Below are 55,883 nucleotides of genomic sequence, written 5' to 3'. Positions count from 1 at the left end.
TGATCTCGCTCACGCGATGCTGTCGAGCCTGCAGAACCCCGCCACGATCGGGCAGGCTGTCGGAGTCGCCGATTGACCGGCCGGCTCCGATGACCCCACCTGCGCGCAATGCTCAGCGAGTCCGGCCGAACATCGTGCGGCGAGGCATCGCCCATTCGGGGACGGTCAGCATCGCGGCGAGCTGATTCTCGTCGAGACGGTCCCTCGCCGCGGGGTTCTGATGCAGGAAGATCATCGTCGAGGCCAGCGAATTCGTGGGAACGCTCCAGGTGCTCGGGATTATCAGCCAAGTGCGTCGGCGCAGCCTTCCGGCGGTGACCCCTCGAGTGCGTTTGCGGATGTGCAGCGCACCTTCGGCGTGCTGCACACAAACGGTGTCCAGTGCGGGTGCGTCTTCGGATACGCGAATACTGTGGACGTCGTCCCATTCGCATTCGATGTCGTCGAAGATCGAGGCCACTCGAACCGAATCGGGCCCGAATTCCAGATATGCCTTGTTCAGTTGCCGGGCGACGACTATCGATGCCGCGATCGCCAGGAGAAGGCCGAAGATGCCCATCAGAATTACTTCTGGCTGAGCATTCACGTAGCCTACGGCGATTGTCGGTGGAGCGAAAACCGCGCAGGTCAGCAGAATTGGTGTGATGGCAACAGGCCGATAGCGCAGGGCGAGTGAACCGGGCCGTTCGCCGACGGTGATCTTCGGTGCGCCCGCGGTGAGCACCATCAGCGAGTGGGTCAACGCGATCAGGGCCACGACCACGCACAGCACTCCCAGCGAATAGACCTCGGTGCTGTCGGTGAAATGCCCTGCGGCGGCAATCAGCAGTGCCGCCGCCAGGGCACTGGAGGAAGCGACTATTCGTGAACGTCTCGGCGGATCCCACGTATGGCAGACCCATCTGTAGTCCTCCGGGGATCCGGCGCTACCTGGACCTGTGTCATCGATCGCCACCTTCACATTCTGGCAGCCCAGCGAGCAGAGCGGCCACTTCCGTTGCGCGGAAGACGAACCCGGCGTGCGAGGAATCCAGGCTGTGCACGTCGTAGGGGTTGTCCGGAGTAAGCGCGTCGGCTTCGGCGATCAGCCGGTCCTGCATGGCGATCGGCAGCGTGCGGTCCTCGGTGAGGCGGATGTAGCTGCGGGCGACCGTGCCCCAGGTGTTCGCCTGGACCCTGGCGTCGCCCATCATCACCGCGATCGATTCGTCGGGTTGCAGGATGTTGAGAAATGCCCGGAACTGTTCATCGGTGGCGTCGGCCAGCGTGGCCGCCTTCAGCTGGGTGAGCAGCGTGGGATCGGCTGTGCGGTAGTTGGCCCGCCCGACCCCGAGTGCGGTCGGGTCGCCCACGTTCAGCGCGGCCAATGGTGCCAGCAGGTTGGCGGCGAACTCGGGTTCGCTCATGTACTCCATGGGGTTGGCCTTGGTCACACACGACCAGGCCGAGATGTACACGAGCCGATCCACCAGGTGCGGTACCAGATTGGCGGCCACGCTGATGGCGGTCCCGCCGAGACTGGCGCCCACCAGCACCACCGGCCCGTGTTCGGCGGCCCGGCGGACGGCGTCGACGACCACTTCGGCATTGTCGGCCAGGGTGACCGCGGCCAGCGTGGACGGTTCGCCCGCCCACGCGTCGAGGTCCTGCGGCGCCTGGTAGGCGACGGGATATTGGGCGTCCAGCCCGTGTCCGGGCAGGTCGACGGCGAGGCTGCGGTGCCCGAGCAGCGCGAGTTCACGTTGGATCGGAGTCCACATGAACGAACTCGAGCCGGAACCGTGCACCAGGACGAAAGTGGGGGCCGTGCCCGGACGTGGGGGAGTGTGCGATGGCATGAAGATTGTCCTCATCGATCGACCACGTCGGCATCGGCCGACGCGAAAAATGTTCAGAACTGCGGACTCCGGCGGCGGGCGCCGAGGGGCGCACCGGCCGACGGCCGTGTGACAAGACAGACCGGCGCGGTCGTGGAACCCCGGTGCGGCACCGGCCTCAGGCAGTCCGGATGCGGACGAACATGTAAGACATGGCCCGGACCCTAACCGAAGGTGGGGGAGTCGGCGAATGGTTTTCGGACTCGCGGTGGTGCGGGTGGCGGCTCAGCGCCGGAACCCGAGGCATCGGCGGTGATCGGCGAGGTCTGCCGAGATCGACGCCTGCACAGCGACTCTGCTGGCGCCTTGTCCGTCAATGGTCGGCGCGGCCTCGCCTCTCGAATCCGCGTTCAGCGTTCAGCGGACGAGTTTCAACCCGACCACACCCGCCACGATCATGATCAAGAACAGGATCTTCAGTACGGCGACAGTCTCCTCGCCGGTGGCCATGGCATAGACCACGGTGAGAACAGCACCGATCCCGACCCAGACCGCGTAGGACGTTCCGACGGGGAGGTCGCGCATCGCGAGAGCCAGGCCGGTCATGCTGGCGGTCAGGGCGATGAAGAACACCACCGTCGGGGCGAGTCGGGTGAAGCCTTCGGATTTGCCGAGGGCGGTGGCCCAGACGGCTTCGAGGCATCCGGAGACAACGAGCAGCAGCCATGCCATGAGAGCTCTCCTCTGGCCGTCTTGTCGCGCACCGGGTACGGCTCCCTCGTCCGGACGCCTGCGTCGCAGGCCCGATCTCACTGTGTCACGGGGACTGTCCGGCGGTCAGCGCAGGGGTCGATCCCGGTGGCGGTCATAATTGGTGAGCATTGTTGCTGTGCGGGCAATCGAGTCGATCCCCAACTGCCGATCTGTATCGACGTGCGTGTGTCCTCGCCGCGAGATGACCGTTTGCCGACTGGTCACCGATGCGGTGCGAATCAGCATGCGGCACTGGTTCGCAGCTGACAAGGACGCCGCTCCCGGCACGTCGCGAATTCGTTGCGGGGCAGTTGCTGTCTGATTCAATGGGCCCGGCGATACCGACTGTGCATCGCGACGAACGGGCCGATTCATCGACGACCGAAGGATGACGATGCAACTGTCTCACTACGCGATGATCGTGACAGGCGCGACGGTGGCCGCCGCCGGACTGGCCGGATGCGGTAGCGACGAGGAGCGGTCCACCGCGTCGATTACCTCGAGTGCCGCGATGTCGACCACCGCACCGAAGCTGCTGGGCACCAGCGCGGCCCCGCTCCCCGCGCCGAGCCCGGGGCACCCGCCTGCGCCCGCCCCGGAGAAGCTGTCCGACGTCGACTGCGGGCCGGTCACCGGAGCCAATGGAGCCAACAGCACTGTGATCGCGTTCGCCGGTGACGCCGGACGCCCCGGCTGCACCGAGGCGATCACCGTGGCCACCCACTATCTTGCGGGTCAGCACACCGGCGATGCCACCGCCGTCGATGGCTGGACCTGCGAACCGCAGCCCGACCCCGCCATCGCGCACATCTGCGTCAAGGGCGGTCTCACCATCGGCCTGCGCGGCGCCGCCGCACCGGCCTCCCCACCGCCCCCGGCACCCGCTCCGCACCGAACCGTAGACCCGAACACACCGCCGACGCCGGGCCCGGTCGATCACCCGCCGGCTCCGGCGCCTGCCGCGACCGTCCCGGATGTGAACTGCGGACCGGTCACCGATGCCGGTGGCGGCACCCGGCACGTGATCGCCGTCGGCACCGACGCGGGCCGCGTCGGTTGCACCGAAGCCGTCACGGTGGCGAGTGAGTATGTGCGCGCGGTGAGCGACACCGACGTCGCCACCATCGACGGCTGGAACTGCAACGCCCAGCCCGACGCCACCACACCGTCGGTCTGCACCAAGGACGGCCTGGTGATCGGGCTACGCGCCGACTGACCGCCCACGTGCGGCCACCCCACTGTGCCCCCGGAGGCCGGCCACGGTGTGTTGCAACCATCGGTCGTATTTCGCACCGAAGACGGCTTCGAAGCTACGCCTGACTGTTCTGCGGCAGGGTCGCGAACCGGGGGTCCGGTCGCTCCACCCGTACCTCGAACTGCAGATCCTTGTTGTGAATGAACATGCGAGCTCCTCACAGCCGTGGGAAAGGTCGGTGTCGGACGCCTACCCCAGCTTCTGCGACGGAAACCGGCCCACGACGGGCAAATCGCCGTGGGCCGCCGCTCGGATCGTTCAGCCCGTGACCGCTCCGTGGGCCGCCGAGCTGACCAGCTTGCGGTACTTCGACAGCACGCCCGAGGTGTACTTGGGCGGCAGCGGCGCCCAGCCGACCTTGCGGCCGGCGAGTTCGTTCTCGTCGATCTCGACGTCGAGGGTGCGGTTGGCGACGTCGAGGACGATCGGGTCGCCGTCGCGGACGAAGGCGATGGGTCCGCCGTCGACGGCTTCGGGAGCGACGTGGCCCACGCACAGTCCCGTTGTGCCGCCGGAGAATCGGCCGTCGGTGAGCAGCAGCACGTCCTTGCCCAGGCCGGCGCCCTTGATGGCGCCGGTGATGGCGAGCATCTCGCGCATACCCGGTCCGCCCTTGGGTCCTTCGTTGCGGATGACGACGACATCGCCGGCCACGATCGTGCCGTCCTCGAGTGCGTCCATCGCGGCGCGCTCCCCGTCGAACACCCGGGCCGTGCCGCGGAAGACATCGGAGTCGAAACCGGCGCTTTTCACCACGGCGCCTTCGGGAGCGAGGGAGCCGTGCAGGATGGTGAGGCCACCGGATTTGTGGATCGGGCGGTCGAGCGTGCGGATGACATCACCGTCGAGGCCGAGGTCGATGTCGGCCAGGTTCTCGGCCATCGTCGCGCCGGTCACGGTCATCACGTCGCCGTGCAGCAGCCCCGCGTCCAGCAGTGCTTTCATCACGACGGGGATGCCGCCGACCTTGTCCACATCGTTCATGACGTATCGGCCGAACGGTTTCAGATCACCCAGGTGCGGCACCTTGTCGCCGACCCGGTTGAAGTCGGCCAGCGTGAGGTCCACGCCGGCTTCGCGGGCGATGGCCAGCAGGTGCAGCACGGCATTGGTCGAGCCGCCGAGCGCCATGACGACGGTGATGGCGTTCTCGAAGGCCGGCATCGTCATGATGTCGCGCGCCGTGATGCCCTGGCGCAGCAGCTCGACGACGGCCGCGCCGGACTTGCGGGCGTAGTCGTCGCGGCGGCGGTCGGGCGCGGGCGGTGCGGCCGAACCCGGCAGGCTCATCCCGAGCGCTTCGGCGGCCGAGGCCATCGTGTTGGCCGTGTACATGCCGCCACACGCGCCTTCGCCCGGACAGATCGCCCGCTCGATGCGATCGACCTCCTCGCGGCTGATCAAGCCCTTGATGCAGGCGCCGACGGCTTCGAAGGCGTCGATGATCGTGACGTCCTTGCCGTCGACATTGCCGGGCAGGGTAGATCCCGCGTAGAGGAACACACTGGAAAGATCCAGGCGCGCCGCGGCCATCAGCATGCCGGGCAGGCTCTTGTCGCAGCCGGCGAGCAGCACCGAACCGTCGAGGCGCTCGGCCATCATCACCGTCTCCACCGAGTCGGCGATGATCTCGCGGCTGACCAGCGAGAAGTGCATGCCCTCATGGCCCATCGAAATGCCGTCCGACACCGAGATCGTGCCGAACTCGAGTGGGTAACCCCCGCCGGCGTGCACGCCTTCCTTCACCGCCTTGGCCAGCCGGTCCAGCGACAGGTTGCACGGGGTGATCTCGTTCCAGCTCGAGGCCACCCCGATCTGCGGTTTGATCCAGTCCTGATCGCCCATGCCGACCGCGCGCAGCATGCCGCGGGCGGCGGTCTTCTCGAGCCCGTCGGTGACATCGCGGGAGCGGGGCTTGATGTCGATCGATCCGTCGGTGTCGTGTGCCATGCGGCCAGCCTACGAGGCCGACCGCGCGGGCCAGGCGTCGACGACCGCGAAACGGGTAACCGAACGCGCATGACGGACAATGTGGTGCTCGATCAGTTGCTCACGCTCGAACACGCGGGGTGGTCTTCGCTGTGCGATTCGACCGGTTCCCGGTTCTACGGACAGTTGATGCTGCCGGAGGCGGTCATGGTGCTCGCCAACGGCATGGTCATGGACCGCGACACGGTGATGGCATCGCTCGCGGACGCGCCACCCTGGCGCACCTACACCATTTCCGATACACAATTGATCGAGGTCGATGCCGACAATGCGATCCTGGTGTACACCGGCACCGCTTACCGTGCCGGTGCGGAACCGGCTTTCGTCGGCCTGATGTCGAGTGTGTATCACCGCACCGAGAACGGCTGGCGGCTCGCGCTCTATCAGCAGACACCCACCCGGTGACCGGCATCGCGGCACCGGCGAGTTGTTGATCGGATTATGTTGTGGAAATCTATGACGATTCTTCGAATGGTGCATAGATAGGTCAAATCCGGTGCGCGCGACGCGCATTCGGCGGGCGCGGCGTGATCTGATCGAGATGTCCCAGAAGCGGGACGTTTCCCAGAGTACAACCGAGGATGATGTATGAATCCCAGAACCGTTCGTCCGCTCGTCGTCGCCGCGCTCGCGGCTGCCGCCTGTGTGGTGGGTGCGGGCACCGCCACCGCGGCCTCGCCTGCCCCCGTGTCGGGTTCGGTGGAAGTATGTGTGCCGCTGCCGCTGCCGCTTCCGGTCGAAATCGCCCTGTGCCTGTAGGCGTTTAGCCCGACGTGCCGGCGACAGTGGCGCGAACTCCCCGTGGTGCGCGGGATTGCGCGGTTCCGACACCCCGGGTCGCCACTGTCGTCCGGCAATCCGCCAGAGGAATCTACAAACAGATTCGCCGCTCGTTGTCGCATGCCACAAGCGAACGCCAGACGACGATTCGTTGTTCACGGTAGATTGAGGTCTTGCCCAGTGATCTGGGTGGGAAGGATTCAACATGGCTGTCTCAGCATCCATCGCCCCGTTCTTGACCGCCGCGGGTCGGCCCGTTTCGAGCCCCCTGCGCGATGTGCGCACGATCTCCCGCCAGATGGTCGGCCATTTCATCGAGAACGTCGTGCCGTGCGCGACGCTGCCGGGCGAAGTGCTCGACGGTGATGTCACCACGGTGACCCGGGTGTGTCTGGAGCTGACCAGAAGCATGCTCGACGGCCGCGACCACCCAGGCCGGGTGGAGCGGATCCAGGCCGCCGCCGCCGGCTGGGCGCGCGAGGGCATCCCGATCGACACCATCCACAATGCCGTGCACGAAGGCTTCAAACTCGGTTTCGACCTCGTGATCACCAATGTCATCAACCACGACCAGGAAACGGTGATCGGCGTGGCCCGTCGCCTCACCGAGGTGCAGAGCATGATCACCTCGGTGGTCTCGATGGCCTACGTGCGCGAACTCCGCTCCGTGGTCAGCGAGCACCACACTGCCGTGCACACCCTGACCTCGGCATTGCTGGGCGGCCAGAGCACCTCGACGATGGCCAGGGAATGCGGCATCGAGGTCGCCGACCGCTATCACGTGATGGCCCTCGCCATTCCGTCCCATCCCGAGGAATTCAATCCCGCGCTCGACGGCAATGTGGTGGCCCGGCGCAAGTTGCGGCGCGTGCAGGCCGAACTCGCGAACCGATGTGCGGGCAAGGTGTTGTCGCTGTTGAGCGTCGACGGCGGCACCCTGCTGCTGCCCGCCGCGGAGTTCTCCGGCCCGGTATTGGACGAGTTGGTCGCCGGCCTGTCGGCGGCGGCTCGGGTGCCGGTGCGGTCGGTCGTCACCTCCGCGGTGCCGGCGGAGATTCCGTGCGCCGCCGAGCAGGTGCACGAACTGGTCGAAATCGTGCACCGGCTCGGTGGACCGACCAAGGTGTACCGCCCGCACGAGCTGGCGTTGGAATATCAGTTGACCCGCCAGGGTCCGGCCCGCGATTACCTGAGCTCGATCGTCGATTCCCTCGAATCGCATCCGGAACTGCTGCACACGCTCGAGGTGTACATGGCAACGAATTTGCAGCGTTCGCGGACCGCGCGCGAGTTGTTCGTCCACACGAACACGGTGGACTACCGGCTCAAACGTATCGGCCAGCTCACCGGGTTCGACCTCAGTTCGGTCACCGGCATCTGTTATCTGCGGGCCGCCTTGCTGATCCGGGCACAGCGCGCGGGTAACACCGCGCCGGTTCTGCGCGCCGACGGCGAAGCCAACTCGCGCGCAGGCTGATCCACGCCCAGCGGCTCACGGTGTCGGGCGCGGCAAACGCCGGTATCGTGGTGCCATGTCCCCGGCAGTCACTTTGATCCGCTCGAATTCCCTGTCCGATATCGCCGAGTACGCCTACGCGGCAACCGCTCCCGCCGACTCGCGCATGATCTTCCTCGCGGGCGCGTGCCCGCTCGACGCCGACGGCACCACCGTGGCCCACGGCGACTACGCCGGCCAAGCCGCCAAGTCGGTCGAGAACCTGCGCGTGGCGCTCGAAGCGGCGGGTGCCTCGCTGCTCGACGTGATCAGTACCCGCGTGCTGGTGGCCTCGACGGAGCAGGCCGATCTCGTGGCCGCGTGGGAAGTGGTGCGCGACGCGTTCGGCACCCACGATGTGCCGAGCACGCTGTTCGGTGTGACTGTGCTCGGCTACGACCACCAGCTTGTCGAGATCGAGGCGGTGGCCGCGGTCCGCGACCAGGCGGTCTGATCGCCGGGCAGAACAGGCGCGGTCCCGGTGAGCGCCCTAGCTTCGCCGTCGAGGTCTTTCAATGTGCCGAGAGCGTGGAAGGGATCCGGCTTTCCGGGATCATGATCGGCTCGACTTCGCCGTCGAGGTGGCGGGCGAGCACCGGGCCGATGTCGGCCAGCACATCGGTGTTGGTGAGCTGTGCGTGCGTCGCGGCCACGGGGTGCTCGATGAGCCGACCGGTGACATAGGGCCGCCACATGTCGGCGCCCAGGTATTCGGTGATACCGCGGTTCGCCGAGAAGTACAGCAGGTCACCGTCATAGACACCCGGACGGTAGCCGTGCGAGAGGGCCACGCCGGCGACGTAGCCGCGGTGCAACCGCGTGAGCTGGTCGGCGGACAGACCCACACCGTAGGCGGCGCCCGCGGTGGCCAGTTCGGCGGCGGCTTCGGCCGCGGTGACATCGGGTATGGCGTCGGCGTCGTCGGGTTCGTCGCCGAGCAGGTGGGTCAACAGGTCTCGCATGCGTGGCGGGCGCGGTGGCGCGAGATCGGCCGGCACGACGACACTGTCGAGCATCACCACCGCACCCACGGTGGCGCCCCTGGCCTGTAACCGGACGGCGACGGCGTGCGCGATCTGCCCGCCCAGCGACCAGCCGAGCAGGTGGTAGGGGCCGTCGGGTTGCACGCCGAGCATGGCCTCGATGTAGTGATCGGCCAGACCGTCGATCGTGTCGGGAACCTGCGCGCCGGCGGTGAGGACGGGCGCTTGCAGGCCGTAGACCGGTCGGTCGCGCACGTGCCGTGCCAGGCCCGCGTAACACCATGCCAACGGCACCGCCGAGTGGACACAGAACAGTGGTGCCCGGGTGCCGCCGCGGCGCAGGGGCAGCAGCACGCCGAGTGCTTCGTCGCTCTCGCCCGCGGTGGGGTCGTAGGTGGTGATGCGGTGTGCCAGCGCGACCACAGTCGGGTCGGTGTAGAGCCAGCGCACCGCCACCGGAACACCGGTGTCCTCGGCCAGCGCGGCCGAAAGCCGGGCGCCGAGCAGCGAATTGCCGCCCAGTGCGAAGAAGTCGTCGTCCAGGCCGGCGCGCGAGAGACCGAGCGTCGCGGCCACACGGTCGGCGACGAGTCGCTGCACGGCGGTGTGCGGCTCTCGGTAGGAGCGTGCGTCGAGCGCCGGGGCGGGCAGGGCGCCGCGATCGACTTTGCCGTTGCCCGCCACCGGGACCCGGTCCAGTTCGACCAGTGCCGAGGGCACCAGGCTCGGCGGCAGGTGCGAGCGCAGGTGCCCCATGGTGGCGGCGGCATCGAACCGAATCCCTTCGGCGGCAACGACATAGCCGATCAGCCGGGCGCCGGGCCTGCCCTGGTCTGCGACGCGGACCACGGCGTAGGCGATCTCGGATCGTGACATCAGCACATTTTCGATCTCGGCCGGTTCGATCCGTCGTCCGTGCACCTCGACCTGGTCATCGGTACGTGCGATGAATGCGTAGGCGCCGTCCTCGCGTTCGGTCACCAGGTCCCCGGTGCGGTAGAGCCGCCGGCCGGGGTGGAAGGGATCGGCGATGAATCGGGTCGCGGTGCCGCCCGGATCGCGCAGGTACCCTTCGGCGATTCCGCTGCCGCCCAGGTACAGCTCTCCGCGAGCGCCCGAGGGCACCCGGGTCAGCCGGGTATCGAGCACTACGGCGAGCACACTCGGCAGCGCGGTGCCGATGCTCACCGGTTCCTCCGCCGCCAAGGCCGGTGTCTCGGTGACCATGACAGTGGCTTCGGTGGGGCCGTAGCCGTTGTACAACCGGACGTGCGGTGCCCAGTCGCGCACCAGCCGCTCCGGGCAGGCCTCCCCACCGATCGCGACGACCCGCACCTGCGGTACGAGGGCGGGCGAGAGCGTGGCCAGGACAGCGGGCGCGGTCTGCACCACCGTGCAGCCGTTGTCGCGGACCAACTGCGCGAACTCCGGGCCCGCCACGATCGACACGGGCGCCACTACCAGTCGCGCGCAAGCGGCGGCGGCCCCGAGTACCTCGAGCAGATGGGCGTCGAAAGTGTTGGTGTGCGAATGCAACAGCACCGAGTGCTGGTCGAGGCCGTAGTGCTCGAGCAGATAGTCGATCAGCGGGGCGACCCCGCGATGATTGAGCACAACACCCTTGGGGCGCCCGGTCGTACCGGAGGTGTAGATCGCATAGGCGGGGTGGGCGGGTGACAGCGGCCGGGCGCGGTCGCTGTCACCGACCGGTGTGCTCGCGCGTTGCGCCGCGGTTTGCGGATCGTCCATCAGCAACCAGTGCAGGTCGAGGGCTTCGGATCCGCCACGGGAGAGCTCGTCGCGCACGGAGCCGATCGTGAGTCCCCGGCGCGCACCGGAATCGGCGATGATGGTGGTGACCCGGTGTGGTGGGTCCGCCGGATCGACCGGGACGAAACACGCGCCCGTCTTCGCGACCGCCCAGAACGCCAGCACCGACTCCAGCGACCGCGGAATCGCCACGACAACGAAGTCGCCCGGCCCCGCCCCACCGGCGAGGAGTTCACGCGCCCAGCGCGAGGACGCTTCGTCGAGCTCCCGGTAGGTGAGAGTCCGACCCTGGTAGCTCAACGCGACCGCGTCCGGTGCTCGATTGCCGTCCAACAGGTCCGGCAGCAGCCGCACATCCGCCCCGCCCGGCACCGCTACCGGTGCGGTCCGCACCTCGTCCAGGGACCGGATCGGGGCCGTGGGCGCGGCGGCGAGGAACCGAGCGAAGTACCCCAGGAACATCCGGTGATGCCACACCACGGTTTCGCGCCGGTACCGCGCCGGATTGGCCTGGAAGTCGATACTCACCGAATTCTCGTCGCGCCCGAACTGATAACCGTTGATCTGCAGGTCGGGCACCGGGCCGAGCGCGAGCAGCCGGGCCTGCCCGGTGACCGGCCCCAACCGCAGCGGTTCCACCATCCCGAGCAGATTGACGACCGGCCCGTACCCGCCGAACACCGCTTCGGGGCCGGCGCCCATCTCCTCGTGCCGGTAACGCTGATGGCGCAACGCCCGGATCACCGCGCACCGCACCTGGGTGACGACTTCACCGACCGTGCCTGCCTGCAGATTCGTCAATCGCAGCGGTACCGCGTTCGACATCGACCCGGCCGACTGCCGTAGAGCGGCGGTGGCGCGGGCGGTGACGGGCAGCGTGAGGGTCAGGTCCGAGCTGCCGGACACGCGGGCCAGATAACAGGCGAACGCGGCAATCGCGAGCTCGGGAAAGGTCGCACCGTGCCGGCCTTTCGACGCACTGAGCAGCCGCGCCGTCGATGCGTCCAGGGTGCCGGCCACATGATGGGTCCGGGGGCTCGGCAGTGTGGGCGCCCCGGCCAAGCTGACCGGCTCATTGAGCCCGGCGACCTGTTCGGCCCAGTACTCGCGGTCCTTGTCGGCGCGCGGGGAGTTCCAGTACGCGGCTTCGTCTTCCAAGATGTCGGTCACCGTCAGTGCCCGGTGGGCCGGTGCCCGGTTGTCGTCGCCTGTGGCCGCGGGCGGGAGCTGGGCGCGGTAGAGCTCGGCTGTCCGGCGGAGCACGGCGGCGGCACCGACACCGTCGAGCACCATGTGGTGGCTGCGCAGATACAGCAGATGCCGATGTGGTGTCACGGCGAACACGACCGCCACGGTCAGGTCGTCGCCGAGGGGGTCCAGCGGGGTGCTGTGATCGCGTTCCATCCGGTCCAGGGCGGTGGCCACCGGGTCCGGCTCGGCGGTGAGGTCGACGACTGTGAACGGCATGTGCGCCGCGTCGTCGACGTACTGGCGGGCGACACCGTCGACGAGCCGGAATCGAAGCTGCGGGGACTCGAGTTCGCGTGCCGCCTGCCGCGCCGTGCGGGTGACCAGGTCGACGTCGAGCCGGCCGTGGAGATCGAGGTACAGCGCGACAGTGGCCGGCACGGCCGGATACAGCTGCTGGGCGAGCCACCAACTCGACTGTGCCCGCGTCAACGGGTGTGTCTGCTGGGCCACCGAATCCGGTCGTACTGTCAACACGCCTCCCTGGGACCGACAAATCCATGGCGAAACGATCAGCTGAAACCTACGTCACCGCGTCCACCGAAACCGCGCCCGCCCCGAACACCGTGATGACACCGGCCAGGGTGAACATGAGCAGGTCGTATTCCCAACCGCCTGCGCTCGCCCAGTACGGGCTGTGCCACTTGACGATGTGCAGCGACATCGTGGCCAGCATGAGCAGCATCAGCCCGCCGGCCGCGAGGGGTGCCAGGATGCCGAGAAACACCCCGATCGCGCCGAGCAGTTCCGCGGTCGCCACGAAATAGGCCGCCGGCACCGGGACCGCATTGCCGGCCGCGAATTTCTCGATATCACGGAATTTGTTGCGTGCCGACGCGAAGAACGCGACGGCCACGACAATTCGAACGAGCAGCAGAAGCAGGTCTTGAATCACCGTTGTTTCCATGTGCCGACCCCTCGTCGATGTCTGCGCCGATCGTGCTCAGGTCAACCGGTGCTCACCGGTGTAGATGTTCATCGTGTCGCCGCGCAGGAATCCCACCAGGGTCAGCTCCGATTCCGCGGCCAGATCCACGGCGAGCGAACTGGGGGCCGAGACCGCGGCCAGGATCGGGATGCCGGCCATCACCGCCTTCTGCGCGAGTTCGAACGATGCCCGGCTGCTCACCAGCAGCATCAGATCGTGGGCGGGCATCCGGTTCTCGCGTACCGCCCAGCCGATCACCTTGTCCACGGCGTTGTGCCTGCCGATGTCCTCACGCAGGGCGAGCAGGGTGCCGTCGGCGGTGAACAGACCGGCCGCGTGCAGGCCCCCGGTGGCTTCGAACAGTTTCTGACCGGCTCGTAGTCGCGCGGGTAGATCCGAGAGCACCTGGGTGCGCACCGGCTCGGTGTGGTGCGGGATCGGGTACCGGGTGTGGGTGCGCACCTCGTCCAGTGCGGTCTTGCCGCAGAGCCCGCAGGCGCCGGTGCTCAGGAAGTTGCGGGTGGGCAGCGGGGTGGGGGTACGTAAGCGCAGGTCGAGCACGTTGTAGGTGTTGCGCCCGGTGTCGTCGGCGCCCGCGCAGTAGCGGGCCGAGACGATATCGTCGGCGGTGCCGATGATGTTCTCGCCGAAGAGGAATCCGTGCACCAGGTCGATGTCGCTGCCCGGTGTCCGCATGGTTACCGTGAGCGACTGCCCGTCGACGCGGATCTCGAGTGGTTCCTCGACCGCGAGGGTGTCGGGGCGTTCGATACGCCCGGCCGGTGACAGCCTGGTCGTTCTGCGTCGTGCGGTGACTCTGCTCATCGGTGCCGATCGGTCGTGGGCGTGCGATTCGCTCAGTGGGTGACGATGCCGGCGACGAGATTGATCGTCGTGGCCAGGATGACGGTACCGAACGCGTAGGACAGCAGGCAGTGCCGGAGCACGATGCTGCGCACTCTGGAGTCGGAGACATTGGTGTCCGACACCTGGTAGGTCATGCCCAGGTTGTAGCTGAAGTAGAAGAAATCACGGTAGCCGGGTAGTCCGCTGGAATTGAAATCGATACCACCCCTGGGGGTTTCGTAGTACAGGTAGGCGTAGCGGGCGGCGTACATCAGGTGCACGGCCCCCCACGCGGCGAACACTCCGCCCAGTGCCACCGCCGCCGCGATGTGGCCTTCGCCGGACTTTCCGAGGACCAGGATCACCACGATGGCGACGAGTCCGCTCAGCGCCGCGGCCACCACCGACAGTTCCTCCACGAAGGGCTGGAAGTCTTCGCGCCGGGCATAGGTTCTGGTTCGCTCGGCATCCATCGGCCACAGCACCAGCCAGCCGACCACCACGAAAATGGTGGCCGCGGTGGCGATGCCGGTCAGCGTGCCCATCGCCACCCCACCGCGCAGGCCGATCAGCACACCCGCGACGGTCCCCAGGACGATCGAACCGACGAGTCGGCCGACCGCGGACAACAGCAGCGGAGTGCTCATGGCTACCGACCCTAGCGAACGGTTGCCGAGTCGTAGCTGATTTGGATCTCAGTCCTGCCTGTGTTCGCCCGCCTGCGCCAGGGTGTCGTCGAGGTGGGCGGTGCGCGCGGTGGCCGAAAGCGCCTTGGCCAGCACCGGCTCCGGCTGTCCCGCCGCGGTGACCAGCGCGATCTGTGCGGTGACCGCCGGATCGCGCAGTGGCAGCACCCGCACGCCCGCGGGTGGGCGCAGGGTGTGCAACCACGGCTGCGGTACCACGCACGCCCAGCGTCCGGTGCTCACGTGCGCGAGCAGCGCGATCACCGAGTCGCTCTCGAGTTGCGGGCTCGCGCGCAGCCCGTGCTCGGCCAGGGCGGCGTCGATGAGCTGACGGCCCCGCATCCCCTTGTGCAGCAGGCACAGCGGCATCTCCAGTGCCTCGGCCCAGCTGATCGCGCCCGTGCGGCCCGCGAGGAGTTCGGTTCCCACGAGCAGCACATGGCGTTCGGTGTAGAGCGGGGCGGCGCTGAGCCCGGCGGTGTCGATGCCGTGCGCGTAGATGATCCCGGCATCGAGTTCGAATCGGCGGATCCGGTCGACGATGTCGAGGGAACGCAAACTGGTCTCGAGCTGTACTCGCACCAGTGGATGGGCGGTGCAGAACGGGTCGGTGAGCAGGGCGACGGTGCTCGACGCCGCCGGGATCACCCCGATCCGCAGCTCACCGGTGAGGCCGGTCTGCAGGGCGGTGACCTCGTGTTCGAGCGCGTCGCGATCGGCCAGGATCCGTCTGGCCCACAGCACCAGCCGCTCACCCTCGGGGGTCAGGTCCTCGAAGGCGCGTCCGCGCCGTACCAGCGGCACCCCCAGCTCGCGTTCGAGCTTGCGCAACGCCTCCGACAGCGCGGGCTGGGAGACGTAGCAGGCCTGCGCGGCGCGGGCGAAATGACGTTCCCTGGCGAGTGCGACGAAATACTCGAGCTGACGGAACAGCATTCGCCGGGCTGGTCAGTCGTCCTGGTCGTCGGCGGCCTTGTTGCGCGCCCGCACGATGTCGAGCGCCCGCTCGGCGGTGGCCTGGTCGGGATAGGGGCCCATCCGGTCGTTGTACCAGCAGGTCTTACCCTGCTCGGCCTTGTGATGCTTGATGCAGTAGTACCACTGGTTGTCCTCAGCCATACCGACAGTATGCAACGTTTCGCATACCGGTGGCGTGCAGGCGGGCGCGGCGGGTTCGCGCACCAGCAGGGCCACGGCGATGCCCACGGCGACACCGAGCACGGTGTCGAGGCCGCGTTCGGTGAGCATGGTGAGCGGGTCGGTCGGGTCGGCCAGCTCGGTCATCGCCATGATCAGCGGCGTGAAGAACCCGAGCGCCACGGCGTAGTGGCGGGCCATGAACAGCTCCGTCGGATACAGCAGGGCGATGATCGCCAGCGCGAGCATCGTCGGGCTGGGCCCCGGAATCAGCAGCGGCGCGGCGACCAGCAGCCCGATGAAGGTGCCGATCACCCGGTGCAGGCCACGGGTGATCCGGTCGCGTGAGGTCGCCGCGGCCAGCGGTACGGCGGCACCGGCCATCGCCCAGTTGGCGTGTCCGACACCGAGCAGGATCCCGATGCCACCCGAGATCGAGATGGCCAGCGCGTAGCGCCCGGACTGGGTGAGCGAGACCCGGCCGCTGCGGTGTGGCCGGATCCACACCGGTACCGCGTCGGCGCCGCTTCGGCGCACCTGCCTGCTCGACTCGAGGTAGCCGACCAGCACACACAGCACCGCGGTGGTGGCGCACACCAGCAGCGCCGCCACCGGCCGGCGCTGCGCCCCGGCCACCATCGCGATCGCCCCGAAGGCGAAGATCCCGAAGAAGGGCCCTTCGGGCCGCAATCCGAGCCGGTCGGTCACCGGCGAGGCCACGGCGGCGAACGTCGCAACCGCCGAGACCAGCACCACCGGTGGTGCGTGCACATGGGCCAGCAGAATGCCCGCGCCGACCGCACCGACCAGCACCACCGCGGCCTCGCACTGGTGGGCGAGACGCTGACGTGGCGCTTCGGCGAACCCGTACATGCCGGTGAAGGAACCGAACACCGCGTAGATGAGCAGATCGGTGCGGTCGGCGGCCACCAGGATCAGGCCGGGAACGGCCAGCCCGACGAAGACGCGGGTGGCGGGCAGATGATCCAACTCGATGGTGAACCGCCGGATCAGCGGGCGCGCCCGGGTAGCCATGGTGGGCAAAGCTTCCTCCGAAGATCGCTGCCGGTTTGCCGGCCGGTGTCGATGGCTCACCGTGCACGGTCGGCGCGCATCGCGTCAACCTGCGGTGATGCGTTGTACGAGGCGATTCGGGCCGGGATCGGCGGTGATAAGCGCGGCCGATCGTCCGGTCGGAACTCGGTCTTGGCCACCGGCGGCCACCGCCGGAAGGATGAGCACGGCCCTGCCTCCGGCATTGCCGGGCCTGTGCGGTGAAGAATTCCGCGCAGAACGGCAACCGGCTTCGAATCGTCGAAGGGAACCTGTCATGACCGACGGCCCGTACGGAGAGCTCGACCCCGACGACGGACCCAGCGGCGCCCGCGATCGTGCGGCCGTCCCGGAGTTCAAGCCCTATCACCACCCAGCCGCCGGCTGGGGTGCGGCCAAATCGGTCACCGAGTTCATGGTGGTCAAGGAAAAAGAGCCGCTGCTCGGCACCCGCGCCATCATGAAGATGAACCACGAGAACGGCGGTTTCGACTGCCCCGGTTGCGCGTGGCCCGACTCCATCAAGGGCATCCACCTCGATATCTGCGAGAACGGCATCAAGCACGTCACCTGGGAGATGACGCGCAAACGTGTCGGCCCGGAGTTCTTCGCGAAGCACACCGTGGCCGAGCTGTCCACCTGGAGTGAGTTCGACCTCGAGAACCAGGGCAGGCTCACCGAGCCGATGAGCTACGACCCGGTCACCGATCACTATGTGCCGATCAGCTGGGCCGATGCCTTCGAACTCGTCGGCACGGCGCTGCGCGACCTCGATGATCCCGACCTGGCCGCCTTCTACACTTCCGGACGCCTCGGCAACGAAGCGACGTTCCTCTACCAGCTGATGGCACGCGAGCTCGGCACCAACAATCTGCCCGACTGTTCGAACATGTGTCACGAGGCGAGCGGTCGCGCGTTGCAGGCCGCGCTGGGCACCGGCAAGGGCACCTGCGACCTCGAGGACTGGGAAACCACCGACGCCCTGTTCATCATGGGCGTCAACGCCGCTTCCAACGCTCCACGCATGCTGACCGCACTGGCCGAGGCCGATCGACGCGGCGCCCAGATCGTGCACATCAACCCGCTGGTCGAGGCGGGCGCGACCCGCACGATCATCCCGCACGAGTTCCTGCGGATGGCGACCTTCAACGCCACCGACACCTCTACGCTGAACCTGCAGCCGCGCATCGGCGGCGACTTCGCGCTGCTGCGCGGTATCGCCAAGGCGGTACTCGAGGAATCCGAGTCCGATCCCAAGGCCCTGGACCGGCAGTTCATCGAGCGCTACACCACCGGATTCTCCGACTACCGCGCCAAGGTCGAGGCCACGCCGTGGTCGCTGATCGAGGAACAGTCCGCGCTCACCGAGGCCGAGGTGCGCAAGGCGGCGCGTGTCTACTGCGACGCCGACCGCAGCGTGATCAGCTGGTGTCTGGGCGTGACCCAGCACGAGCACGGTGTCGACACCGTCCGCGAGATCGTGAACCTGCTGTTGCTGCGCGGCAATCTGGGCCGCGAGGGTGCGGGCCCGTCGCCGGTGCGCGGGCACAGCAACGTGCAGGGCAACCGCACCTGCGGCATCGCCAACAAACCACCCGCCCAGTTCCTGGACCGGCTCGACGAGGTCTGCGACATCACCTCCCCGCGCGCCGACGGCTACGACGTCGTCGACTCCATCGAGGCGATGCACGCGGGCAAGCTGAAGGTGTTCATGGCCATGGGCGGCAACTTCGCCCTCGCCGCGCCCGACACCGCCTACACCTTCGACGCGTTACGCAAATGCGATCTGACCGTGCAGGTGAGCACCAAACTCAACCGCAGCCATCTCGTGCACGGCAAGCGCGCGCTGATCCTGCCCTGCCTCGGGCGCACCGAGAAGGACGTGCAGCGCGGTGGTCTGCAGGAGACCTCGGTGGAGGACTCGATGGCGATGGTGCACCTGTCGCGGGGAATGAAGAAGCCCGCCTCACCGCACCTGCTGTCCGAACCCGCCATCGTCGCCGGGATCGCGCGGGCCGCGTTGCCCGGCAGCGCGACACCGTGGGAGTACTACGTCGAGGACTACGATCGCATCCGCGACACCATGTCCCGGGCGCTGGACGGTTTCGAGGACTTCAACCGGCGGGTGCGCTTGCCGCTTGGCTTCCGGATCAAACAGCCCGCCCGCGAACTGGTTTTCCTCACGCCCTCGGGCAAGGCGGAATTCTCGGCGGTGGACCTGCCGGATCTGACCCGCGAACCCGGCGTCCTGTCGCTGGCGACCTTGCGGTCCCACGACCAGTGGAACACCACGATCTATTCCAACGACGACCGCTACCGTGGCATCAAGAATCTGCGCACTCTGGTGTTCATGAACCACGACGACATGCGTGAGCGTGGACTCACGGAATTCGACGAGGTCGACATCACCAGCATCGCCCGCGACGGCAGCACCCGGTCGGTCCACAACTACAAGGTCGTCCCGTACAACATCCCCGCCGGGTGCGCGGCCGGATACATGCCCGAACTCAACGTGCTGTGCGCGATCGGCGACATCAGCACCCAGAGCGATCAACCGATCATGAAGAACGTGAAGGTCACCATCGCACGCTCCGTATGACCGACTGCCCCAGGAGATCTGATGAACCAGCACACACGAAAGACCTTGGCCGCGATCACCGGGCACCCGGCGCCCCGCGACATCGAATGGGCAAAGTTCATCACCATGTGGGAAGACATCGCCGATGAGGTCGAGCAGGAATCGGGGGACCGGTTGGCGGTGAAGATGAACGGGCATCGCGAGGTGTTCCACCGCCCGCACGACGGACGGGTCTCGATCGGCGATATCGAACACGCGCGGCAATTGCTGAAGGACCAGCCGGAAGTGAAAGGGTCCGGGGATTTGTTCGTCGTCGCGATGGACAGCGAGAAGGCCCGCGTGCTGCATTTCGATCTCGCTACACCGGAAGTGCGCGAGTCCGAACGCGACGTGGTCGACGGAAAGAGCGCGGCGCGTCATCTGCGCACCGTGGAACGCCACACCGGGCGCGAAGACCCGAAGGTGTTCGTGCACTACTTCGACGATGTGGCGGTGGCGTTGAACGAGGAGATCGGCACCGAAGAATTCGTGGTGCTCGGGCACGGCAGCGGCGACTCCGATGTCGCCGCGCAGTTCGTGCAGCGGATGCGCGAGAACAATCCCGCACTCGCCGGTCGGATCGCCGGGGTCGGGCGGATCGACCTCAGTGCTGCCAACGACGCGGCGATCGAGGCCGAGGCCCGGCAGATCGCCGGGACCGCGAAGTAGAAGGGGTAGTTGATGTCGTATCTGCTCGCCCTGGTCACCGAGCCCGGCGAGGAAAGTACTTGCGCGCAGTTGGCTACCGAGGCCCAACGCGTAGCGGTCCGCAACAATGTCGACGTGGTGCTGCTGGCCGAACTCGACACCCTGCCCGCCTACAGCAGCGATCTCGACACCGAGGACGCACGTCCGCTGATCGCGAACCAGCTGCGCCGTTCCACTGTCGAAGCCGACGGGGTGTTGTTGTTCGCCGCCGAAGGCGAGCACATGCCGACGCTGGCCGACAGCGTGCTCGCCTGGCTCGCCAATCCCGGCCAGGCGCCCGCGATCACGGGCAAACCGGTCGCGGTGGTGACGGCAGGGCCCGGTGAAGTGGTCAATCAGAATCTGGCCGAGCGGTTGCGGTCCGCCGGTGCGCAAGTGGTGGCCGACGGAGTGTCGATCGCGTCGGCGTGGAGTGACCCGAACACCCTCGAACGGCTCGGTGACGCGGTGGTGGCGGTGGACGCGGCCGCCCGGGGCTGAATCGCGACGGCGGGTGCCCGGTCGTAGTCACTCGGCACCGTGAGGGAACGGGCGCGGATCTCTAGCCGGGGGAGAGCAGGCGGCGGTTGCGCTCGGGGATTTCCGGGGGCAGGGCGGCGACGAGACCGGCCACGGTGACCGATCGCAGGCTGGTGCGCCAGGCGTCATGGGCGGAATCCATGGTGGCCGCGAGGGCGCAGCGTTCGCGGCACTGGTCGGCCGGGAGCGCACCGCGTCCGTGTCGGCGGATCTCGCGGCACTGATAGGGGTCGCCGCGGCCGTCGATCGCTTCGACGATGTCGAGCACGGTGATCAGGTCGGGTGTGCGGCCCAGGCGGAAACCGCCTCGCGGGCCCGTGGTCCCGGCCAGGATGCCCTCGCGCACCAGCCGGGCCAGCTGTTTGGCGAGGTAGGCGGGCGGCAGGTCGAAGTGTTCGGCCAGTTGTGCGGTGCTGACGGTTTCGCCCGGCACCTGCGCGAGCAGCGTGACGCAGTGCAGTGCCCACTCCAGGCTTTCCGGCAACTTCATGCCTGCCAGCTTAACGATCACCGCCATCGCAGAGCCGCGACATCCGGGATCGCACACCGAGCGTGACCACACTCGTCGTCCGTCATCGCCATTCGCTGCTATTCTGGACATACAATGTCGCCAATAGCGGAGGAATTCATGCGTATCGCAGTCGTCGGAGCCAGCGGCCGGATCGGACAACTCACCGGGAACGCGTTGAAACAGAACGGTCATGACGTCGTGCCCATCAGCCGGGGCCACGGCGTCGATGTCTACACCGGGGTGGGGCTGGCGGCGGCGCTGGCCGACGTGCACGCCGTCGTCGACGTCACCAATTGCACTGCCACAGGCGAATCCGAGAACGTCGACTTCTTCACCACCGCCACGAAGAACCTGCTCGAGCAGGGGCGCCGGGCCGGCGTGCGGCATCACGTCACGCTGTCGATCGCCGGGGTCGGGCGGGTGGCGGGCAATGCGCACTATGCCGGCAAGCGGGCGCAGGAGGCGGCTGTCGAAGCCGGCGAGACGGCCTACACGATCGTCCCGGCGACACAGTTCCACGACTTCGCCGCGATGGTCGCGTCCTGGACCGAGCAGGAAGGCGTGGCGCGGATCGCTCCACTGCTGATCCAGCCGATCGCACCCGCCGAGGTGGCGGGCATTCTCGCGCGGGTCGCAGCCGGAGAGCCGCAGGGCCGCCACGTCGACATCGCCGGACCGGGTCCGCAGGACCTGGTCGACATGGCGCGGCGCACCTACGCGGCCCGGGGCCGGTCCGTCCAGCTCGTGCCCACGTGGGACAACGGGCTCTTCGACGCGACGATGGCCGGGGAGGTGCTACTGCCCGGCGCCGACGCCGAGATCGCGCCCACCTCGTTCGAGGACTGGCTCGCCGACGAGTACTACGCGGCACCCTGACAGGCGCGCATCGCACCGCGCGCAGCGGTGTTCGGCGCCGCACCCGCGAGGCTGTCGACCGGCCTCGGGGTGCGAGTGCGCCGAAGCGTGTGGGGCGCTTAGAGGTTCACGCCGAAATCGCGCGCGATACCTTCCAGGCCCGATGCGTAACCCTGGCCGATGGCGCGGAACTTCCACTCGGCGCCGTTGCGGTAGAGCTCGCCGAAGACCATCGCGGTCTCGGTGGACGCGTCCTCGGACAGGTCGTAGCGGGCCAGTTCCTCGTTGCTGCTGCGGTCGACGACCCGGATGTAGGCGTTGCGCACCTGCCCGAAGGACTGGCTGCGGGTCAGCGCGTCGTAGATCGAGACGGGGAACACGATCGAGTCGATCGTGGCCGGGGCGTTGGCCAGGTCGACATTGATCGCCTCGTCGTCACCGTCGCCTTCGCCGGTGAGGTTGTCGCCGACGTGCTCGATGGCACCGTCGGGCGACTTCAGGTTGTTGAAGAACACGAAATGCTCGTTGGACACGACCTTCTTGTCGGCACCGAGCGCGATGGCGCTGGCGTCGAGGTCGAAGTCGGTTCCGGTGGTCGTGCGCAGGTCCCAGCCGAGGCCGACCGACACCGCGGTGAGGCCCGGCGCCGCCTTGGTCAGCGAGACATTGCCACCCTTGGAAAGACTGACACCCATACTGAAGATCTCCGATCGGTCGTGGCGGCACGAAGGGTGCCGACCGTGCGCACACTAACACGCGCATGTGACAGCTCCATGGCGTTACCGGTTGCCGAAAACTCCTGTCGAATAAGGAAATTGGTACCTTCCGGCGATGGCATCGGCCCGCGCTGCGTGCCCGCGGAGCGGTCGGCGGCCGGGGCGAGGCGGCCGGGTGAAAGGATCAGGGGCGCTCGATGTGGTCGCTGGTTCTCCGGTTACCGTGTCGCGCCGAAGTGGGTGGGGCGAGTCGCGAGAGGGAACTGTAGTGCTGCGGATGGTTGTCGTCGGTGTGTGCGCCGCCCTGGTGCACTGGCTGTTGTATCGGCGACTGGTCGTCGCGACCGGGATCGGTGGCCCCGCCCGCCCCGCCGCCGCGGTGTTGCTCGGGGTTCTGTGGGTGGCCGCGGTCGTCGCGACCGGGGCGGGCAGCGTCTTCGTGCCGGGCCCGGTGCGGCCGGTGGTCTGGTTGGGGTACGTCTGGTACGCCGTGCTGTTCTATCTGCTGCTGGGCCTCCTGGTGCTCGGTGCGGTCCTGTTGCTCGTGCGCGCAGTGGATCTCGCGCATCGCACCCGGGTGCTGCGGGTGCTGTCGGCGGTGCTGGTGGTGTCGTCGGTCGGGGCGGTGGGCTACGGCGTGGTCGAAGCCGCCGACGTCCGGGTGGTGGAGTCCGAGGCGCGGTTCGCGAAGCTGCCCGAGCAGTTCGACGGGCTGCGGGTGGCGGTGCTGTCGGATCTGCACGTGGGCGCCGCCCGCGGATCGGGCTTCACCGCCGAGGTCGTCGAGCTGGTCAATGCGCAGCGGCCCGATCTCGTCGTCATCCCCGGTGACCTCATCGACGGGGCCGTCGACCTGGTGGGCGGTGACCTCGCGCCACTGGCTGACCTGCGCGCCGAGTACGGCGTGATCGGTGTGGCGGGCAATCACGAAGGGTACGTGGACGAGGTCGCGGCGTGGCTGGATCGCTGGGAGAACCTGGGCGTCGAGACGCTGCGCAACGAACGGACCGAACTGTCCATCGACGGCGCGACGATCGATATCGCCGGTGTCTACGACTACGCCGCACCCGAGCCCTACGCACCCGATCTGGAAGCGGCGCTCGCCCAGCGCGACCCCAACCGGTTCACACTGCTGCTGGCCCACCAGCCCGCCCAGGTGCTCGAGGCGAGTGAGCGCGGTGTCGACCTGCAACTGTCCGGGCACACCCACGGCGGTCAACTGTGGCCGTTCACCTACCCGGTGCGGTGGGCCAATCCCACGGTATCGGGCTGGGACCGCTTCGGTGACCTGCAGATCTACACCACCGTCGGGGCGGGCGCGTGGGGGCCGCCGGTCCGCGTGGGCGTGGCACCCGAGATCGCGATCCTCACCCTGCGCACCGAATAGACCGGTGAGTCCGGCACGGCTGGCGACCCGGTGACCCCGCCAGTAGCCTGTGCCGGTGAAACCGATGGACAAGGCCCCGCAGCGGCCGAAGGTCGCGCTCACCGCGGTCGCTGTCGTGGTGTTCGTGACCTTCCTCGACACCACCGTGGTGAGTGTGGCGCTCGGCGACATCCGCAGTGAACTGAGTACCGACGTCACCCTGTTGCAGTGGGTGGTCAACTCCTACACCGTGGTCTTCGCCGGGTTGATGCTGGCGGGCGGGTCACTCGGTGACCGGTGGGGCCGCAAGCGGGTGATGATCGTCGGTCTGGTGATCTTCTGTGCCGGATCGGTGGTCTCCGCGCTGGCGAGCAGTGTCGCGATGCTCATCGCCGGACGCGCGATCATGGGCCTGGGCGCCGCGGCCTCGGAACCGGGCACCCTGTCGGTATTGCGGCACGTCTTCCCCGACGGGCGCACGCGGGCCAAGGCGGTGGGTGTGTGGGCGGCGGTGTCCGGGCTGGCGCTCGCCGCGGGGCCGGTGCTTGGCGGTGTGCTCGTGCACGCCTACGGGTGGCGCTCGATCTTCTGGTTCAACCTGGTGATCGCGGGGGTCGCGCTCGTCGCCGCGCTGTGGTCGGTGCCCGAGAGCGCCGATCCGCGCCCCGAGCCCGTCGACTGGGCCGGTGCGCTGCTCGGCGCCGTCGCGTTCGGAACGGTGATCTACGCCGCCACCGTCGGTCAGGACCGCGGCTACACCGAGACGTCGGTACTCGCGCTGTTCGCGCTCGGCGGCGTCGCGGCGATCGGGTTCGTCGTCGTGGAGCGGCGAGCGCGCGCACCCATGCTGGAGTTCCGCTATCTGCGATTACCTGGCGTGCGCAGCGCACTGGTGGTCGCCTTCGCCGTCTACTTCGGCATCTTCTCGATCTTCTTCTTCACTGCCCTGTATCTGCAGGTGATGCAGTCGTATTCGGGTGCGCGCACCGCCACGGTCTTCGCTCCGATGGCCGCCACGATCGTCATCGGCTCGCTGGTGGCGGGGTACTGGGTGGGGCGTCGCGGCGCCCGCACCCCGATGATCCTCGGCTGTGTGCTCGGCGCCGCCGGGATTCTGCTCACCCGTCAGGCGCTGTCGGGTACCTTGCACGACCCGTGGCTGGCCGCGGCGATGGCGGTGGCGGGGTTCGGATTCGGGATCGCGGTGGTGCCGTTGACCTCGGCGGTGCTCTCCGGTGTGCCGCCCGAGCATTCGGGAATGGCGGCGGCGGTGACCAATACGATGCGCCAGGTCGGTTCGGCGTTCGGTGTCGCTGTACTCGGGGCATTGGTCAGCGGGTTCCTGTCCGCGGATCTGAAGGCGCGGATGAACGAGCTGGGGTTACCCACCACGCTGCAGCCCGACGCGATCCAGGCCGTCGAACGGGGCCGCATCCCGGAGGGCGCCGACATCACACCGTATCTGCAGTACCTGTCGAAGGTGTCGGAGGTGATCGACGCCGGAAAGGTGGCTTTCCATCACGGGCTCGATGTGGCCCTGCTGGTATCGGCGGCGCTGATCCTGGCCGCGGCCGCGTTCACCGCGCTCGACGCGCCTCGCCGACCGGCGGAGATTCCCTGATCGATTCCATCGACGCGCATCTATGGTTGCTTTGATTGACGTTGGTCGATAGAGTTCCGTGCGTAAGATCGATGCGTATCGATGAATGGAGAATGCGATGTCTGATCTGCCCGTGGTAGTGGTCGGCGCCGGCCCCGTGGGGCTCGCCGCCGCCGCCGAGCTGCGTGAACGCGATGTGGACGTGGTGGTGTTCGAACGCGGCGCACACGCGGGCGCCGCCGTCGCCGAATGGAACCATGTGCGATTGTTCTCCCGCTGGGCGGAACTGATCGCGCCCGCCGCGCGCCGCCTGCTCGCGGGCACCGAGTGGACCGCTCCGGCCGCCGAGGACTACCCGACCGGCCGGGAATGGGCGCGCGACTACCTCGTCCCACTGGCCGCCGTGCTCGGTGACTCGGTGCGCTTCGGCACCGAGGTCGTCGGGGTGGCGCGGCGGGGTCGTGACCGCGTGGTCGACGCCGGCCGCGACAGCGAACCGCTGTCGGTGCATCTGCGCCGAGCCGACGGCAGCGAGGACCGGGTCCTGGCCCGCGCGGTGATCGATGCCTCCGGTACCTGGGGCAGCCCGAATCCACTGGGCGGAGAGGGGCTCCCGGCGCTCGGCGAACGCGGCACCGGCGCGGTGACCTACCGGGTGCCCGATCTCGACTCCGCCGACGAGTCCGCCCGCTACCGCGGCCGCCACACGGTGATCGCCGGCAGCGGTCACTCGGCGCTCACGGCGATCGTGGCGCTGGCGCAGCTGGCGCAACGGGAACCGGGCACCCGGCTGACCTGGGTGCTGCGACGTGGTTCCGCCGACGCCACGTTCGGTGGTGGTGCCGCCGACGAACTGCCCGCCCGCGGCGCACTCGGCATCCGTGCGAAACAGGCCGTCGAGGCGGGCTTGCTGGAGGTGGTCACCGGATTCCGCACCGCCGCCGTCGAATCCGACAGCGCAGGGCGCCTCGCCCTGGTGGCCGACGACGGTCGCCGCATCGACGACGTCGACACCGTGGTGGCGCTCACCGGCTTCCGCCCCGAATCGGCATGGCTGTCGGAAGTGCGTTTGGAACTGGATCCGGTGCTGCAGGCCCCGGTCCGGTTGGCGCCGCTGATCGATCCGAACGTCCATTCCTGTGGCACCGTGTACCCGCACGGCGTCGCCGAACTGACCCATCCCGAACCCGGTGTCTACCTCGTGGGGATGAAGAGCTACGGCCGCGCCCCGACGTTCCTGGCGATGACGGGCTACGAGCAGGTCCGCTCGATCGCCGCGGCCCTCGTCGGTGACCACGAGTCCGCCGCGCGCGTCGAGCTGTCCCTGCCGGAAACCGGAGTCTGTGGTGGCGCGGGACTTTTCGATGATCCGGCCGAAGCCGGCGCGGGCGGTTGCTGCGGGCCTGCCTCGGAAGTCCTGACGCCGATCAGCTCGGCTTCAGGCCCCCGACACTGAGTGACCCGCTCGCTGGTGTCTCGAGGTTCTCGGCCGCGCGGACGTAGGCGTCCGGGTCCTTGTCGACTGAGCGGACACCGGCGTAGTTGCGTGCCTCGTAGGCGGCGAAGGCGACAGCGAGGCGATGGCGGGTCCGCAACCCGGCCAGGCGGCGGAAATCGGTGAGGCCCTCGCGTTCCTCCTCGGCCATGTGGTCGCCGTTGGCGCGGTTGGCTGCCGCGACCGCCGCGTACCACTCGTCGGTGCCGACCTGGTGGCGGGCCACTTCGGCGACCGCGTCGCGGATGTCGTTGTGGTCGTGGATGGCATCGAGCGTTTCGTCCTCCACCACACCCGTGCGCCGGGCGGCCATGCCTTCCTGCAGCAGTGCGGGGTAGAAGATCTCCTCTTCGGCCTGGGCGTGCAGTTCGAGGAAGGCGGCCAGCCTGTCCCAGATCGCGGAGAGCACCTCGGTCTCCGCGCGGTCGATCTGTTCCACGATGGCGAACAGCCGGCGCTGCTCGTGGTGGTCATCAAGGATCAGCTCTGTAATGTCCACGATTCCTCCCTGATACCGCAGGTCAGGTCAGTACTGAACGGGGCAGTGAGCCCCTCGGGCACGCTTTGCTCTCCGGAGCCGACGATAACGCACCGAGGGGCCGGCCCGGCTCAGGCATACCGGCTACGGCCCGGGCCCGGCCTCAGGAGCGCACCGGGTACTGGGGTACGCCGTCCATGACCTCGGTCCACCAGTCCTGCAGGGGACTGGGATCGGGCCAGCGGACAGTGGTCTCGGCCGGGGACGGCAGGTCGGCGGTCCCGGTTTCGGGTCGGGTGCGGAGTTCGGTGTGCATGTGAGTCCTCGACGAAGGAATCGGTAGGGGGCGGGTCAGGCGGCGCGGCGGCAGCGCGGCCGCCACGATCGCGTGGACGGGTGGACGAGCGGGGTGGGTGAAGGTGGCGCGGTGCGGGTGCTGTCGTAGGTCAGCACCCGCACCGCTTCGGGCCCACGAGAGGTGTCGGTGGCGGTGAAGACCACCGGCTGCCCGGCACGCAGGGTTTTGTAACCGGGCGCCTGGATGGCGGTGTGTTCGACGAAGACCGCCTGATCGCCGTGGTCGGGGGTGAGGAAACCGAAGCCCTTCTCGGCGTCGAACCAGGCCACGTGGCCGGGCTGCCAGCTGCCGAACTCCGCCTCGCGGTGGCGGTGCGGATCCGGCACGGCGGTGTGGTCTTCGATCGGCGCGGCGGGGGAAGTCGTCATCGGCATAGCAGTGCTCCAGGCAGGGTCGATACGGGCGACTGTGGTGAAGCCGGTCGCGGGAATGTTCGACCGGCGTCGGGTCTCAGGCGTCGACGGTCTGGTTGTCGCGCTGGTGGAAGACTTCGATCTTGCGCGGCTTGGCCTTCTCCGCGACCGGGATCGTCAGGCGCAGCACACCGTCGCGATAGTCGGCGCGGATGCGGTCGGTGTCCATGTTGTCGCCGAGGAACAACTGGCGGCTGAACATTCCGCGCGGCCGTTCGGCGGCGATCATCGAGCGCTCGGTGTCCAGGCCTGGGCGTGTGGCCCGCACGGTGACCACATTGCGTTCGACATCCAGGTCCAGCGAGTCCGGGTCGATCCCGGGCAGATCGAACTCGACGAAGAACTCCTCGCCGTCTCGCCAGGCATCCATCGGCATCGCCGCGGGCCGGGCCGCCGTACCGAACACCTGCTGGGTCACCCGGTCCAGATCGCGGAACGGATCGGTGCGCATCAACATGGTCGCCACCTCCAACTCACTCCATCCTCGGTAGTCTGATTGTCAGATAACCTCTGTCATCTGACACAGATATTATTTAGCACTCGACCCAATCGAGTGCAAGTAGTCGAGCTAGGTAATCTGGTCGGAGCGAACAGAACGCGAGGTGAGGAACTAGATGGACATGCGGCGCGACAGCCTGCCTTCGGCCGGGCAGGCGGTATATGCCATCTCCGTCGCGGCCGAGCTGGCCGGGATCGGCGTGCAGACACTACGTCTCTACGAGCAGCACGGGCTCATCACTCCGGCTCGCAGCGCCGGCGGCACCCGGCGCTACAGCGGCGACGACCTGACCCGCCTGCACCGCATCACCACCCTGACCACCCAGGGCATGAACCTGGCCTCGATCGCGCGCATCCTCGAACTCGAGGACACCGTGGCCTCGCTGCGCGCCGAGCGCGATCGGCTGGCGGGCAACGGGCCCTAGCTGCCGACGCAGTCGATGAGGCGCGGGGGATAGACCGCCGCATCGACGTTCTCGCGCCAGGGGCGGTGCACACGCGCACCCGGCAGGTGCGCGAGCTCGGGCAACCACCGGCGCGCATAAGAGCCGTCGGGGTCGTAGCGGTCGGCCTGTCGCAGGGGGTTGAGGACGCGGTTGGGCCGGGTGTCGGTGCCGGTGCCCGCGATCCACTGCCAGTTGAGCTGGTTGTTCGCGAGATCGGCGTCGACGAGCCAGTGCAGGAAGTGCGCCGCGCCGAGACGCCAGTCTTGGCGTAGCGACTTGGCCAGAAAGCTCGCCGCGATCAGCCGCGCCCGGCCCGGCATCCAGCCCTCGGTCCGCAACTGCCGCATCCCGGCGTCGACGATCGGATACCCGGTACGGCCGGCTTTCCAAGCGGCAAGCGCCTTTTCGTCGACCGGCCCGGGGGTCGTGCGCGTGCGGTAGTCCCGCCACGCGGCATCGGGCCGGGCCGCGAGCACCTGGTGGTGGAAGTCCCGCCAGGCCAACTGCCGGGCGAAGGCGAGCCCGCCCGCGTCGGTCGGATCGACCCTGCCCACCACATCGGTCGGGGACAGGCATCCGAAATGCAGATGGGCCGACAGGTGGGAGGTCGCGTCGGCGGCGAGGTCGTCGCTGTGGTCGGCGTAGCCGGTGATCGGGCCGTCGAGCCACTGCTCGAGCAGTGCGCGTCCGGTCGTCTCCCCGCCGACGCGCAACTGTGGAGACGGTTCCCCGCTGCCGAGCGCCGTCGGACCGGGCAGGGCCGCGCTCGACAGTGCCGGTACGGACAGCGACGGTGGCGCCGGCAGCGGTTTGCGGCGATGCGCGGCGCTCCACCGCCGGAAATAGGGGGTGAACACGGCGAAGTGATCGCGTCCCGTCGACGGGACGAGCTCCGCGGAGGTGGCGGTGATGGAACCGGAGTGGACATGGACTGCCGCGTTCGTCCGGCGCAACGCCTCCTCGCGTCGTCTGCTGTAGCCGCTGACGTCCTCGGCCAGATGCACGCTGGTGGCGCCGGTTTCGGCGAGCACACGGGCTACCTCGTCGGCCACCGTGCCGGACCGCACCACGAGGGCGCCGCCGAGGGCGCGCAGTTCGGTGTCGAGTTCGGTCAGGGCCGCGGCGAGGAAATGCGCGCGGTTCGGCGGGCAGGGAACCAGGGTGTCGTCGACGACGAACAAAGGGACCACTTGGTCGGCCTCGCGGACCGCCGCGGTGAGCGCCGGATTGTCCCGTACCCGCAAGTCCCTGGTGAACAGGGCGACGGCCACACTCATCGTGTGCGGCCCAGGACATGGCGCAGGGTTTCCGGCAAGCCGCCGGTACGGAAGGTGTGGCCGGCCTCGGTCAGTTCGGCGGGGACCACGCGCTGGTTCGCCTCGGCGAGTTCGCGGGCGCCCTGGCGGCCGAGCAGCACGGCGGGGCCGAACGATGGTACCGGCAGCAGTGCGGGCCGATGCAGGACCCGGGCCAGTGTGCGGGTGTATTCGCTGTTGCGAACCGGTTGGGGCGCAACCGCGTTGACCGGTCCGCTCAGGCCGGTGTCCCACAGGGCACGGTGGTAGATGTCGACCAGGTCGTCGATGCCGATCCAGGACAACCACTGCCTGCCGTCGCCGATGCGGCCGCCGAGGCCGGCGGTGAACAGGGGGCGCAGCAGTCGCAGGGTGCCGCCTCGCGGGGACTGGACCACCCCGGTGCGGACCCGCACGACGCGGACTCCGGCGGCCGCCGCGGGCTCGGTGGCCGATTCCCACCGGTCGACGACATCGGCCAGGAAGCCGTCCCCGCGCTCGGACTGCTCGGTGAGCGGCTCCTCACCTCGGTCGTAGCCGTAGAAACCGATGGCGGAGGCGCTGACGAAGGTGGCAACTCCGGTGGTGGCGGCGAGCTCGGCGAGGCGCCGGGTCGGTTCGATCCGGCTGTCGGCGATCGCTCGCCGATGCTCCTCGGTGAAGCGGCCGGCGATGGAGGCGCCGGCGAGGTGGACAACGGCATCGACGTCGACGAGCAGGTCAGGGGCGGGCTCATCGGGGTTCCACTGTCGTTCGCCGTGGTCGCGGGCCGGGTGGCGGACCAACCGCACCACGCGGTGCCCGCCACTGGTCAGGAAGGCACACAGGGCGGAACCGACCAATCCCGAGGCTCCGGTCACCGCGATGGTCGACGGTGTCAGCCCGGCTTCGGCGCCGCGTCGGTGGGCGGCCAGGTCGTCGGCCAGTTGCCGGTATCGGTAGTCGAACATCGGCCGTAGCGCGAACTCCGGGATCGGGGTTTGCACTCGATCGGTCACGCGGGTGTGCTCGGCGTCGACCTCGGCGAACTCGTGGATGTGGCGCCACGGCAGCAGCCGCGCGGTGGGCAGTGAAGCGGGTCCGTCGGCCGTGACCGCGTCGACGAATCGTTCGGGTTCGCGGTATTCGGCGGGGTCGTGCTGGGCCACCCAGCGCAGCCCGCCGGGTAGTCCGAGCACCGCCCGCCCGGTGGCCAGCGAATCCGCTTCGGCGAGCAGGGTCACCGGCTGCCACGGTGGGGCGAGCCGGGCGAAAGCCCCGCGGCGAGCGAACCAGGCGAAGACCTCGGCCCTCGGTGTGGCGACGACGGCGCAACATTCGATGCCCATCATCCGACTGTAGTGCCGGTGATCAGAGTTGCGCGGTACGCGCCGCCGCTTCGAGCCCCTCGGTTTGCCGCAGCGTCTCGGCGGCGGCCGCCAAGCGCAACAGCGCCTGGCCCGACAAACCGGCCGCCGAAGCGCAGAGCGCGCGCATGTGTGGATCGAGCAGGTTGACCACCAGTTCCCGGTCGTCGGAAACCACGGCCGGGGTGGCCTCGGGGGTACCGCTGGCGGTGGTGGTGGGCAATGGCGATCTGGGCGACTGCATGACTCTCTCCTGCGGCGGGTGGACGGCGTGGTGGTACATCAGCGAATGCCCCACCGCGCCGAGCTCAAACAGTCGAAAACCCGGAGTGTTCAGTGGTTCACGGCATCTCGACCGTCTCGGCCCTGGCGATCTCGTCGATGGCACGCCGGATCGAGGCCGTCGGCGCGGTACCCGACAGCTGGGCCAGGTACTCGATGAGCAACATCGCGGCCGGTCGGGGATCGGTCCACGACCGGTCCGCGTCGTCGGGCTCCTGGACATTCAGTGCCCCGGTGAGCACGCTGATCATGGCCGGCACGTCGATTCGCGGCAGCCAGGCCGCCGAGCGGTGCACCACGGCCTCGAGTACGGCACGAACGTCGTCGCCGGAGAGTCCGTCGGGGTGTGCGATTTCGAGCAGTTCCCGCACGATCGCCGCCTGGACCGCCTCGACCTGGTCCGGGGCGAGCGCGGCGAGGTCGGTCATCGCGGCATCGAACCCGGCCGCATCGGTGGCGCGGGCCGCGGTGAGGGCGGAGTCGATTCCGGTCGCGATCGCGCGAGCCGATGCGGGCCACTGTGTCGGCCACATGGACGGTTCTCCTCACTGATGCGGACACTGCAATGCGCAGACCGCTCCAGCGTAGTGAGGGACACTGTCCGAATGCACGCGGCGGTACGGCACCTCGCCAGTCCCCTTGACGGATGACGACCTGACGAAAGACGGCAAGTCGTCAGAAACTCATCGGCTGGATTCCTGTCCTGAGATAGCCTAACGAACAGCCGCCTGCCGAACGCAATGTTGCGTCGTGGATCGCGGTAGATCGTTTGAGGTACAACAGCTTTGAGTTCCATGGCGAGACCGCTCGTTCGCGCCGCGACCCGGGCCGACATCGACCCGATGGTACGGGTGCTGGCCGCCGCCTTCGCCCACGACGATCCGGTCGACGAGTACGTCTTCCCCGACGAGACCGTCCGGCATCGTCGAGCACCACGCATGCTGCGCGCCATGATCAAGCATCGCTTCCTGCCTGCCGGTGGCGCCGAGGTGGCACTGCTGGACGACCGTGTCGTCGGCGTGCTGCTGTGGTACCCGCACGGATACCGGCCGGGTGGCCTGCGCGAAATGCTCGCGGGACCGGAGTTTCTCGCCGCGATGGGCACGGCGGTGCGCCGCGGTTCCGACGTCGACGCGGCGATGGACCGCGCCGCGCCGACCGAACCGCACCTGTTCCACGTCTACCTGGGCGCCGATCCGGCCGTGCAGCGCAGCGGCATCGGCCGAGCGCTGTACGCGTCGTTCACCGACAAGGCCGACCGGCAGGGCGCGGCGCTCTGCGGCATCTGCAAAGACGCCAACGTCGACTACTACCGGGCCCTGGGCAACGAACGCGTCGGCGCCGTGCGCCTCGGCACGGCCGGCCCGGAACTCAACATCATGGTTCGCCGCCCGCAGCCGCTCGAACTGAGGAATGCACATGACTGACATTGCCATCGTCGGTATCGGCTGTCGCTATGCCGGTGGTATCGATTCGCCGGAGTCGTTCTGGGAGTTCGTGATCGACAAGCGCGACGGGGTGCGCGAGATCCCACCGGAACGCTGGGACTGGCGGCGGTACTACGACCCCGACCGGCGCGCGCCCGGGCGCATGTACACCAAGCGCGGCGCGTTCATGACCGGCGATCCCTGGGCCTTCGACCCCGAGTTCTTCGGCATCTCCCCGCGCGAGGCCACCGCCATGGACCCCCAGCAGCGGCTGCTGCTGGAAGTCGCCTGGGAAGCGCTCGACGACGCGGGCGTCGCCGGACGCAGCGCGGGCTCCTCGCTCGGGGTCTACGTGGGCGCCTTCACGCTCGATCAGCTGTCGGTGTCGGTGGGCCCGGCGCTGCCGCATGTCGATCTGCACACCGCGGTGGGCGTGTCCTACACGATGTTGTCGAACCGGCTGGCCTACGCGCTCGACCTCAAAGGTCCGGCCGTCACGGTCGACACCGCCTGCTCGTCGTCGCTGGTCGCGCTGCACCTGGCCTGTCGCGCCATCGCCGACGGCGACTGCGAATCCGCGATCGCCGGTGGCGTGAACGTGATGGTGCAGCCGGAAACATTCGTGACGATGTGCAAGGGCGGTTTCCTGGCCGCCGACGGGCGCAGCAAGCCCTTCGACGCCGCGGCCGACGGCTACGGCCGCGGCGAGGGCGCCGGCGTGGTGGTGCTGAAGAAGCTGGCCGACGCCGAACGCGACGGCGACCGGATCTACGCGGTGGTCAAGGCCACCGGCACCAACCAGGACGGGCGGACCACCGCCATCACCGTCCCCAACGCGAACGCGCAGGAAAGCCTGGCGCGCACGGTGATCCGCCGATCCGGGATCGACGCGCGGGAAGTCACCTACGTCGAGGCGCACGGCACCGGTACCCCGGTCGGTGACCCGCTCGAACTGCGGGCGATAGGGCGGGCTTACGGTGCGGCCACCGGTCGGCCGGCGCCGCTCGGAGTCGGATCGCTGAAGGCGACGCTCGGACACACCGAGGCCGCTTCCGGCGTGGCAGGCATCATCAAGTCGGCGCTGGCGATCCGGCACCGCACGATCCCACCGCAGGGCTGGCTGGATACGCCCAACCCCGATATCGCCTTCGACGAGTGGGGGATCCGCCTGCTCACCGAGCCCGAACCGGTGGGCCCCGAGGTCGAGCGGATGACGGTGGCCGTCAACGGATTCGGCTACGGCGGCACGAACGCGCACGTGATCCTGCAGGAACACCGGCCCACCGCCGGAACCGACCGGGCGCCTGCGCATTTCGGTGTGCTGCCGCTGTCCGGCCGGTCGGAGGCAGCCGTGCGGGAACTCGCCCGCGGGGTCGCCGAACGGATCGCCGACGGCGCCGATCCGCAATTGCTGGCCGAAGCGGCCTGGCGCCGACGCCACCATCACCCGATCCGCGCGGGAATCGCCTTCGGCGACGACACCGAACTGGTGCGGGGTCTGATCGACCTGGCGACCGGCTCGGGACGAGTCGGGCGCACGGTCGCCAAACGGGCCGCGGAACCGGTGTACATCTTCACCGGCATGGGACCGCAGTGGTGGGCGATGGCGCGCGAACTGCTCACCACCGAGAGCGTTTTCGCCACCGAGGCCAAGCGGGTCGACGCCGAGTTCACCGCCGTGGCCGGCTGGTCGATCATCGAGGAATTGCTGCGGCCCGAAGCCGAATCGACGGTGACCTCCACCGCCGTCGCGCAACCGGCCAACTTCCTGGTCCAGGTCGCGCTCCACGCGACGCTGCGCGAACAGGGGATCGCACCCGCGGTCGTGGTCGGTCACAGTGTCGGTGAGGTGGCGGCCGCGTATGTCACCGGCATGCTGTCGCTGCGCGACGCCGTGCTGGTCAGCTACCACCGGGCCCGCCTGCAGGCCACCACGGCGGGCACCGGCGGCATGCTGGCGGTGGGTCTCGGGCCCGAACCGGCCGGTGAACTCGTCGCCGGAGAAGAGTTCGTCGACATCGCGGCGATCAACAGCCCGTCCGCGGTCACCCTCGCCGGCGCCCTCGACCGGCTCGACGTGATCGCCGAGACGCTCACCGAGCGTGGCGTGTTCAACCGTCGGTTGCAGGTAGAGGTGCCCTACCACAGTGCGCTGATGGACCCGATCCTCGACGAACTGCGTGCCGCGCTGGCCGGCATCACCGTCAACGAGCCACGGCTGCCGTTGTACTCGACCGTCACCGGCGCGCCGGTCACCGGCGCCGACTGGCACGGTGAGTACTGGTGTGCCAACGTCCGCAGGCCGGTGCGTTTCGCCGACGCGATCGCCGCCGTGGTGAAGGCGGGCCACCGGGTCTTCCTCGAGGTCGGCCCGCATCCGGTGTTGGGGGCCAACGTTCGCGAGATCCTGATCGGCGCGGGTGAAACGGGAACCACCATCGCCACCCTGCACCGCAAGCAGCACGACGCGCACAGCATGCGCCGGATACTGGTCGATCTCTACGCCGCCGGGGCACTCGACATCGACGCCCTGTTCGCCCACACCCCCGGGCCCACACCCCATATCGACCTGCCCCGCTACCCGTGGCAGCGCACGCGGCTGCGTTCGGAACTGCCCGAGATGCACGTGCTGCGCCACGGCACCGCCGACGCGCGGCCCATGCTCGGCGACCGGCACCCCGACGATGCGGCCACCTGGCGACTGAATCTGTCGATCGCGGCGCAACCGTGGCTCGACGACCATGTGGTGGCGGGCAGCCGGATTCTGCCGGGCGCCGGCTACCTCGACGCCGCGCTCAGTGCCGCCGCGGTGCGGGCCGAAGCCGAGCAGGTCGGCCTCGAAGAAGTGCGGTTCGTCGCGCCGATGATCGTCGACGCCGGTGACGCGCCGATTGTCGAACTCCACGTGCAGGACGCGACGCGACGATTCACCATTCGCTCCCGTGGCGCGGCCGCGACGATCTGGACCGTGCACGCCACCGGCCGCCTCGTCGAAGGCTCCTACACGCCGATCACCGCCGAGGTTCCCGGTCCCGACACGATGGTCGCGGTGGACCCCGCCGACTTCTACACCGGCCTGGCAGCGGCCGGGCTCACCTACGGTCCGGCATTTCGCCGGGTCACCGCGATCCGGTTGGCGACCGACACCGTCGTGGCCCGACTCGACGGTGAGATCGCCCAGGGCACCGCGCATCTGGCCCACCCCGCGGTCCTCGACGCGGCCCTGCAGACAGTCGCTGCCCTGCTCGTGGGCCGCGGCGGCAACCAAGAAGGCGCGATGGTTCCGGTCGGGGTCGCGTCGGTGCGCCGACTGGCCGCGCTGCCCGCCGAGGTGACGGTATTGACCCGACTGTCCGAAGACGATGCCCCGACCGCCGACATCGACCTGCTCGGTCCCGGCAACGAGGTCTGCGTGCAACTCAGGGGCGTCCGGTTCGGCTCGCTCACCCCCGGCGCGGGGCCACTGCAACGGATGACCGACTTCTTCTACGAGGAATGCTGGGAGCTGCGTGAAGCGGTCGACGCCGCCGCCCTGCCGAGCAGCGATGGACTGTTCACCCTGGTTCTGGGATACGGCGAGGGCGCCGGCGAACGCACCGAACGGGTACACAAAGCGGTGTGCTCCGGCGGTGTCGGATCGGCCGCGGTCAGCCTCGACCCCGACGAGCCGGAGCTGGAAACGCACCTGACCCGTCAGCTGCGCGAGATCGTCGCCACCGAGGGTGTGGCCCGTCTGCACGTCTGCGTCGTGCCCGGTGCGGCGGCCGAGGGTGACATCGCGACCCTGTGGACGCTGCGCCGCGTCGCCGCGACCCTGGAAGGGTTCTTCGATGCCCGAGCGAGCGAGCTCGGCCTCGAGATGGCGCTGATCGGTGACGGGTCGCTGTACGCGACCGTCGTCACCACTCACGCCTACGCGCACCCGGCCGACCCGACGCCGCCGGATCCCGGCCAGGCCGCGGTGGCGGGTGCGCGACGCGTGCTGCTCAACGAACAGTCCCGGTTGCGCTGGCGGCTGGTCGACATCGACGACCGGGTCAGCGCTACCGAACTGGCCGCCGAACTGGCCGTACCCGGTGCCTTCACCCATGACCGCAGCGACGAGGTCGTCCTGCGCGACGGACTGCGCTGGGTCACCGTGGTGGACCGCACCCTGCCCCAGCGACTCGACGCGCTCGACACCGCGCAACCGCTCACCGATCCCGAGGCGAACTTCGTCCTGGAGTTGCCGCGCTCACGCACTTTCAACCGGCTGGGCTGGCGGCGCTGTGCACGGCGCGCGCCCGGGCCCGGCGAGGTCGAGCTGCGCATGAGCGCGGTGGGCTTGAACTACAAGGACGCGCTGAAGGTGATCGGTGTGCTGGGTGAGCGTGAGCTGGCGCCCACCTACTTCGGCACCGTGCCGGGTATGGAGGGAGCCGGCACCGTGGTCCGGGTCGGGGAGGGCGTCACCGAAGTCGCGGTCGGCGACGAGGTGATGGTGACCTCCAAGGGCATGGTCGCCAGATACCACACCACCGAGATCTCGCTGCTGGCTCCGGTCGAGCCGGGGACCCCGCCCGGCCGGTGCACCAGCGGCACCGCCTTCGCCACCGCCGAGCACTCCCTGCTCGAGCTCGCCAGGATCGAACCGGGGGAAACCGTGCTGGTGCACGGCGCCGCCGGCGGGGTCGGCACGGCCGCGGTGCAGATCGCGAAGCTACACGGCGCCATCGTGATCGGCACGGCGAGCACCGAGCAACGGCGCGCCGCCGTGCGGGCCGAAGGGGCCGACCACGTCCTCGGATCGCGCTCGCTCACCCTCGTCGACGAGGTCCTAGCCCGCACCGGCGGCCGCGGTGTCGACGTGATCCTCAGTACCGCACCGGGAGAACTGCAACGCCAGAACTTCACGATGGTCGCCGAATTCGGCCGCATCGTCGAAATCGGCAAGGCCGACATCTACGCGGGCGGTGTGCTGGAGCTGTCCGCCTTCGACAAGAACATCTCCTACTTCTCCTTCGATCTGGATCGCATGGCCCGGGTGCGGCGCGCACGAGTGATCGACTTGATCCGTGGGATCAACGCCCGGCTCGACGACGGCACCTACCGGGCCCTGCCGTTCACCACGTTCGGCACCGCGGCGGTGGGCGAGGCGTTCGAAGCGGTCGCGCGTTCCACCGGCCGGGGCCGGATCGCGCTCGACCTGACCGAACCCGAACCCCTGGTCCGGCCCGCACTGCCCCAGGTGCAGGTCGAGGCGGCGGCGAACTATCTGATCACCGGCGGATTCGGCGCCTTCGGCCTGGCAACCGGGCGCTGGCTCGTCGCCCGAGGCGCCCGCCGGTTGACCCTGCTCGGGCGCGGTGGCCCCACGACCGAGGCGGCCCGGGGCCAGCTCGCGGCCTGGGAGCAGCAGGGTGTCGCCGTCGTCACCGAGCGAGTCGACATCACCGATGCCGAGGCAGTGGGCGCGGTGATCGCGCGGGCGCACGCCCCGGCGCACCCGCTGCGCGGGGTTTTCCACACCGCGGGCGTGATCGACGACAAACGCGTGACCGTGATGGAGATCGAGAATCTGTCTGCGGTGTACCGGCCGAAGGTGGACGGCGTACGTGCCCTGGCAGCCGGGCTCACGGCGGCAGGCGTGCGACCGGACCACTTCGTGCTGTATTCCTCCGGCTCGACGATGTTCGGCGCTGTCGGTCAATTCGCTTACACCGCAGCCAATTCGGCCCTGCAGGCGGTAGCCGAATCCACGGTGCGGGCGGGCGGCACCGCGCTCGCGGTCGGGTGGGGACACATGTCCGGCGGCGGCATGGCGGCCGCCGACGAGAACATCGCCCGGTATCTGCGCACCACCGGTTTCGACCCGCTCGACATGGACGAGGGCACGCAGTATCTCGAACAGGCACTGCGCCTGGGCATCACCCAGGCGTCGATCATCCCGATCGACTGGGCCAAGGTCGACGCCACCGCGCCCTTTTTCGCCCAGACCGGGCGCCTGAGCACCATGATCGCCGCGGCGGCACAGGACGACTCGGCCTCGGCCCGATTGCGCACCGAACTGGCCGAACTCGACGAGGACAAACGTGGTGAGGTGGTGGCCTACATGCTCGCCGAGCAACTGGCCCAAGTGATGGGTGTGGCGGCGGACTCGATCGACCTCAGCGTGCCGGTTCCCGAACTCGGGCTCGATTCGCTGATGGCGGTGGAATTCGGTGCGCTGGTATCGAAGTCGCTCGGCGTCGACCTGATGACCCTGCAGATGGGCCGCTCGTTCAGCCTCGAACAGGCGGGCGCGCGAGTGGCCGAAGCGATCGTGAGGGCGGCGGCATGAGCGGCTCGGCTCAGGAACTGGCCAGGAGACTGCTCAGTGAGGCGACCGGCGGCGGGGTGAATTCACCCCGCCCGGCGCCGGCCACTTCGCGGCCCGTAAGCCCGGCACCCGGCGCCGCTGCACCGGTGACCGGCCGGCCACGGCGCGGGCCGGGCCGTCAGTTCGCCGATCACCCCGAGGTGGCCGCGATGGCACACCGACGTGCGGCGATCGACGCGGTGTACGAACAGTACGGGATGCCGAACCCGGTCTTCCTGCTGCGCGAGAGCGCCAATGACACCGTGATCCGGTGGCAAGGGCGCGACCTGGTGAACTTCGGGGCCTACAACTACCTGGGTCTGAGCAATCATCCGAAGGTGGTGCAGGCCGCCAAGGACGCGCTCGACACCTACGGCGCTTCGGCTTCGGCCTCACGCATCGTCGCCGGGGAGATCCCCCTCTACGCCGAACTCGAACAGCGCCTGGCCGGGATGTACGACGTCGCCGACGCACTGGTGACCACCAGCGGATATCTCACCAACGCGGGGGTGATCGGCTTTCTGCTGCGCGACGGCGACGTCGCCGTCTGCGATTCGCTGATCCACCGCAGCGTGGTCTCGGGTGTGCAGTGGTCGGGCGCGCGCCAACTCACCTTCCGCCACAACGACCCCGAATCGCTGCGGTCGGTGCTGCGCATGGCGCGCGCCGGCTTCGACCGCGCGCTGGTGGTGATCGAAGGCCACTACAGCATGGACGGAACCATTGGGGTCCTGCCCGAGATCGCCGCGGTGGCCAGAGAGTTCGACTGCGCGGTGATGGTCGACGAGGCACATTCGCTCGGCGTGTTCGGTGCGACCGGTCGGGGAGTTCGCGAACATTTCGACCTGCCGGGCGACGCGGTCGACATCTGGATGGGCACCCTGTCCAAGGCCCTGGGCAGTTGCGGCGGATTCGTCGCCGGAGACGCCGACCTGATCGGCGCGATGAAAGTCTGCGCCCCCGGCGTGGCGATGCTGAGTGGCGGACCGGCACCGTCCACGATCGGCGCCGCACTGGCCGCGCTCGACATCCTGGACATGGAGCCGCAACGCCTGGCCCGCCTGTGGTCCAACGCCGAGCGTTTCCGGGGACTGCTCGTCGACCGCGAACTCGATTTGGGTGTCTCCGACGGCACCCCGATCTGCCCGGTGCTGGTGCCGCAGGAATTCCGCGCCGGATACGTCGCGGCGCGGTTGCTCCAGCACGGCATCTACGCGGGTTCGATCACCGCACCGGCGGTTCCGGTCGGCAGTGAACGTCTGCGCTTCTTCCTGACCTCCGAACACACACCCGACCAGCTCCGCGACACCGCCGATCAGCTCGCCGCGGCGGTGCGGGCCGCCGAGGCACTGCCCGCCGTCGGCGGCATCGGCTGAGGCAGGCCGGCGTCAGTTCATCGGCTCGGCTCCGGCAGCTGGCATTCGGTGACTTTCGGGTTCATGCCCAGATAGTTGAGCGGGCCCGCGGCGACCGTGAGCGCGATCGTGCCCCAGTCGCCGCAATTGACCGGGGTGTCGGTGAAATAGTCGCGCTGTATCGCCGCCACCAGCCCGGCGCCGAACCAGGCCAGCACCAGCACCGACAACAAGAACTTGGCGGTCTGGTGGGGCGGTCGGGCCTGGACCTCTCGTACTTCGCGAATCTCTCGATCACGTCGATTCCGTCGACCGCGCATCGTCATCGGATCCTTCCCGCTTGCCAGTATCACACTGATACCCCATGTGAACAGCGCCAACCCTGCGGGCACCGTCACGACACGCGCCGAACTCCTGCTGTCAACGATGCAGCCCGGCAAGCCAACAGTCAATGGTCATGTGCGTCGGCGCGGAAATCTCGGCAGGATGGGATTTCAGCGAAATCGAGTGGGGAGAATTCATGACGATCCTGGTTACCGGCGCTACGTCCAATATCGGGCGGATGGTGGTCGATCGATTGATCGCCGCGGGCGCGAGCGATATCCGTGCTCTGACGGTGGATCCGGTCAAGGCCGCGCTGCCCGAGGGTGTCGAGGTGGCCCGGGGTTATCTACGCCGGCTCGACACCCTGCCCGCCGCCTTCGACGGCGTGGACCGCATGTATCTGGCGCCCACCCCCGACAATGTCGTCGAGGTGCTGGACTTGGCGCGTGCGGCCGGCGTGCGGCACGTGGTCGATCTGTCCGGTGAGCCCGAAAGCTGGTGGGGCACTGTGTGCAAGGCCGTCGAGGGCAGCGGTCTGGACTGGACCCATCTGTGGCCGGCCGACTTCATGGAGAACACCCTGAGCTGGTCGCAGCAGATCGGCGCCGGCGGGGTGATCCGCGAGCCGCGGCCCGACATGGCGACCGCGCCGATCGCCATGGACGACATCGCCGCTGTCGCCGCCACCGCCCTGCTCGCCGACGATCACCGGGGTCGCGCCCATTCCCTCGCCGGCCCCGAGGTCCTCACCCGTACCGAACTCGTCGCACAGCTCGCCGACGCGCTGGGCCGTGACATCACCCTGCAGCGCGCCACGCGTGACGAAACAGTCGCCGCCCTGACCCCCGCCATGGGTGAGTACGCGGCCTGGTGTGTCGACAATGTGCTGCTCGGCTACACCCCCGCCGCGGAATCGCTGCCGGTCACCAGTGTCGAGGACATCACCGGCCGCCCGGCCACCACGTTCGCCGACTGGGCGCGCGCGAACGCCTCGCGCTTCGGCACCGATTGACCGGGCGATCGCGCTAGGTGGCCCGATGCGACTGTTTCGCGCGGACCCGTAGGTCGCGGGCGAGGTGATCGCGTTGTTCGAGCACCAGGCGGCGTAGGGCACCGGGCGCGTCGGTGTTGGCGGCGAGCCAGGCGTCGACGTCGGCGAGCGAGTCCGCGGCGGGGAACAGGCCCACGACGATGCGCCGGGCGATCTCGATGCTGCGCTCGTCCCAGACCGTGCGCAGGTTCGCGAAGTACGCGTGGTCGTAGCCGGCGATGAGGTCGCGGCGCGCGCCCGCGCGGAAGCCCCCGATCACCGCGTCGAGATGATCGTTGGTCAGGGCGGTGTCGTCGAGGGCTTGCGCCCACGCCGCGGCCTTCACCTGGGGGTCCGGCCGAGCCGCCAGCGCCCGGCGGTGCGCGGTGCGGCCCGACGCGGTGTCGTCTCGTTCGAGTTCGGCGTCGAGTTCGGTGGCTTCGGCCGCGCCGGTGGCGGCGAGCGCTGTCCAGAATGCCCAGCGCAGATCGGGGTCCAGCGACAAACCAGCCGGCGGATGAGCAGTGCCGAGCAGTACCGCCCGGATGTCGTCGGCGCGCCGGGAATCAACGGTGGCCGCCGCGGCGAGCGCACGCGCCCAGGTCAATTGCGCCCCGGATCCCGCCCGCGCCGCATGCATGGCAGCCCAGCATGTTTCGAGCCACTCTCCGCGCCACCGGCCCCGCATCGCCTCGGGGAGGTAGTGACCGATGGCGAAGGAAGCATTCGCCAGCACGGCGGTGAGCAGCGCCATGTTGGATTCGGCCGCCGCGAAATCGCGCACCGCGCGCAGATAGCGCTGCACCTCGAGTTCACCGTCGCGCGCGGCGTTCCACAGTGCCGACCAGATCAGGCCACGGGCCAGCGGATCGGTGACCCGGTCCAACGAACGCTGCACCGTGTGCAGTGATTCCGCGTCGAGCCGGACCTTGGCGTAGGTGAGGTCGCCGTCGTTGAGCAACCGCAGCGGAGCGGGGGCGAGGGTGACCGGGGTGCGTTCGGTGACGATGTCGAGCTCGTGGCGTTCGCGCCGCACCAGGTCACCGGTGGCGTCGAAGTCGTAGAGCCCCACCGCGAGACGGTGCGGACGCGGGTCGGCCTGCACGATATCGGCGCCCTCGAGCGTCAGCGTGGACACCCCGGTGGTCTGCAACCAGGCGCGGGCCCAGCCTGCCAGATCGCGGCCCGAGACCGCCGACAGCTCGGTGAGCAGATCAGCGAGGGTGGTGTTGCCGAAGGCGTGCGCGCGGAAGTACCGCCGTGCGCCCGCGAAGAACTCCTCCCTGCCGACGTAGGCGACCAGCTGCTTGAGCACGCTGGCGCCTTTGGCGTAGGTGATGCCGTCGAAATTGAGTTTGGCGGCTTCGAGATCGGTGATGTCGGCGACGATCGGATGCGTCGTGGGCAGCTGGTCCTGCAGGTACGCCCAGGCCTTGCGGCGGTTGGCGAAGGCCACCCACGAGTCGGTCCACTCGGTGGCCTCCGCGCTCGCCAGCGCGCCCATGAAGTCGGCGAAGGACTCCTTGAGCCACAGATCGTCCCACCACACCATGGTGACGAGATCGCCGAACCACATGTGCGCCATCTCGTGCAGGATCGTGTTCGCCCTGCCCTCGTACTGGGCCGCGGTGGCCGCACCACGGAAGATGTAGGCCTCGGTGAAGGTGACCAGGCCGGGATTCTCCATCGCGCCCAGGTTGTACTCGGGGACGAACACCTGGTCGTACTTGCCCCACGGATACGGGTAGTCGAAGTGCTCGGCGAAGAAGTCCAGACCCTGCTTCGTCACCTCGAAGAGGGTGTCGGCGTCGAGATAGCGGGCGAGCGAGGCACGGCAGAGAATGCCCAACGCGACATCGAGTTCTTTTCGCGCCCAGGCTGATTCGACGCGATGGTAAGGTCCGGCCGCCACTGCGGTCAGGTAGGTGGAGATCGGCAGAGTGGGGGAGAACTCGACCGTCTGGTTCGCGCCATCGCTCTCGACTGCGGTGACGGGCCGGTTGGCCAGCACCTCCCATCCGTTCGGTGCGGTGACCACAAAGGTGAACGGCGCCTTCATATCCGGCTGTTCGAAGCAGGCGAAGACCCGGCGTGCGTCCGCGGGCTCGTACTGGGTGTAGAGGTAGGTCTGGTCGTCGGCCGGGTCGAGGAACCGGTGCAGGCCTTCGCCCGAGCGGCTGTAGGCGCCCGTGGCCCGGACCACGACCACGTTGTTCGCGGTCAGCCCGGACAGTGCGATGCGGGCTCCGTCGTAGTCGGGGACCACCGTACGACCGTTCAGCACCACCGATTCGACCGAGAGGCCGAGGAAGTCGAGCCACGTGTGCTCGACGGTGGCCGCGAATTCGACTGTCGTCGTGGTGGTGAAATCCTGTCGGGTCTGATCGGGTGCGCCGGAGAGGTCGAGCTCGACGCGGTAGTCCCCGACGGTGATCGCCGCAGAGCGCGCTGCGGTCTCGGAGCGGGTCAGGTTCGCGGTGTTCACGATTCGATCCTGCCAGCCGTGTCGTGGTACGCACAGTGCGGGAGCAGGGCCGATGTGACTACGCACAGGATCTCGGTGCGGGGGTCGACGTCGGTGCCGGGATCGTGGATTGTTAGTTTCTCGGGACTCATCGTCCCGCTCGAGCTTTGTGGATTCGACATCGGAGTCAGAATGAACAGCTTGCTCGAAACTCATCGTGGATGGGTCGCCGACATCTTCGCCGACGGATTGCAGGGCCGCAGCGGGGAGGTGATCGGCTGGCGCGCGCTGTGTTCCTGCGGCAGCTGGCGCGGTCGCACCTGGCTGCGCACCGACCGCAGCGCCGACCACGCGCCCTCGGCTCGGGTGTTGTACTGCCCGACCGGCCGTCTCGACGTCGAACCGACCCGGCTGATCCTGGGGGAGTGGGACTACCACCAGCTCGAGATGCAAGCCCTGATCCCGGTGCGGCTGGCATTCCAGGACTCGGCGTCGGCCGAACAGCGGCTGGTTGAGGCTGTCCGCTTCGTCCTCGCCGCGGGTGCGTCGTGGGATGCGGTCGCCCGGGTGATCGGCGCATCCTCGGGGGAGGCTGCCGAGCAACGATTCAGTGCCGTGATGTCTCCCGAGCATGGGGTGGCGGCCGGCGGAACGGACTGCCTGCGGCGGGTAGTGGGGGAGTAGGGATACCCCGCACTGTGCATTCGATCGGGGGATCGGGTGCACAGTGCCGAGTGCTCGCCGTCCAACCGAGGCCCGATCGGCGGACGAACATCGAACGCACCTGATAGTCGACCGTAAAGAAATATCTTGCTACGTAGATATGCGCATCTAACCATACATTCCCATCCAAACCACCGAAACCGGCTACGCCGGCCAATGCTTTGGACAGGGGAGGGAGGGTATCCGCTCGGTAGGATCGGAACGGATGCGGCGCAAGTGGTGGCCGCGCTACAGGAAAGGTTCCTGTCAGAGGTGGTGGAAGCCGACCATTCTGGTCGTGGTGAACATGGCCGCGGCCAGGCCGATCGAGCCGAGAACGGCGAGAGCCAGAGATCCGGTGAGTGCTGTCAGGCCGAACAGGAAGAACACGCAGGTGGCCAACATGATGGCGGTGCTGGTCAGATCCATGCTCGTCGTATTCGGTGTCCGATTACGTGAGTGGGTCATACTTTCAGGGTTGACCGACACGCGGGTTATTAAACTGTGATTTTTTCAGCAGACCGGTTCAGGGAGGCTGTCGAATGACCGACGACGTCGAGAAGCGCTGGGGTGACGAGAGTTCGTATCGCCGGGCCGCGCTCTATGTGGTGTGCGTGGTCGGTGCGGCCGCGGTCGCTTTCGCTGTGGTCAACGTGTGGGCGCTCAACCGTGATGCGTGCGCCGCCTCGCACACCCACTTGTGTGACACTCCCGCCCAAGTTGCCGTTTCCGTGGCTCCTTCGTTGATCCTCTTGCTCGGCGGGATCGGGGCGTTCATTCGCACCTATCAGCGGTGGCGGGCGGGTCTGCGGTGGCCGACCTGGCAGGGTGCCGGCTGGTTCCTGTTCATCCTGATGACGGCCTACCTGGCGATCAGCGCGGGCTCGGCCGCCAACTGACTCACACGAGTACATCCTTTTCTGTATACAGAAAAGGATGTACTGTCGGGCTGTGGAGATACTGACCGAGACACATACCGACGCGCTGGCCCGTTTCGGGCACGCACTGTCGGATCCGACACGCACCCGCATCCTGCTGAAGCTGCGCCGAGCGCCCGGGTACCCATCGGACCTGGCCGAAAGCATCGGAGTCTCGCGGCAGATCCTGTCGAATCACCTGTCCTGCCTGCGTGGCTGCGGGTTGGTCGTCGCGGTGCCGGAAGGCCGGCGGAACCGGTACGAACTCGCCGACGTCCGGGTCGCCGATGCGCTGGGTGATCTGCTCGGCCTGGTGCTGGCGGTCGATCCGGCCTGCTGCCCGGCCGCTGACACCGAGGGTTGCTGCTGATGAGCACACCGTTGTCGCTCAGCGCCGATCCGCAGCGAAAGGCCGTGCTGGCCCGGCGGATCCGCTGGTTCGTCGCGGCGACGATCCTCTACAACGTGCTCGAGGCGGCGATCGCGCTGAGCGAGGGCGTGCGCGTGTCGTCGACGGCCCTGATCGGGTTCGGCTTGGACTCGGTGATCGAGGTGTCCTCGGCGGCCGCGGTGGCGTGGCAGTTCGCCGGTCCCGATCCGCAGGCCCGGGAACGAGTGGCGTTGCGGGTGATCGCGACGTCGTTCTTCGCGCTCGCCGCCTATGTGGCTTTCGATGCCATCCGGGCGCTGTTCGGCGACGGGGAGGCGCAGCCGTCCCCGGTCGGGATCGTGCTGGCGGCCGTGAGCCTGGCCGTGATGCCGGTGCTGTCGTTGGCGCAGCGCCGCGCCGGGCGCGAGCTGGGATCGGCCTCGGCTGTCGCCGATTCCAAGCAGACGTTGCTGTGCACCTACCTGTCCGCGGTGCTGCTGGTCGGGTTGGTGCTCAACAGCGTGTTCGGATGGTCATGGGCCGATCCGATCGCCGCGCTGGTGATCGCGGTGATCGCGGTCAAGGAGGGGCGCAACGCCGCACGGGGTGACACCTGCTGTACCCCGGCGGCGCTGGTCGCCCCCACTGACAGCGGGTGCTGTGCGGGGGATCCGGCTCAGGACCGTGGCAGCCGCGAGGACTGCTGACCGCCGGTGCGACTGCGTCCGGTGCCGGTTCGGTGCGGGGCGACTCCCTCCATGATCTCGGTCCACCAGGAATGCAACGGACTCGGTTCGGGCCAGTGGACGAAAGGTGCGTCCGGTTCGGTGACCGGATCGGGTGTTTCCAGGGCAAGACGATCGGAATAGCGCATAGCAACTTCCTCGTGGTGCTCGTTCACAGGTGTGTCGGTGTGCCTCGGCCAGAATCGTGGTGTGACCGCAGGCGCAGTGCAGGCCCGGTGCCGATGGCAGCGTCGGCGTCGGTGTGTAAGCGCAGCCATTGCGTGAGGCCGGCGGCGTCGACGATGCGGTCCACGACCGAGGGGGCGGCGTGGACCACGCTCACGCAGGTGGTGCCGTGGTGTTGCTGGGCGCGGCCGGCCAGATCCAGAATCGACCGGCACGATATGAATGCCACCTCGCTGACGTCTACGACCAGGTGCCCCGAAGAGGTGGCGCGGTGGAACGCGTCGTCGAGGACATGGCCCCAACGGGTCAGCGTGTAGGCATCGATGTCGCCGTGCACGCGCAGCACGACCGCCGTGGGACGCGATTCCAGCTCGGCGCGCAGGCGTGCGCAGACGTCGGGCGACTCCCCGTCGAAGGCGGGTAGCGGCTGTCGTTCGGCGTGGCTGGAATGGGTGGTCACGAGTACTCGATTCCTCGGCACCGGCAGGCCTCGTACTGCTCCGGTCGGTCCTGGGTCCTCAAGATCGGCTGGTACTACCCATTTCAGCATGCCGGAACCGGCCTGTCATGGACTGTGATCGACCTGATGCACAAGCCGGCTGCTCACAGGACTGAGGGCGAGCCGGAGTGATCGACCGGCTCGCCCTCGAGTAAGGAGGATCAGTGCTTGCCTTCGGCGAATTCCTCGACGATCTTGGCGCAGAACGCGGGCAGATCCGAGGGCTTGCGGCTCGACACCAGGCCGTTGTCGGTGACCACTTCCTCGTCGACGACGGTGCCGCCCGCGTTGCGGATGTCGGTGCGCACGCTGGGGTAGGAGGTGAGGGTGCGCCCGCGCACGGCGTCGGCTTCGACCAGGGTCCACGGTCCGTGACAGATCACGCCGATCGGTTTGCCGCTGGCGGCGAATTGCTTGACGAAGTCGACCGCGGTGGGATCTTGGCGCAGTTTGTCGGGGTTTGTTGTGCCGCCGGGCAGGATCAGGGCGTCGAAGTCGGCGGGGCTCACCTGGGCGACGGTCTGGTCGACGGTGAAGGTGTCGCCTTTGTCCACGTCGTGGTGCATCGCCTGGATGCTGCCGGAGTCGAGGGAGAGCAGGGCGGTGGTGGCGCCGGCGTCTTCGACCGCCGAACGTGGTTCGACGAGTTCGACCTGTTCCACGCCGTCGGTGGCGAGGATCGCGACGCGCTTTCCGGTCAGGGTCTGCTGGGGCATGTGGCGCTCCTTCTTGTTCGAGTCGGTCAGGTTGAGGCTTGCGGTGTGTCGCCGCCGCGGCCCTGCCTGCTGCCCGAGTAGGCGCTTTCCCGCAGCCGGGTCACCGCGGCGGGGAGCAGGGCGACTCCGGGCGGGCGGTTGAGGATCGGGTCGAAGAAGTCGGTGCGGTGTTCGCCTTCCTCGGCGCGGCGCAGGTCGAGTTCACCCACCTGCTCGGGCGCTCGGCCGATCGCGGCCGCGGTGAGGCCGAACCGGAGCACCTGGTCGTCGAGATGGTCGTCGACGGCTTGTAGCGACGCGGTGCCGGGCAGGGTGGCAGGGTCGAGGGGATCGGCGAACAGCCAGACCGGGTCGGCGTCACCGAAGCGGTAGGGCAGCAGGGTGCCGAAGCGGGCGGTGGACCAGCCTCGGGCGGGAGTGATGACGAAGCGGCCGAGGGCGCCGCGGCCGGTGGTGGCCAGGGCGAAGTCCCAGGGGTGGTCATCGTGGTCGAGTGCGCGGAAGGCCAGGCCCAGGACGTCGGGTACTCCGACGGGACTGCCCAACCCCTTCGAGAGCCGGGCGATCACGGCGCGGTCACCGGCGCCGAACCAACGTTCGTAGTCGCCGGTGGCCCGGAACCGGCCGGCGAGGCGCAGGCCCCGCGGGTGGAACACGCGTGCGTGCCGGATCCGGGCACCGGTTTCGAAGACGTTGTGTACGGCCGTGCGGGGGAGTTCGGTGATGCGGTCGAGCATCAGTACCGGTCCCCGGTGACCGACTGGGTGGTCTTCAGTGTGCGGGGCAGTACGGCACCGAGGACGATCATGCCGAGGCCCAGACCCAGATGCAGCCAGTTGTCGGCGTCGTTGAGCGGAATGAAGTTGGCGTCGCTGTTCCGGTCGACGAGCAGGCCGTAGAGCCACAGCACCAGGTAGATCACGCCGCCGCCGATGAGGAAGGTGCGGGCGGTGGCAGCGGTGGCGGCGGCGAGTACGCCGAGGACGCCGAACACCAGGTGGACGATGTTGTGCAGTCCGGACACGGCGAACAGGCCGAACAGTTTGGCGTCGGAGTGGTGTCCGGCCCACTCGAAGCTGTCGTAGTCGGTGGTGACGCCCGGTATGAAGCCGAGGACACCCACCAGCAGGAAGATTGCACCGACTGCCAGGGCGGCCCATTGGATCGGTGAACGCCCGGTCTTGCTTGCGCGAGTGGACACGGCATGATCCTTTCGTTGTGGCGGACCGGTCGACCGCGGGGTGCGGCCGCCTGCCGGGTTCTGGACTGGTCGCGGGGCGCTTGCCCGTTGACGGGTTCGGTAAACGCGGGAAGCGTCCAACGGGGCAGGGCGGTTGAGCCTGTGCTGTTTCACAAGTAGGGCGGCGGGTATTGCGCCCGGTGCCGTTCGATCCGTGACCGGTGCCTGTCGTGAAGGAGTTCCCGCGATGCCGACCGAGATGACCGTGCCCGGTGACGGTGTTTCCGGGCCGAACACGCGGCCGTTTCCCGGGGTGGACCGGATCGTGGTGCTGTGTGGCGGGGGTATGGGCGATCTGCTGTTGGCACTGCCCGCCGTGCAGGCGTTGGCCGCGGCGTATCCGGCGGCGCGGATCACCTTGCTCGGCTCGGCGTTGCAGGCGGCGCTGCTGTGTTCCCGGCCGGGGCCGGTGGCCGACGTGCGGGTGCTCGCGCCGCCGGGCGGTCGAGCCGAGGCGGAGCAGCTCGCCGACATCGGGTCCGAGGGTGTGGATCTGGGTGTGGCGCTGCACGGGGGCGACGGCTGGTCGAATCACCTTCTGTGGCGCATCGGTGCGCGCTGGACGGTCGGGTTCCAGCCTGCGGGCGCCGTACCGGCGGCCCGGTCGGCGACGTTTCGCTACTACCAGCACGAGATGATCCGTGCGCTGGAGGTTGTCGCCGCGGCCGGTGCGCCGGCGGTGACCTTGGAGCCACACCTGGTTTCCACGCCGGCGGACGCGATGGCCGCCGCGAAACTCACGGAGGGGTTGTCCGGGCCGATCGTGACCATCCATCCCTCGGCAGCTGATAGTCGAAGGCGCTGGCCGGCCGGCAAGTTCGCCGAGGTGATCGGGCATTGTGTGCGCACCGGGGCCACTGTTTTCCTGGTCGGCGGTGGTACGGATCGGGATCTGTTGCGCGACATTGTCGGTCGCTTGCCTGCCCGGGAGGCGCGGCGGGTGCGCTGCCTCGTCGGCTCCGACATGACCCGATTGTGTGGTCTGCTCACCCGTACCACCGTGTTCGTCGGCAACGACAGCGGTCCCCGGCACTTGGCGAGGGCGCTCGGCGTGCCGACGGTCGGGATCTTCTGGATCGGTGACCTGGTGAGCGCGGGGCCACTGAATCGTTCCCACGACCGGGTGCTGACCGCGTGGACCACCCGCTGCGAGGTCTGTGGCGTCACCCTCACCGACGACGGTGTCCCGCGTTGCGATCATGACGGCTCGATCGTGGCTGCGGTCGCGGTGGCCGATGTCTGTCGTGAGGTCGACGCCTTCCTCGGTGGCGCAGTCGTGTTCCTGCGTTCGGTGGCGCAGCGGCCGTCGGCGCCGACGCCGCCCACAGCTGATCTCCCGTAGTCGGCGGATGTTGTCACCCGAGGGCGATCCGGCGTAACGGGTTCGGTCGGTGTGGGGCGCTCGGATCGGGGTATGGCGATCCTGCGACCGAGCCGAGGAGGATTCCTGTGCGAGTGATCGTGATAGGGGCGACGGGCAATGTCGGCACAGCCGTTGTCGACGCCTTGACCAAGATGCCGTCGGTGACCTCGATCGTGGGTGCGGCGCGGCGGGTGCCCGAGCACGGGCTCGGCGGCGTCGAGTGGGTCGGGGCCGATGTGCGTGCTGCCGATCTGGTGTCACTGATGCGTGGCGCCGATGCTGTGGTGCACTTGGCGTGGTTGTTCCAGCCGACCCATCGGCCGTTGACCACGTGGGCGACCAATGTCGACGGCACCGCCAGGGTGCTGAGCGCGGTCGCGCGGGCGGGGGTGCCCGCGTTGGTGTACGCGTCCTCGGTGGGTGCGTATTCGCCGCGAGCCGACGACCGGCCGGTGTCGGAGGCGTGGCCCACCGAGGGGTGGCCACCGGCGGCGTACATGGCCGAGAAGGCTTATGTGGAGCGCCTGCTGGACATTTTCGAGCGCGATCACCCGGATTGCCGGCTGGTCCGGTTGCGCCCGGCGTTCACGTTCCAGTACTCCTCGGCGAGCGAACAACGCCGCTTGTTCGCCGGACCGCTGGTCCCGAACCGGTTGCTGCGGCCGGGTGCTGTGCCGGTGCTGCCGTTTCCGTCCGGGTTGCGGTTCCAAGCTCTGCACAGCAGCGATGTGGGCCGGGCGTATGCGCTCGCGGTCACCGGTACAGCGCGGGGTGCGTTCAATATCGCCGCCGACCCGGTGCTCGATCGTGCCGCTCTGGCTCAGATCCTGGGTGCCAGGACGGTGTCGGTGCCGCCGCGGTTGGTCAAGGCCGCGCTGGCGGTGGGCTGGCGGTTGCGGTTGCTGCCGGCCACCCCCGAACTGTTCGACGCGATGATGCATCTGCCGCTGATGGACACTTCCCGGGCGCGCGACGAGCTCGGCTGGACCCCGCGGGTCAGCGCTACCGAGGCCGTCACCGAGTTCCTGGCAGGTTTCGGTGACGGCGCGGGCGCCGACACTCCGCCGTTGGCGCGGGACGCGGGTGGTGCCTGGCGGTATCGCGAGTTCGCTTCGGGCGTGGGTGGACACGATCCGGTCGATCAGCGGGCCCACCACTGAGTTGAGCGGGCTATCGGGACTTTTCGGACTTGCTGAACGGTAGTCCGGTGGGGGCGGGGATCTGGTCGACGGTGAGGCGTTGACGGAAGACCCAATATGTCCACCCTTGGTAGAGCACCACCACCGGTGCGGCGAACGCGGCCGCCCAGCTCATCACCTTCAGCGTGTACGGCGAGGACGAGGCGTTGTCGATGGTGAGGTCGAAGTCGGGATTGATGGTGGAGGGCATGACGTTCGGATACAGCGAGCCGACCAGCAGCACGGTGGCCGAGATGATGGTGACGGTGGTGCCGACGAAGGCCCAGCCGTCGCGTCCGGCGGCGGTGGCGCCACCGGCGATGAGCAACCCGGTCACCGCGGTGCCGAGCGCGATCCAGGTCCAACTGTTGCCGTAGGCGAGCTGGGTCCACACTCCGAACCCGCCGACGATGATCGCGGTGGGGGCGAACAATATCCGGATGGTTCGCCGGGCCCCGTCGCGGATCTCGCCGCCTGTTTTGAGCGCCAGGAAGATCGCACCGTGCAGGCCGAACAGGATGCCGGTGGTCAATCCGCCCAGTAGTGCGTAGGGGCTCATCAGCTCCCACACCGATCCGACGATCTGTTTGCGTTCGTTCAACGGCACTCCACGCACCAGGTTGGCGAACACCCAGCCCCACGCCAGCGCCGGCACCCAGGAACCGATCCCGATGCCCATATCGCACCAGAAACGCCACTTCGGGTCATCGATCTTGGCGCGATACTCGATCGCGCAGATCCGCAGGATCAACGCCACCAGCAACAGCAACAACGCCAGATAGAACCCCGAGAACAAACTCGCGTACCACTCCGGAAACGCCGCGAACATCGCCCCACCAGCGGTGATCAACCACACCTCGTTGCCGTCCCACACCGGCCCGATCGTGTTGAGCACCGCCCGCCTACGCGCATCCGAACCCCGACCCAGAATCGGCATCAACATACCGACCCCGAAATCAAAACCCTCCAACACGAAATAACCGGTGAAAAGGATCCCGATCAGGACGAACCAGAATTGCTGCAGATTCATCGCCTGGCTCCTAGTACGCGAACGACAGTGGTTCGACGGGCTTGTCCGGCTCCGGCGCCCGGTGCCTGCCGCCACCACCGTCATCGTCGTCGTCGCCGTACGGGTTGTCGTCGGCCGCGGACTGCCCCGGCTCGGGTCCGACCACGGTGAATCGGTGCAGCAGGTAGTACCAGACGACCGCCAGCGCCCCGTAGAGCAGGGTGAACACGACCACCGAGAAGATGACGGTCGACGGTGCGTGGTCGGACACCCCCTGTTCCACTGTCATCCGCACGCTCTGGTTGCCGGTGGGGTTGGGCACCACGACCCACGGTTGGCGGCCCATCTCGGTGAACACCCAACCGGCGCTGTTGGCCAGGAACGGGGTGGGGATGGCGAGCAGACACAGCCACGAGAACCAGCGTTGGTTCGGTACCCGCCCGCCCCTGGTGAGCCAGTACCCGAGCACCAGCAGCACCACCGAGCCGATCATCAGGCCGATCATCAGCCGGAACGACCAGTAGGTGACGAACAGGTTGGGCCGGTAGTTGCCCGGCCCGAATTGCTCGACGTAGGAACGTTGCAGGTCTTCCACACCGCCCAGGGTGACGCCGGTGAATTTGCCCTCGGCGAGATAGGAGAGGACGTAGGGCACTTCGATGAGGTGCTCGACACTCTGGCAGTTGTTGTGGGTGCCCACCGTGAGCACGGAGAACTCCGGGTCGGTCGCGGTGTGGCACAGCGATTCCGCCGACGCCATCTTCATCGGCTGCTGCTCGAACATGAGCTTGCCCTGGATGTCGCCGGTGACGCCGACCATGATGATCGAGCCGGCGATGACCAGTAGCGAGTATCGGGTCACCGGGCGCCACATCGTGCGGGCGTCGTCGAGCTTGTCCGGATCGCCGCTGCGCGTGTTCCGAACCATCCACCAGCCCGCGATGCCGGCGACGAACACTCCGGCGGTGAGGGAGGCGCCCGCGAGGACGTGGGGGAAAGCGGCCAGGGTGGTGCTGTTGGTGAGCAGTGTCCAGATGCTTTCCAGTTCGGCGCGCCCGGTCTCGGGGTTGTAGAACGCGCCGACGGGATGCTGCATGAACGAGTTGGCGGCGATGATGAAGTACGCCGAGACCGCACCGCCGATGGCGAACAACCAGATGGTGGCCAGGTGTAGGAGTTTGGGTAGCCGGGTCCAGCCGAATATCCACAGCCCGATGAAGGTCGATTCCAGGAAGAACGCGATGAGCGATTCCAAAGCCAATGGCGCGCCGAAGATGTCGCCGACGAAGCGTGAGTATTCGCTCCAGTTCATGCCGAACTGGAACTCCTGGACGATGCCGGTCGCGACGCCGATGGCGAAGTTGATCAGCAGCAGTTTGCCGAAGAATTTGGTGAGCCGGTACCACTGTTCTTTGCCGGTGACCACCCAGGCGGTCTGCATGATCGCGACCATCGGTGCCAATCCGATTGTCAGCGGTACGAAGATGAAGTGGTAAACGGTGGTGATACCGAATTGCCACCGGGAAACGTCCACGGTGCTCATCGCCAGCGTGCTCATCATCGGGCCTCCTGCTGTCGCAGCGAACTTCCGGTCGAGCGGTTTACCCGGTGATTGTCGTGCGCGTGATCAACCGTGGCGGGATTCGTTGGAAATGGTTGCACATTCGGCGGCCGGGTTCGGGCAACCGCTCCGGCTAGGTCATGTCTCCCAATAGCTTCAACCATTCGACCGTAAGGGCCATGACGATCCCGGCTCGGTAGGTGCAGGCCAGCTTGTCGTAACGAGTCGCGACACCAC

General features: G+C 68.3%; 54 protein-coding genes and 1 riboswitch (1 of these 55 running past the window's edge). Of the genes, 24 read left to right on the top strand and 30 right to left on the bottom strand.

Annotation, left to right across the window (positions count from 1 at the left end; genetic code table 11):
• Positions 1–76: the final stretch of an NAD(P)-dependent oxidoreductase gene (locus ACFO5K_RS18725; protein WP_378564337.1), read on the top strand. Its footprint begins 557 nt before the window's first position; 76 of the gene's 633 nt are visible here — the last part of the coding sequence; its start codon lies beyond the left edge, outside the window; it ends in the stop codon at positions 74–76.
• Between the two features lie 36 nt (positions 77–112).
• Here ACFO5K_RS18725 and ACFO5K_RS18720 read toward each other — a convergent pair whose 3' ends face one another.
• The 3 genes from ACFO5K_RS18720 to ACFO5K_RS18710 all read right to left on the bottom strand — a co-directional run bounded on the left by ACFO5K_RS18720 (position 113) and on the right by ACFO5K_RS18710 (position 2,549).
• Positions 113–955 (bottom strand): hypothetical protein, encoded by an 843-nt coding sequence (locus tag ACFO5K_RS18720; RefSeq protein WP_378564334.1) that lies wholly within the window; start codon positions 953–955, stop codon positions 113–115.
• Entirely contained in the window at positions 942–1,838 is an 897-nt protein-coding gene (locus ACFO5K_RS18715; protein WP_378564331.1) for an alpha/beta fold hydrolase, read from the bottom strand. The genes ACFO5K_RS18720 and ACFO5K_RS18715 overlap by 14 nt, the downstream gene beginning before the upstream one ends.
• A gap of 396 nt (positions 1,839–2,234) precedes the next feature.
• Complete coding sequence (locus tag ACFO5K_RS18710) at positions 2,235–2,549, bottom strand: DMT family transporter (protein ID WP_378564328.1); 315 nt, start codon at positions 2,547–2,549, stop codon at positions 2,235–2,237.
• An 11-nt stretch (positions 2,550–2,560) separates the two neighbouring features.
• Positions 2,561–2,625: riboswitch (guanidine-III (ykkC-III) riboswitch) on the bottom strand.
• A 339-nt stretch (positions 2,626–2,964) separates the two neighbouring features.
• On the opposite strand from ACFO5K_RS18710, the gene ACFO5K_RS18705 reads away from it, so the two are divergent.
• Entirely contained in the window at positions 2,965–3,786 is an 822-nt protein-coding gene (locus tag ACFO5K_RS18705) for a hypothetical protein (protein WP_378564325.1), read from the top strand.
• Positions 3,787–4,083: 297 nt separating this feature from the next.
• Here ACFO5K_RS18705 and ilvD read toward each other — a convergent pair whose 3' ends face one another.
• Complete coding sequence (gene ilvD / locus ACFO5K_RS18700; protein WP_378564322.1) at positions 4,084–5,775, bottom strand: dihydroxy-acid dehydratase; 1,692 nt, start codon at positions 5,773–5,775, stop codon at positions 4,084–4,086.
• Positions 5,776–5,844: 69 nt separating this feature from the next.
• Here ilvD and ACFO5K_RS18695 point away from each other — a divergent pair, with 69 nt between their 5' ends.
• From ACFO5K_RS18695 to ACFO5K_RS18680, 4 genes are all read left to right on the top strand, one after another.
• Positions 5,845–6,219: a nuclear transport factor 2 family protein gene (locus ACFO5K_RS18695; protein WP_378564319.1), complete on the top strand. Its 375-nt coding sequence runs from the start codon at positions 5,845–5,847 to the stop codon at positions 6,217–6,219.
• A gap of 183 nt (positions 6,220–6,402) precedes the next feature.
• Positions 6,403–6,573: a hypothetical protein gene (locus ACFO5K_RS18690; RefSeq protein ID WP_378564316.1), complete on the top strand. Its 171-nt coding sequence runs from the start codon at positions 6,403–6,405 to the stop codon at positions 6,571–6,573.
• A gap of 226 nt (positions 6,574–6,799) precedes the next feature.
• Positions 6,800–8,071, top strand: a complete 1,272-nt coding sequence (locus ACFO5K_RS18685; RefSeq protein ID WP_378564313.1) for a PucR family transcriptional regulator — start codon at positions 6,800–6,802, stop codon at positions 8,069–8,071.
• Positions 8,072–8,126: 55 nt separating this feature from the next.
• On the top strand, positions 8,127–8,543 hold the full coding sequence (locus ACFO5K_RS18680) for a RidA family protein (protein ID WP_378564310.1): 417 nt from the start codon (positions 8,127–8,129) through the stop codon (positions 8,541–8,543).
• A 58-nt stretch (positions 8,544–8,601) separates the two neighbouring features.
• Here the strand turns inward: ACFO5K_RS18680 and ACFO5K_RS18675 are convergent, their stop codons facing one another.
• The 6 genes from ACFO5K_RS18675 to ACFO5K_RS18650 are packed head-to-tail and all read right to left on the bottom strand — an operon-like array spanning position 8,602 to position 16,722.
• Positions 8,602–12,567, bottom strand: coding sequence for an amino acid adenylation domain-containing protein (locus ACFO5K_RS18675; RefSeq protein ID WP_378564307.1), 3,966 nt, complete (start codon positions 12,565–12,567; stop codon positions 8,602–8,604).
• A 46-nt stretch (positions 12,568–12,613) separates the two neighbouring features.
• A complete protein-coding gene (locus ACFO5K_RS18670) occupies positions 12,614–12,985 on the bottom strand; it encodes a DoxX family protein (RefSeq protein WP_378564304.1) in 372 nt (123 codons plus the stop codon).
• 48 nt (positions 12,986–13,033) lie between these two features.
• Positions 13,034–13,843 carry a formate dehydrogenase accessory sulfurtransferase FdhD gene (fdhD, locus tag ACFO5K_RS18665; protein ID WP_378564302.1) on the bottom strand — a complete coding sequence of 270 codons (810 nt, stop codon included), beginning with the start codon at positions 13,841–13,843 and terminating at the stop codon, positions 13,034–13,036.
• A 32-nt stretch (positions 13,844–13,875) separates the two neighbouring features.
• Entirely contained in the window at positions 13,876–14,511 is a 636-nt protein-coding gene (locus tag ACFO5K_RS18660) for a DUF1345 domain-containing protein (RefSeq protein WP_378564299.1), read from the bottom strand.
• A 48-nt stretch (positions 14,512–14,559) separates the two neighbouring features.
• Positions 14,560–15,486, bottom strand: a complete 927-nt coding sequence (locus ACFO5K_RS18655) for a LysR family transcriptional regulator (protein ID WP_378564296.1) — start codon at positions 15,484–15,486, stop codon at positions 14,560–14,562.
• Positions 15,487–15,498: 12 nt separating this feature from the next.
• Positions 15,499–16,722, bottom strand: a complete 1,224-nt coding sequence (locus tag ACFO5K_RS18650; RefSeq protein ID WP_378564293.1) for an FUSC family protein — start codon at positions 16,720–16,722, stop codon at positions 15,499–15,501.
• 295 nt (positions 16,723–17,017) lie between these two features.
• Here ACFO5K_RS18650 and ACFO5K_RS18645 point away from each other — a divergent pair, with 295 nt between their 5' ends.
• From ACFO5K_RS18645 to ACFO5K_RS18635, 3 genes are read left to right on the top strand one after another with little or no spacing between them, the layout of a single operon-like run.
• Positions 17,018–19,339: an FdhF/YdeP family oxidoreductase gene (locus ACFO5K_RS18645; protein ID WP_378564290.1), complete on the top strand. Its 2,322-nt coding sequence runs from the start codon at positions 17,018–17,020 to the stop codon at positions 19,337–19,339.
• Between the two features lie 21 nt (positions 19,340–19,360).
• Positions 19,361–20,026, top strand: a complete 666-nt coding sequence (locus ACFO5K_RS18640) for a hypothetical protein (RefSeq protein ID WP_378564287.1) — start codon at positions 19,361–19,363, stop codon at positions 20,024–20,026.
• Positions 20,027–20,038: 12 nt separating this feature from the next.
• A complete protein-coding gene (locus ACFO5K_RS18635; protein WP_378564284.1) occupies positions 20,039–20,545 on the top strand; it encodes an NADPH-dependent FMN reductase in 507 nt (168 codons plus the stop codon).
• A 61-nt stretch (positions 20,546–20,606) separates the two neighbouring features.
• On the opposite strand, the gene ACFO5K_RS18630 is transcribed toward ACFO5K_RS18635, so the two are convergent.
• On the bottom strand, positions 20,607–21,074 hold the full coding sequence (locus tag ACFO5K_RS18630) for an RrF2 family transcriptional regulator (RefSeq protein ID WP_378564281.1): 468 nt from the start codon (positions 21,072–21,074) through the stop codon (positions 20,607–20,609).
• A gap of 138 nt (positions 21,075–21,212) precedes the next feature.
• Here ACFO5K_RS18630 and ACFO5K_RS18625 point away from each other — a divergent pair, with 138 nt between their 5' ends.
• Positions 21,213–21,971: an SDR family oxidoreductase gene (locus ACFO5K_RS18625; RefSeq protein ID WP_378564278.1), complete on the top strand. Its 759-nt coding sequence runs from the start codon at positions 21,213–21,215 to the stop codon at positions 21,969–21,971.
• Between the two features lie 98 nt (positions 21,972–22,069).
• Here the strand turns inward: ACFO5K_RS18625 and ACFO5K_RS18620 are convergent, their stop codons facing one another.
• Complete coding sequence (locus tag ACFO5K_RS18620; protein ID WP_378564275.1) at positions 22,070–22,645, bottom strand: TerD family protein; 576 nt, start codon at positions 22,643–22,645, stop codon at positions 22,070–22,072.
• A gap of 289 nt (positions 22,646–22,934) precedes the next feature.
• On the opposite strand from ACFO5K_RS18620, the gene ACFO5K_RS18615 reads away from it, so the two are divergent.
• The 3 genes from ACFO5K_RS18615 to ACFO5K_RS18605 all read left to right on the top strand — a co-directional run bounded on the left by ACFO5K_RS18615 (position 22,935) and on the right by ACFO5K_RS18605 (position 27,088).
• The gene (locus ACFO5K_RS18615; protein WP_378564272.1) at positions 22,935–24,053 is read left to right on the top strand and encodes a metallophosphoesterase; all 1,119 of its coding nucleotides are present in this window, start codon (positions 22,935–22,937) and stop codon (positions 24,051–24,053) included.
• Between the two features lie 64 nt (positions 24,054–24,117).
• On the top strand, positions 24,118–25,653 hold the full coding sequence (locus ACFO5K_RS18610; protein WP_378566164.1) for an MFS transporter: 1,536 nt from the start codon (positions 24,118–24,120) through the stop codon (positions 25,651–25,653).
• 97 nt (positions 25,654–25,750) lie between these two features.
• On the top strand, positions 25,751–27,088 hold the full coding sequence (locus ACFO5K_RS18605) for an FAD-dependent oxidoreductase (RefSeq protein WP_378564269.1): 1,338 nt from the start codon (positions 25,751–25,753) through the stop codon (positions 27,086–27,088).
• Here the strand turns inward: ACFO5K_RS18605 and ACFO5K_RS18600 are convergent.
• The 4 genes from ACFO5K_RS18600 to ACFO5K_RS18585 all read right to left on the bottom strand — a co-directional run bounded on the left by ACFO5K_RS18600 (position 27,060) and on the right by ACFO5K_RS18585 (position 28,833).
• The gene (locus ACFO5K_RS18600) at positions 27,060–27,626 is read right to left on the bottom strand and encodes a hemerythrin domain-containing protein (protein WP_378564266.1); all 567 of its coding nucleotides are present in this window, start codon (positions 27,624–27,626) and stop codon (positions 27,060–27,062) included. The genes ACFO5K_RS18605 and ACFO5K_RS18600 overlap by 29 nt on opposite strands.
• A gap of 142 nt (positions 27,627–27,768) precedes the next feature.
• On the bottom strand, positions 27,769–27,921 hold the full coding sequence (locus tag ACFO5K_RS18595) for a hypothetical protein (RefSeq protein ID WP_378564263.1): 153 nt from the start codon (positions 27,919–27,921) through the stop codon (positions 27,769–27,771).
• A gap of 35 nt (positions 27,922–27,956) precedes the next feature.
• Positions 27,957–28,331 carry a cold-shock protein gene (locus tag ACFO5K_RS18590; protein WP_378564260.1) on the bottom strand — a complete coding sequence of 125 codons (375 nt, stop codon included), beginning with the start codon at positions 28,329–28,331 and terminating at the stop codon, positions 27,957–27,959.
• Positions 28,332–28,413: 82 nt separating this feature from the next.
• Entirely contained in the window at positions 28,414–28,833 is a 420-nt protein-coding gene (locus ACFO5K_RS18585; protein ID WP_378564257.1) for an Hsp20/alpha crystallin family protein, read from the bottom strand.
• A gap of 157 nt (positions 28,834–28,990) precedes the next feature.
• On the opposite strand from ACFO5K_RS18585, the gene ACFO5K_RS18580 reads away from it, so the two are divergent.
• Positions 28,991–29,299 (top strand): MerR family transcriptional regulator, encoded by a 309-nt coding sequence (locus ACFO5K_RS18580; protein WP_378564254.1) that lies wholly within the window; start codon positions 28,991–28,993, stop codon positions 29,297–29,299.
• On the opposite strand, the gene ACFO5K_RS18575 is transcribed toward ACFO5K_RS18580, so the two are convergent.
• The 4 genes from ACFO5K_RS18575 to ACFO5K_RS18560 all read right to left on the bottom strand — a co-directional run bounded on the left by ACFO5K_RS18575 (position 29,296) and on the right by ACFO5K_RS18560 (position 32,776).
• Positions 29,296–30,597 carry a cryptochrome/photolyase family protein gene (locus tag ACFO5K_RS18575; RefSeq protein ID WP_378564251.1) on the bottom strand — a complete coding sequence of 434 codons (1,302 nt, stop codon included), beginning with the start codon at positions 30,595–30,597 and terminating at the stop codon, positions 29,296–29,298. The genes ACFO5K_RS18580 and ACFO5K_RS18575 overlap by 4 nt on opposite strands.
• Entirely contained in the window at positions 30,594–31,943 is a 1,350-nt protein-coding gene (locus tag ACFO5K_RS18570; RefSeq protein WP_378564248.1) for a TIGR01777 family oxidoreductase, read from the bottom strand. The genes ACFO5K_RS18575 and ACFO5K_RS18570 overlap by 4 nt, the downstream gene beginning before the upstream one ends.
• Positions 31,944–31,965: 22 nt before the next feature.
• Positions 31,966–32,205, bottom strand: a complete 240-nt coding sequence (locus ACFO5K_RS18565) for a hypothetical protein (RefSeq protein ID WP_378564245.1) — start codon at positions 32,203–32,205, stop codon at positions 31,966–31,968.
• A 97-nt stretch (positions 32,206–32,302) separates the two neighbouring features.
• Positions 32,303–32,776, bottom strand: a complete 474-nt coding sequence (locus ACFO5K_RS18560) for a hypothetical protein (RefSeq protein WP_378564242.1) — start codon at positions 32,774–32,776, stop codon at positions 32,303–32,305.
• A gap of 261 nt (positions 32,777–33,037) precedes the next feature.
• Between ACFO5K_RS18560 and ACFO5K_RS18555 the strand changes: the two genes are divergently transcribed.
• The 3 genes from ACFO5K_RS18555 to ACFO5K_RS18545 are packed head-to-tail and all read left to right on the top strand — an operon-like array spanning position 33,038 to position 41,383.
• Positions 33,038–33,670 (top strand): GNAT family N-acetyltransferase, encoded by a 633-nt coding sequence (locus ACFO5K_RS18555; RefSeq protein WP_378564239.1) that lies wholly within the window; start codon positions 33,038–33,040, stop codon positions 33,668–33,670.
• Positions 33,663–39,989 (top strand): type I polyketide synthase, encoded by a 6,327-nt coding sequence (locus tag ACFO5K_RS18550; RefSeq protein WP_378564236.1) that lies wholly within the window; start codon positions 33,663–33,665, stop codon positions 39,987–39,989. Before ACFO5K_RS18555 ends, ACFO5K_RS18550 begins: the two co-directional genes overlap by 8 nt.
• Complete coding sequence (locus tag ACFO5K_RS18545; protein WP_378564233.1) at positions 39,986–41,383, top strand: aminotransferase class I/II-fold pyridoxal phosphate-dependent enzyme; 1,398 nt, start codon at positions 39,986–39,988, stop codon at positions 41,381–41,383. Before ACFO5K_RS18550 ends, ACFO5K_RS18545 begins: the two co-directional genes overlap by 4 nt.
• A gap of 17 nt (positions 41,384–41,400) precedes the next feature.
• Here ACFO5K_RS18545 and ACFO5K_RS18540 read toward each other — a convergent pair whose 3' ends face one another.
• Positions 41,401–41,595: a hypothetical protein gene (locus ACFO5K_RS18540; protein ID WP_378566162.1), complete on the bottom strand. Its 195-nt coding sequence runs from the start codon at positions 41,593–41,595 to the stop codon at positions 41,401–41,403.
• Positions 41,596–41,882: 287 nt separating this feature from the next.
• On the opposite strand from ACFO5K_RS18540, the gene ACFO5K_RS18535 reads away from it, so the two are divergent.
• Positions 41,883–42,698: an NAD(P)H-binding protein gene (locus ACFO5K_RS18535; RefSeq protein ID WP_378564230.1), complete on the top strand. Its 816-nt coding sequence runs from the start codon at positions 41,883–41,885 to the stop codon at positions 42,696–42,698.
• A gap of 13 nt (positions 42,699–42,711) precedes the next feature.
• Here the strand turns inward: ACFO5K_RS18535 and pepN are convergent, their stop codons facing one another.
• Complete coding sequence (gene pepN / locus ACFO5K_RS18530; protein WP_378564227.1) at positions 42,712–45,201, bottom strand: aminopeptidase N; 2,490 nt, start codon at positions 45,199–45,201, stop codon at positions 42,712–42,714.
• Positions 45,202–45,372: 171 nt separating this feature from the next.
• On the opposite strand from pepN, the gene ACFO5K_RS18525 reads away from it, so the two are divergent.
• Positions 45,373–45,864 (top strand): hypothetical protein, encoded by a 492-nt coding sequence (locus tag ACFO5K_RS18525; RefSeq protein ID WP_378564224.1) that lies wholly within the window; start codon positions 45,373–45,375, stop codon positions 45,862–45,864.
• A 285-nt stretch (positions 45,865–46,149) separates the two neighbouring features.
• Here the strand turns inward: ACFO5K_RS18525 and ACFO5K_RS18520 are convergent, their stop codons facing one another.
• The gene (locus tag ACFO5K_RS18520) at positions 46,150–46,311 is read right to left on the bottom strand and encodes a hypothetical protein (protein WP_378564221.1); all 162 of its coding nucleotides are present in this window, start codon (positions 46,309–46,311) and stop codon (positions 46,150–46,152) included.
• 113 nt (positions 46,312–46,424) lie between these two features.
• On the opposite strand from ACFO5K_RS18520, the gene ACFO5K_RS18515 reads away from it, so the two are divergent.
• From ACFO5K_RS18515 to ACFO5K_RS18505, 3 genes are read left to right on the top strand one after another with little or no spacing between them, the layout of a single operon-like run.
• Complete coding sequence (locus tag ACFO5K_RS18515; RefSeq protein ID WP_378564218.1) at positions 46,425–46,781, top strand: hypothetical protein; 357 nt, start codon at positions 46,425–46,427, stop codon at positions 46,779–46,781.
• A 37-nt stretch (positions 46,782–46,818) separates the two neighbouring features.
• Positions 46,819–47,169 (top strand): ArsR/SmtB family transcription factor, encoded by a 351-nt coding sequence (locus ACFO5K_RS18510; protein ID WP_378564215.1) that lies wholly within the window; start codon positions 46,819–46,821, stop codon positions 47,167–47,169.
• A complete protein-coding gene (locus tag ACFO5K_RS18505; RefSeq protein WP_378564212.1) occupies positions 47,169–47,876 on the top strand; it encodes a cation diffusion facilitator family transporter in 708 nt (235 codons plus the stop codon). The genes ACFO5K_RS18510 and ACFO5K_RS18505 overlap by 1 nt, the downstream gene beginning before the upstream one ends.
• Here the strand turns inward: ACFO5K_RS18505 and ACFO5K_RS18500 are convergent.
• The 5 genes from ACFO5K_RS18500 to ACFO5K_RS18480 all read right to left on the bottom strand — a co-directional run bounded on the left by ACFO5K_RS18500 (position 47,846) and on the right by ACFO5K_RS18480 (position 50,496).
• Positions 47,846–48,043 carry a hypothetical protein gene (locus ACFO5K_RS18500; protein ID WP_378564209.1) on the bottom strand — a complete coding sequence of 66 codons (198 nt, stop codon included), beginning with the start codon at positions 48,041–48,043 and terminating at the stop codon, positions 47,846–47,848. The two genes, ACFO5K_RS18505 and ACFO5K_RS18500, sit on opposite strands and share 31 nt — an antisense overlap.
• Positions 48,044–48,066: 23 nt before the next feature.
• Positions 48,067–48,540 (bottom strand): STAS domain-containing protein, encoded by a 474-nt coding sequence (locus ACFO5K_RS18495; RefSeq protein ID WP_378564206.1) that lies wholly within the window; start codon positions 48,538–48,540, stop codon positions 48,067–48,069.
• A 200-nt stretch (positions 48,541–48,740) separates the two neighbouring features.
• A complete protein-coding gene (locus ACFO5K_RS18490) occupies positions 48,741–49,295 on the bottom strand; it encodes a type 1 glutamine amidotransferase domain-containing protein (protein WP_378564203.1) in 555 nt (184 codons plus the stop codon).
• A gap of 26 nt (positions 49,296–49,321) precedes the next feature.
• Complete coding sequence (locus tag ACFO5K_RS18485; protein ID WP_378564200.1) at positions 49,322–50,032, bottom strand: phosphodiesterase; 711 nt, start codon at positions 50,030–50,032, stop codon at positions 49,322–49,324.
• The gene (locus ACFO5K_RS18480; protein WP_378564197.1) at positions 50,032–50,496 is read right to left on the bottom strand and encodes a DUF4383 domain-containing protein; all 465 of its coding nucleotides are present in this window, start codon (positions 50,494–50,496) and stop codon (positions 50,032–50,034) included. The genes ACFO5K_RS18485 and ACFO5K_RS18480 overlap by 1 nt, the downstream gene beginning before the upstream one ends.
• 226 nt (positions 50,497–50,722) lie before the next feature.
• On the opposite strand from ACFO5K_RS18480, the gene ACFO5K_RS18475 reads away from it, so the two are divergent.
• A complete protein-coding gene (locus tag ACFO5K_RS18475) occupies positions 50,723–51,877 on the top strand; it encodes a glycosyltransferase family 9 protein (RefSeq protein ID WP_378564194.1) in 1,155 nt (384 codons plus the stop codon).
• Between the two features lie 107 nt (positions 51,878–51,984).
• The gene (locus tag ACFO5K_RS18470; protein ID WP_378564191.1) at positions 51,985–53,058 is read left to right on the top strand and encodes an NAD-dependent epimerase/dehydratase family protein; all 1,074 of its coding nucleotides are present in this window, start codon (positions 51,985–51,987) and stop codon (positions 53,056–53,058) included.
• A 10-nt stretch (positions 53,059–53,068) separates the two neighbouring features.
• On the opposite strand, the gene cydB is transcribed toward ACFO5K_RS18470, so the two are convergent.
• Both cydB and ACFO5K_RS18460 read right to left on the bottom strand, forming a co-directional pair.
• Positions 53,069–54,106 (bottom strand): cytochrome d ubiquinol oxidase subunit II, encoded by a 1,038-nt coding sequence (gene cydB, locus ACFO5K_RS18465; protein WP_378564185.1) that lies wholly within the window; start codon positions 54,104–54,106, stop codon positions 53,069–53,071.
• Between the two features lie 10 nt (positions 54,107–54,116).
• Entirely contained in the window at positions 54,117–55,628 is a 1,512-nt protein-coding gene (locus ACFO5K_RS18460; RefSeq protein WP_378566159.1) for a cytochrome ubiquinol oxidase subunit I, read from the bottom strand.
• Between the last annotated feature and the right edge of the window lie 255 nt (positions 55,629–55,883).

This window comes from Nocardia halotolerans (assembly GCF_042650145.1).
Taxonomy (GTDB): Bacteria; Actinomycetota; Actinomycetes; order Mycobacteriales; family Mycobacteriaceae; genus Nocardia; species Nocardia halotolerans.
Note: the sequence above shows the minus strand (reverse complement) of the source record. Positions and strands in the feature narration are given on the sequence as shown.

Coding starts and splice junctions, on each gene's coding strand:
- ACFO5K_RS18510 (WP_378564215.1), top strand. CDS start 46,819: ATGTACTGTCGGGCTGTGGAGATACTGACCGAGACACATACCGACGCG.
- ACFO5K_RS18580 (WP_378564254.1), top strand. CDS start 28,991: ATGGACATGCGGCGCGACAGCCTGCCTTCGGCCGGGCAGGCGGTATAT.
- ACFO5K_RS18680 (WP_378564310.1), top strand. CDS start 8,127: ATGTCCCCGGCAGTCACTTTGATCCGCTCGAATTCCCTGTCCGATATC.
- ACFO5K_RS18490 (WP_378564203.1), bottom strand. CDS start 49,295: ATGCCCCAGCAGACCCTGACCGGAAAGCGCGTCGCGATCCTCGCCACC.
- ACFO5K_RS18695 (WP_378564319.1), top strand. CDS start 5,845: ATGACGGACAATGTGGTGCTCGATCAGTTGCTCACGCTCGAACACGCG.
- ACFO5K_RS18500 (WP_378564209.1), bottom strand. CDS start 48,043: ATGCGCTATTCCGATCGTCTTGCCCTGGAAACACCCGATCCGGTCACC.
- ACFO5K_RS18505 (WP_378564212.1), top strand. CDS start 47,169: ATGAGCACACCGTTGTCGCTCAGCGCCGATCCGCAGCGAAAGGCCGTG.
- ACFO5K_RS18460 (WP_378566159.1), bottom strand. CDS start 55,628: ATGAGCACCGTGGACGTTTCCCGGTGGCAATTCGGTATCACCACCGTT.
- ACFO5K_RS18575 (WP_378564251.1), bottom strand. CDS start 30,597: ATGAGTGTGGCCGTCGCCCTGTTCACCAGGGACTTGCGGGTACGGGAC.
- ACFO5K_RS18520 (WP_378564221.1), bottom strand. CDS start 46,311: ATGGATCTGACCAGCACCGCCATCATGTTGGCCACCTGCGTGTTCTTC.
- ACFO5K_RS18635 (WP_378564284.1), top strand. CDS start 20,039: ATGTCGTATCTGCTCGCCCTGGTCACCGAGCCCGGCGAGGAAAGTACT.
- ACFO5K_RS18690 (WP_378564316.1), top strand. CDS start 6,403: ATGAATCCCAGAACCGTTCGTCCGCTCGTCGTCGCCGCGCTCGCGGCT.
- ACFO5K_RS18630 (WP_378564281.1), bottom strand. CDS start 21,074: ATGAAGTTGCCGGAAAGCCTGGAGTGGGCACTGCACTGCGTCACGCTG.
- ACFO5K_RS18485 (WP_378564200.1), bottom strand. CDS start 50,032: ATGCTCGACCGCATCACCGAACTCCCCCGCACGGCCGTACACAACGTC.
- ACFO5K_RS18545 (WP_378564233.1), top strand. CDS start 39,986: ATGAGCGGCTCGGCTCAGGAACTGGCCAGGAGACTGCTCAGTGAGGCG.
- ACFO5K_RS18625 (WP_378564278.1), top strand. CDS start 21,213: ATGCGTATCGCAGTCGTCGGAGCCAGCGGCCGGATCGGACAACTCACC.
- ACFO5K_RS18590 (WP_378564260.1), bottom strand. CDS start 28,331: ATGACGACTTCCCCCGCCGCGCCGATCGAAGACCACACCGCCGTGCCG.
- ACFO5K_RS18710 (WP_378564328.1), bottom strand. CDS start 2,549: ATGGCATGGCTGCTGCTCGTTGTCTCCGGATGCCTCGAAGCCGTCTGG.
- cydB (WP_378564185.1), bottom strand. CDS start 54,106: ATGAATCTGCAGCAATTCTGGTTCGTCCTGATCGGGATCCTTTTCACC.
- ilvD (WP_378564322.1), bottom strand. CDS start 5,775: ATGGCACACGACACCGACGGATCGATCGACATCAAGCCCCGCTCCCGC.
- ACFO5K_RS18475 (WP_378564194.1), top strand. CDS start 50,723: ATGCCGACCGAGATGACCGTGCCCGGTGACGGTGTTTCCGGGCCGAAC.
- ACFO5K_RS18645 (WP_378564290.1), top strand. CDS start 17,018: ATGACCGACGGCCCGTACGGAGAGCTCGACCCCGACGACGGACCCAGC.
- ACFO5K_RS18650 (WP_378564293.1), bottom strand. CDS start 16,722: ATGGCTACCCGGGCGCGCCCGCTGATCCGGCGGTTCACCATCGAGTTG.
- ACFO5K_RS18565 (WP_378564245.1), bottom strand. CDS start 32,205: ATGCAGTCGCCCAGATCGCCATTGCCCACCACCACCGCCAGCGGTACC.
- ACFO5K_RS18535 (WP_378564230.1), top strand. CDS start 41,883: ATGACGATCCTGGTTACCGGCGCTACGTCCAATATCGGGCGGATGGTG.
- ACFO5K_RS18555 (WP_378564239.1), top strand. CDS start 33,038: ATGGCGAGACCGCTCGTTCGCGCCGCGACCCGGGCCGACATCGACCCG.
- ACFO5K_RS18705 (WP_378564325.1), top strand. CDS start 2,965: ATGCAACTGTCTCACTACGCGATGATCGTGACAGGCGCGACGGTGGCC.
- ACFO5K_RS18525 (WP_378564224.1), top strand. CDS start 45,373: ATGAACAGCTTGCTCGAAACTCATCGTGGATGGGTCGCCGACATCTTC.
- ACFO5K_RS18620 (WP_378564275.1), bottom strand. CDS start 22,645: ATGGGTGTCAGTCTTTCCAAGGGTGGCAATGTCTCGCTGACCAAGGCG.
- ACFO5K_RS18640 (WP_378564287.1), top strand. CDS start 19,361: ATGAACCAGCACACACGAAAGACCTTGGCCGCGATCACCGGGCACCCG.
- ACFO5K_RS18715 (WP_378564331.1), bottom strand. CDS start 1,838: ATGCCATCGCACACTCCCCCACGTCCGGGCACGGCCCCCACTTTCGTC.
- ACFO5K_RS18605 (WP_378564269.1), top strand. CDS start 25,751: ATGTCTGATCTGCCCGTGGTAGTGGTCGGCGCCGGCCCCGTGGGGCTC.
- fdhD (WP_378564302.1), bottom strand. CDS start 13,843: ATGAGCAGAGTCACCGCACGACGCAGAACGACCAGGCTGTCACCGGCC.
- ACFO5K_RS18660 (WP_378564299.1), bottom strand. CDS start 14,511: ATGAGCACTCCGCTGCTGTTGTCCGCGGTCGGCCGACTCGTCGGTTCG.
- ACFO5K_RS18655 (WP_378564296.1), bottom strand. CDS start 15,486: ATGCTGTTCCGTCAGCTCGAGTATTTCGTCGCACTCGCCAGGGAACGT.
- ACFO5K_RS18685 (WP_378564313.1), top strand. CDS start 6,800: ATGGCTGTCTCAGCATCCATCGCCCCGTTCTTGACCGCCGCGGGTCGG.
- ACFO5K_RS18570 (WP_378564248.1), bottom strand. CDS start 31,943: ATGGGCATCGAATGTTGCGCCGTCGTCGCCACACCGAGGGCCGAGGTC.
- ACFO5K_RS18550 (WP_378564236.1), top strand. CDS start 33,663: ATGACTGACATTGCCATCGTCGGTATCGGCTGTCGCTATGCCGGTGGT.
- ACFO5K_RS18560 (WP_378564242.1), bottom strand. CDS start 32,776: ATGTGGCCGACACAGTGGCCCGCATCGGCTCGCGCGATCGCGACCGGA.
- ACFO5K_RS18595 (WP_378564263.1), bottom strand. CDS start 27,921: ATGCACACCGAACTCCGCACCCGACCCGAAACCGGGACCGCCGACCTG.
- ACFO5K_RS18585 (WP_378564257.1), bottom strand. CDS start 28,833: ATGTTGATGCGCACCGATCCGTTCCGCGATCTGGACCGGGTGACCCAG.
- ACFO5K_RS18515 (WP_378564218.1), top strand. CDS start 46,425: ATGACCGACGACGTCGAGAAGCGCTGGGGTGACGAGAGTTCGTATCGC.
- ACFO5K_RS18610 (WP_378566164.1), top strand. CDS start 24,118: ATGGACAAGGCCCCGCAGCGGCCGAAGGTCGCGCTCACCGCGGTCGCT.